This window comes from Anaerostipes sp. AF04-45, from assembly GCF_003461725.1.
Classification (GTDB): domain Bacteria; phylum Bacillota; class Clostridia; order Lachnospirales; family Lachnospiraceae; genus Anaerostipes; species Anaerostipes caccae.
Window position 1 is genome coordinate 1 of record NZ_QTXQ01000013.1, and the last position, 57,671, is coordinate 57,671.

The 57,671-nt window shown below is 43.1% G+C and carries 51 protein-coding genes, 1 pseudogene and 1 other annotated feature (1 of these 53 running past the window's edge); of the genes and pseudogenes, 4 read left to right on the top strand and 48 right to left on the bottom strand.

Annotated features, from left to right (window positions below):
* The 15 genes and pseudogenes from DWV34_RS18225 to DWV34_RS15105 all read right to left on the bottom strand — a co-directional run.
* Positions 1–566: pseudogene (locus DWV34_RS18225) on the bottom strand (hypothetical protein); the annotation flags it as partial.
* Positions 466–1,014 (bottom strand): hypothetical protein, encoded by a 549-nt coding sequence (locus tag DWV34_RS18230; protein WP_330417042.1) that lies wholly within the window; start codon positions 1,012–1,014, stop codon positions 466–468. The gene DWV34_RS18230 and the pseudogene DWV34_RS18225, both read right to left, overlap by 101 nt.
* Positions 989–1,189, bottom strand: a complete 201-nt coding sequence (locus tag DWV34_RS15045) for a hypothetical protein (RefSeq protein ID WP_243000898.1) — start codon at positions 1,187–1,189, stop codon at positions 989–991. The genes DWV34_RS18230 and DWV34_RS15045 overlap by 26 nt, the downstream gene beginning before the upstream one ends.
* A gap of 220 nt (positions 1,190–1,409) precedes the next feature.
* On the bottom strand, positions 1,410–2,519 hold the full coding sequence (locus DWV34_RS15050; protein WP_118476594.1) for an RNA polymerase sigma factor: 1,110 nt from the start codon (positions 2,517–2,519) through the stop codon (positions 1,410–1,412).
* 118 nt (positions 2,520–2,637) lie between these two features.
* Positions 2,638–3,681: a sigma-70 family RNA polymerase sigma factor gene (locus DWV34_RS15055; RefSeq protein ID WP_006565654.1), complete on the bottom strand. Its 1,044-nt coding sequence runs from the start codon at positions 3,679–3,681 to the stop codon at positions 2,638–2,640.
* Positions 3,682–3,897: 216 nt separating this feature from the next.
* Complete coding sequence (gene trpA, locus DWV34_RS15060) at positions 3,898–4,683, bottom strand: tryptophan synthase subunit alpha (RefSeq protein ID WP_006565655.1); 786 nt, start codon at positions 4,681–4,683, stop codon at positions 3,898–3,900.
* Positions 4,673–5,863, bottom strand: coding sequence for a tryptophan synthase subunit beta (gene trpB / locus DWV34_RS15065; protein WP_118476595.1), 1,191 nt, complete (start codon positions 5,861–5,863; stop codon positions 4,673–4,675). Before trpB ends, trpA begins: the two co-directional genes overlap by 11 nt.
* Positions 5,856–6,479 carry a phosphoribosylanthranilate isomerase gene (locus DWV34_RS15070; RefSeq protein ID WP_118476596.1) on the bottom strand — a complete coding sequence of 208 codons (624 nt, stop codon included), beginning with the start codon at positions 6,477–6,479 and terminating at the stop codon, positions 5,856–5,858. The genes trpB and DWV34_RS15070 overlap by 8 nt, the downstream gene beginning before the upstream one ends.
* Complete coding sequence (gene trpC, locus DWV34_RS15075) at positions 6,476–7,255, bottom strand: indole-3-glycerol phosphate synthase TrpC (protein ID WP_118476597.1); 780 nt, start codon at positions 7,253–7,255, stop codon at positions 6,476–6,478. The genes DWV34_RS15070 and trpC overlap by 4 nt, the downstream gene beginning before the upstream one ends.
* A gap of 10 nt (positions 7,256–7,265) precedes the next feature.
* Positions 7,266–8,903 (bottom strand): bifunctional anthranilate synthase component II/anthranilate phosphoribosyltransferase, encoded by a 1,638-nt coding sequence (locus DWV34_RS15080; RefSeq protein ID WP_118476598.1) that lies wholly within the window; start codon positions 8,901–8,903, stop codon positions 7,266–7,268.
* On the bottom strand, positions 8,900–10,357 hold the full coding sequence (trpE, locus tag DWV34_RS15085) for an anthranilate synthase component I (protein ID WP_009290682.1): 1,458 nt from the start codon (positions 10,355–10,357) through the stop codon (positions 8,900–8,902). Before trpE ends, DWV34_RS15080 begins: the two co-directional genes overlap by 4 nt.
* Positions 10,358–10,407: 50 nt before the next feature.
* Positions 10,408–10,664, bottom strand: a binding site (T-box leader).
* 369 nt (positions 10,665–11,033) lie between these two features.
* The gene (locus DWV34_RS15090) at positions 11,034–11,588 is read right to left on the bottom strand and encodes a hypothetical protein (protein ID WP_022261089.1); all 555 of its coding nucleotides are present in this window, start codon (positions 11,586–11,588) and stop codon (positions 11,034–11,036) included.
* Between the two features lie 307 nt (positions 11,589–11,895).
* Entirely contained in the window at positions 11,896–13,092 is a 1,197-nt protein-coding gene (locus tag DWV34_RS15095) for an NADP-dependent isocitrate dehydrogenase (RefSeq protein ID WP_009290680.1), read from the bottom strand.
* Between the two features lie 83 nt (positions 13,093–13,175).
* Positions 13,176–14,894 (bottom strand): [FeFe] hydrogenase, group A, encoded by a 1,719-nt coding sequence (locus DWV34_RS15100; protein WP_006565663.1) that lies wholly within the window; start codon positions 14,892–14,894, stop codon positions 13,176–13,178.
* On the bottom strand, positions 14,888–16,720 hold the full coding sequence (locus DWV34_RS15105) for an NAD(P)-binding protein (protein ID WP_118476599.1): 1,833 nt from the start codon (positions 16,718–16,720) through the stop codon (positions 14,888–14,890). Before DWV34_RS15105 ends, DWV34_RS15100 begins: the two co-directional genes overlap by 7 nt.
* A gap of 297 nt (positions 16,721–17,017) precedes the next feature.
* Between DWV34_RS15105 and DWV34_RS15110 the strand changes: the two genes are divergently transcribed.
* Positions 17,018–17,662, top strand: coding sequence for a chloramphenicol acetyltransferase (locus tag DWV34_RS15110; RefSeq protein WP_009290677.1), 645 nt, complete (start codon positions 17,018–17,020; stop codon positions 17,660–17,662).
* 77 nt (positions 17,663–17,739) lie between these two features.
* Here the strand turns inward: DWV34_RS15110 and DWV34_RS15115 are convergent, their stop codons facing one another.
* The 4 genes from DWV34_RS15115 to DWV34_RS15130 all read right to left on the bottom strand — a co-directional run bounded on the left by DWV34_RS15115 (position 17,740) and on the right by DWV34_RS15130 (position 21,361).
* Entirely contained in the window at positions 17,740–18,576 is an 837-nt protein-coding gene (locus tag DWV34_RS15115; RefSeq protein ID WP_009290676.1) for a DegV family protein, read from the bottom strand.
* An 80-nt stretch (positions 18,577–18,656) separates the two neighbouring features.
* Positions 18,657–19,511, bottom strand: a complete 855-nt coding sequence (locus DWV34_RS15120) for a DUF368 domain-containing protein (protein ID WP_006565668.1) — start codon at positions 19,509–19,511, stop codon at positions 18,657–18,659.
* A 13-nt stretch (positions 19,512–19,524) separates the two neighbouring features.
* Positions 19,525–20,001, bottom strand: a complete 477-nt coding sequence (locus tag DWV34_RS15125; protein WP_009290675.1) for a DUF5721 family protein — start codon at positions 19,999–20,001, stop codon at positions 19,525–19,527.
* Between the two features lie 94 nt (positions 20,002–20,095).
* Positions 20,096–21,361 carry a S1C family serine protease gene (locus tag DWV34_RS15130; RefSeq protein WP_009290674.1) on the bottom strand — a complete coding sequence of 422 codons (1,266 nt, stop codon included), beginning with the start codon at positions 21,359–21,361 and terminating at the stop codon, positions 20,096–20,098.
* Between the two features lie 175 nt (positions 21,362–21,536).
* Between DWV34_RS15130 and DWV34_RS15135 the strand changes: the two genes are divergently transcribed.
* Positions 21,537–22,964, top strand: coding sequence for an undecaprenyl-phosphate glucose phosphotransferase (locus DWV34_RS15135; protein WP_006565671.1), 1,428 nt, complete (start codon positions 21,537–21,539; stop codon positions 22,962–22,964).
* A 9-nt stretch (positions 22,965–22,973) separates the two neighbouring features.
* Complete coding sequence (locus DWV34_RS15140; protein WP_022261088.1) at positions 22,974–23,996, top strand: LCP family protein; 1,023 nt, start codon at positions 22,974–22,976, stop codon at positions 23,994–23,996.
* A 61-nt stretch (positions 23,997–24,057) separates the two neighbouring features.
* Here DWV34_RS15140 and DWV34_RS15145 read toward each other — a convergent pair whose 3' ends face one another.
* Entirely contained in the window at positions 24,058–25,224 is a 1,167-nt protein-coding gene (locus DWV34_RS15145) for an SAM-dependent methyltransferase (protein ID WP_006565673.1), read from the bottom strand.
* Positions 25,225–25,281: 57 nt separating this feature from the next.
* A complete protein-coding gene (locus DWV34_RS15150; RefSeq protein ID WP_009290668.1) occupies positions 25,282–26,010 on the bottom strand; it encodes a helix-turn-helix domain-containing protein in 729 nt (242 codons plus the stop codon).
* A 129-nt stretch (positions 26,011–26,139) separates the two neighbouring features.
* On the opposite strand from DWV34_RS15150, the gene DWV34_RS15155 reads away from it, so the two are divergent.
* Positions 26,140–26,628 (top strand): sporulation initiation factor Spo0A C-terminal domain-containing protein, encoded by a 489-nt coding sequence (locus DWV34_RS15155; protein ID WP_006565675.1) that lies wholly within the window; start codon positions 26,140–26,142, stop codon positions 26,626–26,628.
* Positions 26,629–26,706: 78 nt separating this feature from the next.
* Here DWV34_RS15155 and DWV34_RS15160 read toward each other — a convergent pair whose 3' ends face one another.
* The 27 genes from DWV34_RS15160 to DWV34_RS15290 form a co-directional block, all read right to left on the bottom strand.
* Positions 26,707–28,038, bottom strand: a complete 1,332-nt coding sequence (locus DWV34_RS15160; protein ID WP_118476600.1) for an acetyl-CoA hydrolase/transferase family protein — start codon at positions 28,036–28,038, stop codon at positions 26,707–26,709.
* Complete coding sequence (locus DWV34_RS15165) at positions 28,025–29,149, bottom strand: 4-hydroxybutyrate dehydrogenase (RefSeq protein ID WP_022261086.1); 1,125 nt, start codon at positions 29,147–29,149, stop codon at positions 28,025–28,027. Before DWV34_RS15165 ends, DWV34_RS15160 begins: the two co-directional genes overlap by 14 nt.
* A gap of 12 nt (positions 29,150–29,161) precedes the next feature.
* On the bottom strand, positions 29,162–29,566 hold the full coding sequence (locus DWV34_RS15170) for a MaoC family dehydratase (protein WP_009290664.1): 405 nt from the start codon (positions 29,564–29,566) through the stop codon (positions 29,162–29,164).
* Positions 29,554–30,642 carry a zinc-dependent alcohol dehydrogenase gene (locus DWV34_RS15175; protein WP_009290663.1) on the bottom strand — a complete coding sequence of 363 codons (1,089 nt, stop codon included), beginning with the start codon at positions 30,640–30,642 and terminating at the stop codon, positions 29,554–29,556. Before DWV34_RS15175 ends, DWV34_RS15170 begins: the two co-directional genes overlap by 13 nt.
* The gene (locus DWV34_RS15180) at positions 30,635–31,708 is read right to left on the bottom strand and encodes an NADH:flavin oxidoreductase (RefSeq protein WP_009290662.1); all 1,074 of its coding nucleotides are present in this window, start codon (positions 31,706–31,708) and stop codon (positions 30,635–30,637) included. The genes DWV34_RS15175 and DWV34_RS15180 overlap by 8 nt, the downstream gene beginning before the upstream one ends.
* 18 nt (positions 31,709–31,726) lie before the next feature.
* Positions 31,727–32,641: a phosphotriesterase family protein gene (locus tag DWV34_RS15185; protein WP_009290661.1), complete on the bottom strand. Its 915-nt coding sequence runs from the start codon at positions 32,639–32,641 to the stop codon at positions 31,727–31,729.
* 16 nt (positions 32,642–32,657) lie between these two features.
* Positions 32,658–33,707, bottom strand: a complete 1,050-nt coding sequence (locus tag DWV34_RS15190; protein ID WP_009290660.1) for a 2-hydroxyacid dehydrogenase — start codon at positions 33,705–33,707, stop codon at positions 32,658–32,660.
* A gap of 13 nt (positions 33,708–33,720) precedes the next feature.
* Positions 33,721–34,605: a class II fructose-bisphosphate aldolase gene (locus tag DWV34_RS15195; protein ID WP_009290659.1), complete on the bottom strand. Its 885-nt coding sequence runs from the start codon at positions 34,603–34,605 to the stop codon at positions 33,721–33,723.
* Between the two features lie 111 nt (positions 34,606–34,716).
* On the bottom strand, positions 34,717–35,982 hold the full coding sequence (locus DWV34_RS15200) for a PTS transporter subunit IIC (protein WP_006565684.1): 1,266 nt from the start codon (positions 35,980–35,982) through the stop codon (positions 34,717–34,719).
* A 22-nt stretch (positions 35,983–36,004) separates the two neighbouring features.
* Positions 36,005–36,313, bottom strand: coding sequence for a hypothetical protein (locus DWV34_RS15205; protein WP_006565685.1), 309 nt, complete (start codon positions 36,311–36,313; stop codon positions 36,005–36,007).
* A gap of 24 nt (positions 36,314–36,337) precedes the next feature.
* Complete coding sequence (locus DWV34_RS15210) at positions 36,338–36,814, bottom strand: PTS sugar transporter subunit IIA (protein WP_006565686.1); 477 nt, start codon at positions 36,812–36,814, stop codon at positions 36,338–36,340.
* An 18-nt stretch (positions 36,815–36,832) separates the two neighbouring features.
* A complete protein-coding gene (locus tag DWV34_RS15215) occupies positions 36,833–38,791 on the bottom strand; it encodes a BglG family transcription antiterminator (RefSeq protein WP_022261085.1) in 1,959 nt (652 codons plus the stop codon).
* A 95-nt stretch (positions 38,792–38,886) separates the two neighbouring features.
* Positions 38,887–39,546, bottom strand: a complete 660-nt coding sequence (locus tag DWV34_RS15220; protein WP_039930621.1) for a class II aldolase/adducin family protein — start codon at positions 39,544–39,546, stop codon at positions 38,887–38,889.
* A gap of 16 nt (positions 39,547–39,562) precedes the next feature.
* Positions 39,563–40,597: a zinc-binding dehydrogenase gene (locus DWV34_RS15225; protein ID WP_022261084.1), complete on the bottom strand. Its 1,035-nt coding sequence runs from the start codon at positions 40,595–40,597 to the stop codon at positions 39,563–39,565.
* A 234-nt stretch (positions 40,598–40,831) separates the two neighbouring features.
* Positions 40,832–41,998, bottom strand: coding sequence for a CDP-glycerol glycerophosphotransferase family protein (locus DWV34_RS15230; RefSeq protein ID WP_009290655.1), 1,167 nt, complete (start codon positions 41,996–41,998; stop codon positions 40,832–40,834).
* A gap of 6 nt (positions 41,999–42,004) precedes the next feature.
* Complete coding sequence (locus DWV34_RS15235; RefSeq protein ID WP_006565691.1) at positions 42,005–42,940, bottom strand: glycosyltransferase family 2 protein; 936 nt, start codon at positions 42,938–42,940, stop codon at positions 42,005–42,007.
* 34 nt (positions 42,941–42,974) lie between these two features.
* Positions 42,975–44,147: a CDP-glycerol glycerophosphotransferase family protein gene (locus tag DWV34_RS15240; protein ID WP_118476601.1), complete on the bottom strand. Its 1,173-nt coding sequence runs from the start codon at positions 44,145–44,147 to the stop codon at positions 42,975–42,977.
* Positions 44,148–44,165: 18 nt separating this feature from the next.
* Positions 44,166–46,226, bottom strand: a complete 2,061-nt coding sequence (locus DWV34_RS15245) for an LTA synthase family protein (protein ID WP_009290653.1) — start codon at positions 46,224–46,226, stop codon at positions 44,166–44,168.
* 105 nt (positions 46,227–46,331) lie between these two features.
* Positions 46,332–47,225 (bottom strand): UTP--glucose-1-phosphate uridylyltransferase GalU, encoded by an 894-nt coding sequence (gene galU / locus DWV34_RS15250; RefSeq protein WP_009290652.1) that lies wholly within the window; start codon positions 47,223–47,225, stop codon positions 46,332–46,334.
* A 17-nt stretch (positions 47,226–47,242) separates the two neighbouring features.
* Entirely contained in the window at positions 47,243–47,656 is a 414-nt protein-coding gene (gene tagD, locus DWV34_RS15255) for a glycerol-3-phosphate cytidylyltransferase (RefSeq protein WP_009290651.1), read from the bottom strand.
* A gap of 17 nt (positions 47,657–47,673) precedes the next feature.
* On the bottom strand, positions 47,674–48,414 hold the full coding sequence (locus tag DWV34_RS15260) for an ABC transporter ATP-binding protein (RefSeq protein ID WP_009290650.1): 741 nt from the start codon (positions 48,412–48,414) through the stop codon (positions 47,674–47,676).
* 9 nt (positions 48,415–48,423) lie between these two features.
* Positions 48,424–49,206, bottom strand: a complete 783-nt coding sequence (locus tag DWV34_RS15265; protein ID WP_022261082.1) for an ABC transporter permease — start codon at positions 49,204–49,206, stop codon at positions 48,424–48,426.
* A gap of 102 nt (positions 49,207–49,308) precedes the next feature.
* Positions 49,309–50,364 (bottom strand): acyltransferase family protein, encoded by a 1,056-nt coding sequence (locus DWV34_RS15270; RefSeq protein ID WP_009290648.1) that lies wholly within the window; start codon positions 50,362–50,364, stop codon positions 49,309–49,311.
* 15 nt (positions 50,365–50,379) lie between these two features.
* Positions 50,380–54,030, bottom strand: coding sequence for a CDP-glycerol glycerophosphotransferase family protein (locus DWV34_RS15275; protein WP_022261081.1), 3,651 nt, complete (start codon positions 54,028–54,030; stop codon positions 50,380–50,382).
* Positions 54,023–55,060, bottom strand: a complete 1,038-nt coding sequence (locus tag DWV34_RS15280; RefSeq protein ID WP_158565695.1) for an SGNH/GDSL hydrolase family protein — start codon at positions 55,058–55,060, stop codon at positions 54,023–54,025. The genes DWV34_RS15275 and DWV34_RS15280 overlap by 8 nt, the downstream gene beginning before the upstream one ends.
* A 143-nt stretch (positions 55,061–55,203) precedes the next feature.
* The gene (locus DWV34_RS15285) at positions 55,204–56,208 is read right to left on the bottom strand and encodes a right-handed parallel beta-helix repeat-containing protein (RefSeq protein ID WP_147342263.1); all 1,005 of its coding nucleotides are present in this window, start codon (positions 56,206–56,208) and stop codon (positions 55,204–55,206) included.
* A 250-nt stretch (positions 56,209–56,458) separates the two neighbouring features.
* Positions 56,459–57,671: the 3' portion of a bifunctional glycosyltransferase/CDP-glycerol:glycerophosphate glycerophosphotransferase gene (locus DWV34_RS15290; RefSeq protein ID WP_022261078.1), read on the bottom strand. Its footprint extends 2,237 nt past the window's final position; the window shows 1,213 of its 3,450 coding nt (coding positions 2,238–3,450); its start codon lies beyond the right edge, outside the window — the gene reads right to left on this strand; it ends in the stop codon at positions 56,459–56,461.

Sequence of the window (57,671 nt, forward strand, 5' to 3'; positions counted from 1 at the left end):
CCGCTCTTGCTGATCACATGGTTGGCTCCGATCTGCTCTTTCGTATCATCCTCAATTCCGTTCACATCCCGGAACGGTCCAAAGTAAACCTTCGTGTAGAATCTTCCTACCCGGATATCGGTCTTTTCATGGAACGGCGTTCCCTCCATAAAGCTGTAATCCTCAAGGCTCGTACCGTCCTGAATATATCCCTGATAGCCTGGGTCAGGCTCTGCCGTTACGCTGCTGACATAATCATTCCCTCCGGCCGCTCCGATCCCGGGCATATTTGTGCTTTTATCTCCGATGGCAATGACAACCGTATCTCCGCCGCTAATCTGCACATTTTTCAGCTTGTAGTCATTTCTATAACCTATACTTGTCCCGATACCCGGTGCATTTGCACCTCCCTTTGCTTCAACTTTTCCTCCGGTTATATATAATCCATCAAAGTCGCTTCCGTATCCTCCGCCAATCCCTGGGCCATTAGCAGTACCAATTGCTTTGACATTGCCCCCTGAAATCCTGATATTTTTTATATCTTCCTGCATATTCACACTGCAGAGTGAGGAAACCATCCATCCCATCTTTGGCAAGGGCTGTTCCTCCAGTACTACCAGTTCCATAATTGCACCTCAATTTATTATCCCCCTTCAATGTAATCGTCACATCGGCATGTGAGACAACCACACAGTTTCGGGTAATGTTATTGCTTTGAATCTTTACATTGTCAAATGTCAGTTCCGTTTTAACCCCTTTTACTACAACCACGTTGTAATTCACGGTCTCTCCTGTGATATAATAACCATTCGGATTCAGCTCTGTCTCTGCCTCTGAAAGTCCTCCGCCTGATGCACCTGTCTGATTGATCCTAATATTACCAAGACTCACATCCAGCATGGTCTGTCCTTCTTTCGTCTTTTTCAGAGACTTTTCAGAAACTTTATTCACCAGAGGGACGATCGTCTCATTAGCATCCAGGAATGTTTCTGTAATATTTTCTGTATTCTTAAATCTGCTTAAGCCCCCCCCCAATTTCTTCCATGTCTTTTGACAAATCTCCCGCTTGGGTACTGGTTTCGGTCTCCGATTCTTCTGTTGTCGATTCTGTATCCTCTGTATTTCCTATGTCCGCTTCAGGCTTTCTATCCTCTGTCGGTTCTGTTGCCACCTCTGCTGCTTCCTGTACATCGGACTCGGCAAAAACCATAGCCTGTCCCGTTCCAAATGCAATGACCAACAAGAAGACTAAAATTTTTCTTTTAATAACTGCTGCTCCTTTTCCTCGTAATCTGACATTTTTTCTTATCAGGTATTGGTACCGAAAAAAAGAGTTAGACCAAAAACCAATATTTTTTATTCCACAGAACAGTTTTCCTGTGGAACAAAAAAAGAAGGAGCACCAGCATGGCAATCCTTCTTGATCTCAGTTATTTCTGCCGGAAATCAAAAATCTCTGTTGTTCCGTCCTTTGATTTTAAATGGAGTTCAAAATCATTCACAAAAACAGAAAAATACAGAACCTTTTTCTGACTGCTGTAACTTTCCGGTCTGAAAATCTTTCCTTTCTTGTCTTTTGCAAACGTGCTTTCGAAGTTTACATCTCCGGTCACATAAATCTCAAGCCTTTCCTTCTTCTTATCCCCCCTGATTCTGGTCACATTTACCGGAACCGACACTGGCAATGTTTTTTTCACTTTCTTTTTCGGTATCCGTAGTCCGGACAGATCGTGAGTCTCCCAGTCCGGACTTTTCAGCTGAATTTCATGGAAGTCCTGCTCCGGAAGATCCGTGCTCCCGAATACAAGAACTCCCGTGATTCCGACTCCCGCGGCCACGGCAGCTCCCATCACAGCCTTCTTGATCATGAGAGTGCCCTGCTTCACTCCTTTTTTAGACGCATAAGTAAGAGACTCCCGCAGGAACGGATAGAGAGTAAAGACACCGAAGCTTCTGATGTTCAGCACATCCCGTTCCTCCTGAGGAAGCATCTCGATCTGTTTTTTCAAATTCTTTCTGGCGTTAAACAAAAGATTTTTTACTGCATTCTCTTTGCAGTCCAGGACCTTTCCGATTTCTTTCATCCGCATCTGCTGAAAAGAGTAAAGTAACAGAGCAGCTCTCTGCTTTTCCGGCAGCTTCTGGATACACCTGTTCAGCAGTTCTGACTTTTCATTCTGCAAAACTACATCCTGGGGAGTTTCACTGCTGTCCGTCAGACTTTTTATAAATTCAATGTTGTCATCCCCGATAAAAGCTTCTTCATTCTCTTTTATAGATTTTACGCAGCAATGATATGTAATCTGGCGCTGCCAGGCACAGAACGCCATATTATCTTCTAAAGAAGGCAGAGACCGGTACACTTCCAGATAGATTTCCTGAAGAAGATCTTCCACCTTATTTCTATTTTTACAGAAATTATAGACAAAATAACGGGTCGGCTCTATGGTCGCTTCGTACAGATAGGCAAACGCATCTTCACTGCCCTGTTTCGCCTGTTCTACATATGGAACCAGTTCCTCATACCTTTTCTCTCTCATCTTTTACCCTTTTCCTTTGCAGCTTCATGTTTCGATGCAAAGTATAAAGGAGAATGAAAAAAAAATCAACCGGGGGAATTTTTCTTCCGCCGGCTGATTTTTTAAAAAAGTACCAAAATCAGTCTTCAATATAGGCTCTTAGAGATTTCGTTTCCTTTTTCATTTTCAGCTTTCTCAAAGCTTTTCCTTCGATCTGGCGTATGCGCTCTCTTGTCACATGATATTCTCTCCCTACTTCCTCCAGTGTCCAGATCCTATTTTCTACAAATCCAAAACGCAGCCTTAAAATCGTCTGTTCACGTTCGGTGAGTTCCGACAATATCTCATTTATCTGTTCAGAGAGAATTCCCTGCTCCGCCGTCTGATATTGTTCCGGCATGCTCTCGTCCGCTACAAAATTCATGAGCATCGCATCTTCCTCTTCTCCGACCGGAGAGTCTAGAGATACAGTGTCACTGTACAATCTCATGATCTCATCCATCTGATCCCTGCTGATTTCCATCAGTTCTGCCAGTTCATCCGCATTGGGTTCCCGTCCGTTTTCTTCCAAAAATTTTCTGGCCGCACCACTGACTTTCCCCATCTTTTCTTTCATGTGGACGGGTATCCGGATCGTCCTGGCCTGGTCCGCGATAGCCCTCGTGACAGACTGCCGGATCCACCACATGGCATAGGTACTAAACTTGTATCCTCTTCGGTAATCAAACTTGTCCACCGCTTTCATAAGTCCTATATTGCCTTCCTGGATCAGATCCAGAAGCGCCATGCCGCTGCCTGCAGCATACCTTTTTGCAACACTGACGACCAGACGCAGGTTGGAATTGATCATTTTATCTTTTGCCGACTGGCTTCCCGCTTCAATTTCCTTTGCCAGTCTTTCTTCCTGGTCTTTGGAAAGCAGCGGAATCCTGCCTATCCTGTGCAGATAAGCCTTCACTGAATCCTCCATCACAGCATTTTCAGCTTCCGCCGTGTCTGCATGGCCTGCCGCTGTAAAATCCGAAAATTCTATATTTTGGTCTTTCAGACGGCCGATAACATAATCAAATTCCTGCTCACTCAAACTCTTATCAAAGACCTGATCGACCTCATCCAGCTGAATGACATTATGGTTCTGCCCGGCAGCCTTTATAAGTTCTTGTATCCGTTCCTCTATCTGCACTGCAGTGTAACTCCTTTCTCTGAAAAATAACAACGTGGACAAACTTTCCTATGGAATAAAAGAAGACCGGAGTTAAGTCCGGTCTCAGCATTTTGTATTATATACTTATTTTACCACATTTTTTAAAATTTAATAAGTTTTCAAAAAAATATTTTTAAATTTTATTAATATCTGACATTTACACATCTATATAATTTGTACATTTTGCACAAAATTTTATTCATCCAGCGCATCCCGAAGGCTTTTTGTAAACTCATATACTTTTTTTGGACTGTCTTCCCCATACTCGCTGATGATCTTTACAATAGCGCTGCCCACAATCACGCCGTCACAATACTGACTCATCTTTTTGGCCTGTTCCGGACCTGAAATTCCAAATCCAACCGCACAGGGAATATCTGCGTTTTTCTTAATCACATCAAAAAATGCGTCAAAGTCTGTGGAAAACTCATTTCTCGTCCCTGTTACACCAATAGATGAGACACAGTACAAAAATCCCTCTGCGTCCTTCGCAATGGATTCGATTCGGTCGTGAGAAGCAGGCGTTACCAGGCTGATGTTGTCAACACCATGAGCCGTGGCTGTTCCCTGTATCTCATCCTTCTCCTCAAACGGCATATCCGGCACGATGACACCGTCAATCCCGCATTCATTACAGAGGTCAAAAAAACGTTCCGTCCCAAAACGGTAAATCGTATTTAAGTACATCATCATCACAAACGGTGTATCGGTTTCATTTCTGAGTTCCTTCACCATCTTAAAAATTCCGGCCAGCGTAGTTCCGCCTTCCAGCGAATGCTGGCTGGCTTCCTGGATAACGATCCCTTCTGCTATGGGATCAGAAAACGGAATTCCGATCTCTACGATATCCGCACCGGCATTTACCATACTCATGATATTTTTCTTTGTAGTCTCATATCCAAAATCACCGGACACGATATAGGTAATCAGCGCTTTCTGTCCATTTTTCTTTCTCTTCTCAAATGCTTCTTTAATTCTCATCTAACTTCACCCCTCTATATCTTGCTGCCTGAAATACATCCTTGTCTCCCCGGCCGGACAGACAGATCACAACACTTTCATCCTTTTTCATATTCGGAACGATTTCCATTGCTGCAGCTACCGCATGGGCTGATTCAATGGCCGGAATAATCCCTTCCATCTTTGTTAAGTACTCAAACGCGCATACCGCCTGTTCATCCGTGACGCTCACATATTCTGCCCTGCCAATGTCATGAAGGTGGGCGTGTTCCGGTCCGATTCCCGGATAGTCAAGACCTGCGGAAATAGAATAAACCTCATCAATCTGTCCTTCCTCATTTTGAAGAAAAAGGCTCTTCATTCCGTGAAAAATACCCTTGCTTCCCCTGGCGATCGTGGCCGCATGCTGGATTGTATGAACCCCTCTTCCCGCCGCCTCGGCTCCGACAAGGCGCACATTCTTATCTTTTACAAAGTCATAGAAAGCTCCCATGGCATTGCTCCCGCCGCCCACGCAGGCGATCACACAGTCCGGAAGTTTTCCTTCCTTTTCCTGCATCTGGCATTTCGTCTCTTCCCCGATGATCTTCTGAAAATCCCTGACCATGGTCGGATAAGGATGAGGCCCCATAACAGAACCGATGCAGTAAAAAGTTGTCTCAATATTCGTAGCCCAGTCTCTCATAGCTTCGTTGATCGCGTCTTTTAAGGTTCGCGTACCGCTCTGCACGGCCACAACTTTTGCTCCCAGCAGTTCCATCCGATAAGCATTGAGACTCTGGCGTTCCACGTCCTCCGCTCCCATGTAGACGACACATTCCATATCAAACAGCGCCGCCACTGTGGCTGTGGCCACTCCGTGCTGCCCTGCTCCGGTCTCGGCAATGATGCGCTTTTTGCCCATCCTCTTCGCAAGCAATATCTGCCCCAGCACATTGTTGATCTTATGGGCTCCGGTGTGATTTAAATCTTCCCTTTTCAGGAATACCTTTGCACCTCCCAGATCTTTGGTCATACGCTTTGCCTCGTAAAGCATAGACGGCCTGTTTGCATAGTTTTTATAATATTCATGCAGCTCTTCCAAAAAGTCTGGATCATTTTTATATGTTTCATATGCCTCATTCAGTTCATTGACCGCGTTCATCACGATCTCAGGCACATACTGTCCTCCGAAATCTCCGAATCTTCCGATTTTACTCATCTTTTCCTCCTCTTACACACTGTATTACCTTGAGCATCTTTTCCCTGTCTTTTACCCCTTCAGTCTCAATCCCGCTGGAGATATCAATCCCATACGGCTCTGCCTTTTTTAAGATCTCCGGCAGATTCTCAACCGTAAGACCTCCCGCTATAAAATACGGTTTCCGGATATCTGCCTGGTCAAGCACCGCAAAATCCATGACTTTCCCCGTGCCTCCATAAGACTCTTCTGAGAAACTGTCCAGCAAAAGCTTATCCGCCGGGAGTCTCTGTGCCTCCTGAATATCTTTTACCATTCTCACCCGGACAGCTTTCCATAGTTCTTTTCCGGTTTCATGTTTCACTTCTTTGATGTACTCTTCTCCTTCATCTCCGTGCAGCTGAATGATGTCGAGTCCCGCCTGTTTAGATATGGTAATCAGTGACCGGACCGGTTCATTTACAAAAACGCCGACTTTCTTAATAAACGGATCCAGCTGAGCCCCCAGATTTTTTGCCTCTTCGCCGCTGACTTTTCTTCTGCTCTCAGCAAAAACAAATCCTATATAATCCGGAAGATACTCATTTGCGTAAATTATATCGTCCGGTCTGCGAAGCCCGCACATTTTAATTTTCATAGGCTTCCTCTCAGTTCATTGATTGTATTCTTAATATCTCCCGCGCGCATCAGGGTCTCTCCAATCAGCACCGCATCGGCACCATACTCCTTTACTTCCCTTATATCAGCTCCATTTTTCATGCCGCTCTCAGAGACGAGCACTGCATCATACGGTACCAGTTCCGCCAATCGTTTCGTAGTATTCAAGTCCACATGAAATGTTTTCAAATCCCGGTTATTGATGCCGATAATATCACATTTGCACCGGATGACTTTTTGAAGTTCCTCCTCATTGTGGACTTCTGTCAGACAAAACAGTCCCAGAGATGCCGCCAGCCGGGAAAGCTTCAAAAGTTTTACTTCCGAAAGGATCGCAGCGATCAGCAGGACTGCATCGGCTCCCAGCACTTTTGCCTCATAAATCTGGTATTCGTCAAATATAAAGTCTTTTCTCAGGATCGGCAGGTTTACGCTGGCTCTGATATCCGCCAGATACTTACTTGCTCCTTTAAAAAAATGTTCCTCTGTCAGACAGGAAATAGCATCTGCACCGGCTTCTTCATAGGCTTTCGCCTGCTCTGTTGGACGGAAATCTTCTGAGATGATTCCTTTGGATGGGGACGCTTTCTTTACTTCGGATATAATCGAAATTCCATCAGCCTTCAGTGCAGCTTTAAAATCCAGGGAGACTCTCTTGGAATGTAAAGCCATCTCCTTCATATCTTCCAGAGGGAAATTTTCTTTTTCCCTCTCAAGCTGTTCTTTTCTCTTCTCTACAATATCGTCTAAAATCATTGGTGTTCTCCTAATAGCGATTGGTAAATTCAATGAATTGGTTCAGTTTTTCTATGGCACTGCCGGAGTCAATGGACCGCCTTGCCATCTCGATTCCTTCCTTCATATCTTTTGCTGCCCCTATGGTATAGAGGGCGCTTCCCGCATTGAGAAGTACGATGTCCCTTTTCGGCCCCTGTTCTTTTCCCGTCAGAATTTCTCTTGTGATCACCGCATTTTCATCCGATGTTCCTCCTTTGATAGAATCCTTTTCCGCCATAGATATTCCGAATTCTTCCGGGCTGATCTTATAAGAAATCAGCTTCCCGTCCCGGATCTCACAGATACTGGTCGTATCGGATATGGAGATCTCATCCAGACAGTCATCCCCGTACACGATCATTGCCTGCTTCACACCCAGATTCTGCATGACTTCCGCCATAGGTCTCAGAAGATCTTCCTCGTATACACCCAGTACAATATAATTTGTCATAGCCGGATTTGCCAGAGGCCCTAAAATGTTAAATACGGATCTCACTCCAAGCTGAGCCCTCACAGGTCCGGCATATTTCATAGAGCCATGGTGTGTCTGTGCAAACAGGAAGGCGACTCCCACCTCCTCCAGGCATTTCTGATTCTGCTCCGGAGAAAGTCCGATCTTGGCACCCAGGGCTTCCAGCACATCGGCCGCCCCGCTTTTAGATGAGACACTTCGGTTTCCATGTTTTGCAACCTTCTGTCCCGCCCCTGCAATCACAAATGCGGATGTTGTGGAGATATTAAAACTGCTGGCCAAGTCACCGCCGGTTCCTACAATATCAATGGCCTCTGTCTCATTGGGAACAACGGCTGCTTTCGCGCGCATGACTTTTGCAAATCCGGTAATTTCATCCACAGTCTCATGGTTCATGCGCAGCCCTGTGACAAAACTTGCGATCTGCGCCTGGGTTGCGCCTCCTGACATAATGCAGTCCATAGCTCCGTATGCCTCATCAGCTGTCAGATGTCTTCCCTCGACAATTTTTTCTAAATATGGTTTCATCGCAGTTTTCTGTGCCGGTTCCATCTCTTCCACCTTCTTTTCTGTCTTTGTCTCTATACCTGCTATCTTTAAGAAATTTTTAAAAATTGCTTTTCCGGATTCCGTCAAAATAGATTCCGGATGAAATTGTATCCCGTACACGTCATAGTCTCTGTGTTTTACAGCCATGATCTGTCCCTCATCGTCTTCGGCCGCAACCGTGAGCACTTCCGGTATACTCTCCCCCTCAAGGATCAGAGAATGGTATCTGGCTGCCGGGATTATTTCCGGCAGTCCCTGAAACAGAGGAAGACTGCTGTCAATCTGAATCTTACTCTGTTTTCCGTGCATCAGAGTTTTGGCACGAACCGTCTTAGCCCCGAATACCTCACCGATGGCCTGGTGTCCCAGACAGATCCCAAGCACCGGAACTTTTCCTACAAAATATCGGACTGCCTCCTTTGAAATACCCGCAGATTCCGGATATCCGGGTCCCGGAGAGATAATCAGCGCTTCGATCTCTCTTTGTGCCAGTTCTTCCACTGTAATCTCATCATTTCTGACGACTTCAATATTCTCATACAGCTCGCCGATCCCCTGACAGACGTTATAAGTAAAGGAATCGTAATTGTCTATTAATAAAATCATAATTCTGCCGCCTCCTTAATAGCATTGATGACTGCCAGCGCTTTGTTTTTAGTCTCTTCGTATTCTTTTTCCGGTTCTGAATCAGCCACAATTCCAGCTCCTGCCTGGACATATCCTTTCCCATCTTTAAAAAGCACCGTACGGATCGCGATACACGTATCAATGTTCCCGTCAAATGCCAGATATCCCACGGTCCCGCCGTATAGCCCTCGCTTTTTATCTTCTAACTCGTCAATGATCTCCATGGCTCTGACTTTTGGGGCACCGGACAATGTGCCGGCAGGAAGTATGCTCATAAGGGCATCCAGTGCAGTTTTGTCTTCTCTCAGCTCGCCCTGTACGTCGCTGACTAAATGGGTCACCTTCGAATATTTTTCTACTGACATAAAGTTATCCACACGTACTGTTCCGAACCGGCTGACTTTTCCCACATCGTTCCGCCCTAGATCCACAAGCATCGTGTGCTCCGCCTGTTCTTTTGGATCATGCATGAGCTGCCGGACCAGAATATCATCCTCTTTTTTCGTCGTTCCTCTCGGCACAGTACCCGCAATCGGTTTCGTCGTCACGATTCCATTGGTGACACTTACGAGCATCTCCGGAGAGGCACCTGCAATCTGATAATCTACGAAGTCAAAAAAGTACAGGTACGGCGATGGATTTGTTGTTCTTAAACACCGGTAAACATCAAACGGATCTGCCTCGCTTTCCACCTCAAACCGCTGTGAGAGCACAACCTGAAAGATATCGCCGTTTCTTATGTATTCTTTTGCTTTTTCTACCTTGGATTTGTACTCTTCTTCTGTTATATTTGAAATTACCTTTGTCTCTTTTTTATCTGTGCGTTCTTTTCTGGACATCCGGAAATTGTCGATCTGTTCGATCAATTTTCTTGCTCTTGGCTCCAAACTCTTATACTTTGTCTCCAGATCATCCTCCTCATGAACATTCTGGATCACGATCACCCGGTTTGTCAGGTGATCAAATGCGACAATCTCATCATACATGCACAAATGGCATTCCGGCATGTTCAGATCATCCTCGGGCACATTGACCAGTTTCTTTTCCACAAACCGAATGGTATCATAACCGAAATATCCGATAAATCCTCCGGTAAGCTTTGGTTTATCAACAAGTACCGGAGATTGGTATGCATTGACCATTTCGATTAAATATGCAATATGGTTTTCCACTGTCTGTTTTGTTCCGTCAATCTCTATTTCTGTGCCGTTTATCTTTACTTCCTTTTTGGGATTCACACCGATAAATGAATACCTTCCCCACTGATCTCTGTTTTCCACACTTTCCAGCATAAAGGACGGGGTACCGGCCTTTCGAAGTGCCATAAAAACCTGAATCGGTGTCACATGATCGGCCAGCACCTCATAAAACACCGGTACTGTCGGATAAATCGTCAATAAATTTTTCACCTGTTCTAATGTTGGACTTAACATAGAATCCTCCTATCTTTTCTAAATAACAAAAAAGGCCTGTCATCCCTCATACAAGGGACGATAGACCGTGGTGCCACCCAAATTTAAGAGTCCTTCTGAAATTACAGACTCTCCTCTAAGAGTACTCCGCCTAAACTTTTATACTCCGTTCCCGTAACGTGGGATCACGTCGACAGTTACTGACAATATGCGTTCTCTGCGCTCCTCACAAACCCATTCGCATGACTCGTATCTGCTGTCTTCCACCAACCGGCAGCTCTCTGTAAAACCGTTTGCCAAGCTACTTACTTTTGCTCAAAGGATTTCTCAATTTTTTATTATTATATTCCAGGGTGTCAAATAATGTCAAGTGTTTTTTTCTTCATGTGCATCAGTATAAGGATGGAAATCATTCTCACTTCAAGGATTGGAAGTATCAGAATTCTATTTAGATTCAGTTGAAATGAGATTCGTACATCTGATGCCGCGTAATGAAGTAGTAGTTTATAATTGAGAAGAGATGAATGATATATTCGTACAAGATATGGTGAGAACGACTCCTCATCCTTAATTTACATTATAATACATTTCCCTTTGTTTTTCAACCATAAATTTACTATTATTACATTCTTATCTTAACCAAAGCATTTGTTTTCTAATTTGTTAATTCGTTCAGAATGATCTTCTGCTATTTTTTTTAAGTATTTATATTCTCCAAAGATTCTGTCTCTATATTTGTAGCCAAGCGAAATGTGATGTCTTTGTTTTGCAGATATCCATCGTGTAATGCTCCCAGTTTTGGCAGTACTTCATTATCCAGTGTATTTCCGATTTTTGATACTATATCTTTTGTTCCGGACAGGTCTTTTTCTATCTTGTCTGTCTTTCGTATAAGCAAAGTAATCTGATTCTGCATCGTATCCATCTGCCTGTCAAAAATATGAAACTTCTCATCTACTTCGCCTAAATGCTTCTCTATTGTGTTAAATCTTTCATCCTGTTCGCCCAAATGCTCTTCTACTGCATTGAATCTTTCATCCATTTCTACCAGATGCGTTTCTACCGTGTTAAACCTTTCATCTATTTCTACCAGATGCGTCTCTACCGTATCCAATCTGTTCTCCACTGTATCCAACCGACTCTCCACTGTTTCGAGTCTGCCTTCTATGGCCCCCAGCTGCCGGGTGATCGGACTCAGCTTTATATCAAACAATCCCGCAAGCTGCTGAAAATCTTCATTCGATAACACCATAAACTCCCCCTTTCGTTATTCAAAATTTATCTTTTGCAGTCACTTGGTAAGTAGATTTTAGAGTAATTATGCTATCGATTATACCATGTTGCCAATATGAAATCAACAATTTTTTCCATTTTAGTATGAACACTTTGCATACCAGATGCGATTTGACGTAGTCAAATGATTTCCTAAGTAATAAAAAAAGATCCTGGCCATGTGGCTATCAGGATCCCCTTCTTTATCGTAAATATCTCCTCGCATTAGAGGAAAACCTGCTGAATAAGTATCGGTTAAACAGGAGGTAATATTTTATAATTGTTTGTTATAATTTCTCAGCGATTGCTTTAATAAACTCCCCGCTGTTTGCAACTTTGACGTTCTTAAGCGTAGTAATCAATGCAAGATCTTTTGTCATCGTACCCTCTTCTATCGTATCAATCGTCGCCCTCTCAAGCCTGTCTGCGAATTTAACCAGCTCTTCATTGGAATCTAATTCGCCGCGCTTTCTCAAAGCTCCTGTCCATGCAAAAATGGTTGCAACAGAGTTGGTGGATGTCTCTTCCCCTTTCAGGTGCTTGTAGTAATGACGCTGTACTGTTCCGTGCGCCGCTTCATACTCATAATATCCATCCGGCGATACTAAAACAGAAGTCATCATGGCGAGAGATCCGAATGCGGAAGATACCATATCACTCATCACATCCCCGTCATAATTTTTACAGGCCCAGATATAGCCTCCCTCTGACTTCATGACACGGGCAACCGCATCATCGATTAATGTATAAAAATACTCGATGCCTGCTGTCTCAAACTTTTCTTTATATTCTGCATCATAAATCTCCTGGAAAATATCCTTGAAGGTATGATCATATTTCTTTGAGATGGTATCCTTTGTGGCAAACCAGAGATCCTGTTTTGTATCCAATGCGTATGTAAAACAGCTCTTCGCAAAACTCCGGATGGAACCCTCTGTGTTATGCATGCCCTGAAGGATTCCTGCTCCGTCAAAATCATGAATGAGCTCTTTTATCTGAGTTCCGTCTTCTGCCGTGTATACCAATTCTGCTTTTCCCGCTCCAGGTACTTTGATCTCGACGCCTTTGTAGACATCACCGTAAGCATGTCTTGCAATGGTAATCGGCTTTTTCCATGTGCGGACTGTCGGTTCAATTCCTTTGACGGTGATCGGAGTTCTGAAAACTGTTCCGTCCAAAATAGCACGGATCGTACCGTTCGGGCTTTTCCACATCTCTTTTAAGTCATACTCGTCCATTCTTGCGGCATTCGGAGTAATCGTAGCACATTTGACAGCAACACCATATTTTTTGGTTGCTTCTGCCGCATCAAAGGTCACCTGATCATCCGTGGCATTTCTGTGCTCCAGACCAAGGTCATAATATTCCGTCTTCAGGTTGATAAAAGGGAACAAAAGGTCGTCTTTGATCATTTTCCAAAGAATTCTTGTCATTTCGTCCCCATCCATCTCAACCAATGGTGTCGTCATCTCTATCTTGCTCATACTGGTTCTCCTTTTCTTACATTCTCCATAAATTGTTACTATTATAGCGAAAAAAGAAAACCATGTCAAAGAGATTGATAGATTCAGACCTGGTGTTCCGTATGCAGCAGCTGGTGTGCCCTGTGAGACAGTGGTTTCTCAAAGAACTCCTCATAGAGGTTTTGTATATCCGGATTGTCATGTGAAAAACGGATCTCTGTATCCCGGTCCAGGAAGTAGAGGCTTGATCCTCTCTCTTCTGCCAGTTCCTGCCCGTCATGGATCGGCTGGCCTCCGCCTCCGGCGCAGCCTCCCGGACAGGCCATAACCTCGACGAACTCATACTTCACTTCTTTTCTGCGTATGGCTTCCATCAGATTCCTTGTGTTGCCAAGACCGCTTACTACGGCGACACGGATGACATTTCCCGCCACATCAAACTCGGCTTCTGTCCATCCCTGGCGTTTGACTCCACGGATCTCACGAAAAGCATCCGCATCCGGATTCTCCCCGGTCACAAGAAAATAAGCCGACCTCAAAGCCGCTTCCATAACACCGCCGGTTGCCCCAAAAATAACGCCTGCACCTGTGCCTGTTTCAAACGGAGAATCAAATTCTCCTTTCTCCAAAAACTGAGGATTTAAATGTTCTGCGCGGAGCATTCGGTCCAGTTCTCTTGTGGTCAGTACGCAGTCAATATCATGGCCTGCATATTCTTCATAAAATAAATCCATCTCCCTTTCCGCTTTCTTAGCCAGACACGGCATAATGGACAGCGTAAAGATTCGTTCCGGATCTACTCCAAGTTTCTTTGCAAAATAAGTCTTCATGACCGCTCCGAACATCTGCTGCGGAGACTTGGCTGTGGAAAGCCTTCCAATCATGTCCGGGAACTGAGTCTTTATAAATCTTACCCAGCCGGGACAGCATGAAGTAAACATAGGATACTCTTCTAAATCCCCATCCTGCAGACGTTTGACAAACTCGCTTCCCTCTTCCATGATCGTAAGATCGGCAGAAAATGTCGTATCGAATACATAGTCTATTCCCATTCTCCGAAATGCCGTCACAATCTTCTCAACCGGTGCTTCCTCTCTGGAAAGGCCAAGCTGCTCCGCCCAGGCAGCCCTGACTGCCGGTGCGATCTGAGCAACCACGATCTTGTTTTCATCTTCCAGGGCGCTGAACAGCATAGAAGTGTCGTCCCTCTCCCTCAGCGCCCCGACCGGGCAGTGTGTGATGCACTGTCCGCAGAGAGAACAGTCCGCGACCCGGATATCCCGGTTCCTGGATACATCCACCGTTGTCCTTGCCCCGGTGCCGGATACATCCCATACATTCAGCCCCTGTACCTTATCACAGATCTGAACGCAGCGCATACATTTGATACACTTGTTCGCATCCCTGATCAAAGGAAATGTCTTATCCCATTCTTTATGTACGAATTCTTTTTTAAATGGGTTCTCCAGTATGTTAAAATCATTTGCGATCTTCTGAAGGCTGCAGTTCATGCTCCTGCTGCAGGTGATGCACTGCCCGTCATGCTGTGACAAAAGCATCGAAACCGTTTTTCTCCGGTTTAACCGCACCTTGGGACTGTTCGTATAGATGACCATGCCCTCTTCCACTACATTATTGCAGGATGTGATCAGTTTGTCTTTGCCTTCCATCTCCACAACGCAGACGCGGCAGGCACTGATTTCATTAATGCCTTTTAAATAACAGAGCTTTGGGATATCGATATGAATGGAAGCTGCCGCCTCCATAATTGTCGTGCCCTCAGGCACCGTTACTTTCATTTGGTCAATCGTCAGTGTTACCATTTCGTATCCCTCCCTCCTTTAAATACTCCGAATCCAAAGTGGTCACAGCGCAGGCACCGCCCGGACTCCTGATAAGCCTCAGCTTTTGACATACAGTTTTCTACTCCTACAAAATCTTGTACACGTTCTCCGGCCTCTCTCTCTGTCATATTCACCCGGCCGCACGGAGGACGGTCGTTAAGACGCGGCTCCGGAATCTCCACATCACAGGTGATTTCATGATGAAAGCCGAGATATTCATCAATATTTGCAGCAATGACTTTTCCAGCAGCGATGGCAGAAATAACCGTGGCTGGCCCCGTTGCACAGTCTCCCCCTGCAAACACTCCCGGAATATCGTCAAACCCTCCGTATTTTTCAGTCTTGATCTTGCCTCTCTGAACAGGTACTCCGTTCTCCTCAAAATGCTCATACAAAATATCCTGTCCGATCGCCACTACAAGTGTCCCGCATGGGATAAAGACATCTTCCTCACCGGTGGGCTTCACACTAGCTCTGCCGTTTTGTATCCTGCTGATCATCTGGGGCGTTACCCAGATCCCTTTTACATTTCCGTCTTCTGAAACCTCGATCTTCGACGGAGCCATCAGGGTCTTCACCTCAACCCCTTCTGCCACGGCTCCCTGAATCTCTTCCTCCAGAGCCGTCATATCGGCAACTCGCCGCCGGTAGACAATACTTACTTTTTTTGCGCCGAGACGGACTGCTGTCCGCACCGCATCCATGGAGACATTGCCTCCGCCGATCACTGCCACTTCCCGTCCCTCCAGGCACTCACACCGTCCATGGCCTACATCTCTTAAAAACTGGACTGCGGAAATGACACCTTTTGCGTCTTCTCCTTCGAGTCCAAGCTTTTTATCGGTGCTGGCGCCGATGGATATCAGGACAGCATCGTGCTGTTCCCTCAATTCACTTACAGAACAATTCTTTCCAATGACAGTGCCATACTGCACCTTGACGCCGGTGGCCAGGATAGCCTCGATATCTTCATCCAGCCGTTCCTTTGGAAGCCGGTAATTTGGAATGCCGTATCTTAACATGCCGCCCAGCTTCGGCAGCATCTCATAAATTGTAACATCGTGTCCCATCAGTCTAAGATAATAGGCAGCACTCAGCCCTCCCGGTCCGCCGCCTACAATGGCTACCTTTTTTCCAGTCTCTTCACCGCATGGCGGAGGAGGAACTTTGCCGGCAAAATCTGCGGCTACCCGTTTTAATCCCCGAATATTTACCGAATCATCGATCATATTTCTGCGGCACTTAGCTTCGCACGGATGCTCGCATATAAAACCGCAGGTTGTCGGAAGGGGATTGTCTTTGCGTATCAGGCGGACGGCATCCGCGTACCTTTCTTCCCTGACCAGGGCAATATAACCCGGAATATCGACTCTCGCCGGACATAAAGACACACAGGGCACCGGAAGTTTTAACGACATCAGGCAACGGTTGTACATGATATGTTCAAGATAATCATCTCTGAAACCGATCACTCCTTTATATACCATATTGGCAGCCTCATAGCCGATCGCACAGTCTGCTGAATCCATGATTGACTGCGCCGTATCCCTGATCAGTCCCAATGTCTCTATAGTTGCCTTTCCATCCAGGACATCATTGATCAGATTTTTAAGCTGGCCAAGACCAATCCTGCAGGGCACACATTTGCCGCATGTCTGCGCATGACATAACTCAAGAAATGCCCTTGACATATCGACCGGACAGATCCCCGGCGGACTGGACTCGATCCTTCTCTCCAAATCTTTATACAGACCCTCCATCACAATCTGTGCACGGCCCGGTGTTACAATTTCTAAACGACTCATTCCATCACCCTTTCTTTCATAAATATTGTATCTAATTATATACAATTTCCATTTGTCATACAATAGTTTTCGTCTAAAAACACCGTTAATTAAATAACGAAAAATCGCATAAATCCGGGATTTTTACACATCTTATTCATAGTATTTTGATTCTGCATACTGCTGAACCCTCATATTTTCGTGCAAAATATTTCATACGCCAGCAAAAAACTTGTATATTTTTTTAACAATCTGTTTTTACACATTCCTTCTTTTCCTTTATAATAAAATACAAAAGTTAGAAAATGGAGGTGCCTCATGTTTAAACAAATCAGCCCCGAGACTTGGGAGCGGCGAGAACATTTTGAATATTTTACCCAAACAATAAAATGTGGTTACAGCCTGACTGCAGAATTAGATGTAACCGAATTTTTAAAACTGACCAAGAACAAAGGTCTCAGATTTTATCCCAGTTTTGTCTACTGTGTCTCAACCGTGATCAATCATATGAAAGAATTCCGGATGGGTATTTCCGAAGACGGACAGCCCGGATATTGGGATATCGTCCATCCCTCCTACACTATTTTTCACGATGATGATCACACCTTTTCAGACTCGTGGACAAATTACACTGAAGACTTTTCCTCTTTTTACCGGCAGATGACAGAGGATTTGTCTGTATACGGAAATAACAAAGGAATCAAAGCCAGGCCCGGACAGCCCCCTAATTTCTTCTGTATTTCCTGTGTGCCCTGGCTGTCTTTTACCGGATACAGCACCACGACTGCAGAGGGCAGCCCAAATCTCTTTCCGATTATCACTTATGGAAAATACCAGATTAAAAACGGCCGCTGTCTAATGCCGTTTACGGTCACAATTTCTCATGCCGCAGCCGATGGATATCACACCAGTCTTCTCATCAATGAAATCCAGTCGCTGATTTCAAAGGATTTTACACTTTAGAACAATAAGCCTTTCTCTGTATCAATCCGAAAAAAAGGAAACGGTCCAAAACCGTTTCCTTTTGTATTCACTATGAACTAATATGCAACAACTACACCGCCGTCACATGCATACAGGCTGCTGACTCCCTTGGTATCAACTATGACGATCTCTTTCACTTCCAGTTTGTCTTCGAGCAGTTTCTTAAGATACACTGCTCTTTCATAGCAGTTGCAGTGTGCAATGGCCAAAATCCGTTCCGTCAGATCCTGTCCTTCTTTTACAATGCATTCCGCCATTTTGGCCAATGCCTTCTTTGTACCCCTGGCCTGTGCCAGCTTCTGTATGATCCCTTCTTTGGTCCCTTCCATAACCGGCTTTATATTAAGAGCCGTCGCAAGAACTGCATTCACCTTTGACAGCCTTCCATTTCTCTGAAGCACATCCAATGTCTCCAGAACAAAAAAAGTTCTCTGCCCTCTGATGTAATCCTCTACCTTCTCTACCACCTGCTCAAAGGACATGCCCTGGGAAGCATATTCATAAATCTTTCTTGCTATGAGAAGCTGCGTACTGGACGCTCCTCTGGAATTAAATACATGAATATTCTTTTCTCCCAGCTCCTCCTCATACAGTTTTTTTCCAAGTTCGGCACTGTTATAGGATCCGCTCAGCTCCGCGGATAAAGTCACCACATAAATATCATCTGCCTTTTTATATGCTTCCATATAAGCTTCCGGCGCCGGACAGGCTGACTTGCAGGCTCCTTTGCTGTTTGCCACTTTTTCCAGGAAAGAATGCTGGTCAAACGTATCGTCATCGACGATCTCTTCATCTCCGATCAGCAGTGTCAGAGGTATCCAGGTATAGCATCCCTTCTCAAAATCTTCTTTCGTCAAATCCGTGCAGCTGTCACAGACAATATTAAAACTCATATGGCGTCTCCTTTTAAAACTTTCCGATATAGTATTCATTACTACATATCATATCATATATTTCTATAAATGAAAACCCTTTAATCTTCACCCAGATAATAGGCGCAGACGCAGCCCACGGCCAGTGCAGCCAGTCCCGTCACTCCTGAGAACAGATTAAAATGATCAAAATTTGCCTCATAAAGAATTGCAATCGGGGAACCAAGAATCAGTCCGCCGATTCCCGCAAACGTAATAGCCTCAAAATGTTCAAACAAATATTCTATGATCTTGGCGATGATCACCACTCCCGCTATGATCCCAACAGCCATCGGAGTCAGAAGCAGAATACCGTGAGTGAGTCCGGACAGATTCAAAGTCGCCAGATTGACCATAAACTGTGTGATTTCACGGAGAATCGGCTGATAAAATCCCAGAATCAAAAGTATCATCGAGCCGCTGACTCCCGGTACGACCATTGTAGCCGCCGCAATAATCCCGATCAAAAACATTTTCCCCATCATCAGGGGATCGGCAGTCAGGATCACTTCCGATGCCGTGCTGCTGCCTAAAAGAGGCAGGAGTACAACCAGAGCAAACATCAAAAGAAATGCAATCCCATGGGAAAGGCCCTTTCTCTCTCCTTCCATTCTCTTAAATATGGCAGGCAGTCCTCCGATAATCAGACCGATAAACAGAAAGTTTGTCTGAATCGGATAATACTCAAACAGCCATTTAATGACAAAGGAAAGCCCTATCAGTCCAATCACCGCTCCAATGCCCACTGGAACCAGTATTTTAAGGCTCTGTTTAAACTCTTTGCGTATATGTGTGAGTGCATAGATGATCTTGTCGTAAACTCCCATGGAAACCGCCAGAGTCCCTCCGCTGACCCCGGGAATGATATTGGCAACCCCGATCAGTATTCCCCGGCAAATCTCTTTTAATAACTTCATAGGCCTGCTCCTCCTATCTGCCTTTCAAAAATAATGTCATCTCTTCATCCCAGGCTGTCTCCAGGGTTTTATCCGGAACAAATGTGTTTCTTGACACTCCTGTCGTACACTTCAGGTATTTTCTGTCGAAATAAATATTTAAAAATAATCCTCCGATCTGCTGCGGCCTGTCAGATATATTATATTTCAAAAGAAAGGCTTCCATTCGTTTCGGATTCAGCATAAGCACAAACTGAAAAGACAAGGGAGTCTTTTTCCCCTTTATAAGGGAAAATATTCTCTGCTTCTCCATTTTCCACGGTATATACGGATACTCTTTCAGTATTTCCCATTCATCTGTATCATAAAAATCTTTCAGCATTTTTCCGTCAAATTCATACATGGTCCCCATGGACAGCCTGCCTTCGCACAGCATAAACTGGTCACACACGTCCCCCGTCAGAAAGCCGGCCATAAAAGATTTTATGTGTTCTATCTCAATTGAAATCATATGAATCCTCTTTTCTGTTACGTTAAAAACGGACGGCTGCCTGCCGCCCGTCTTCATTGTAACTTGTATGCTTTGAGAATTCAACCGTTTCCGTTTAGTTATTCTGCGTACTGCCTGAAGCTCCGTCATCCGTCCTTTTTTCCAGTTTGACACTGAATGTTTTCTTCTCGTAAGTCCCCATTTGATTCTGCCGCTTTACAGCAACTTTTACTGTATCTCCGGCTTTTTTGCTTTCAATCTTGCTCTTCAGGCCCTCCATCGTAGAAACCGTGGCCCCGTCAAAGCTGATGATTACATCGCCGGCACTGATACCCGCCTTCTGCGCCGGTGAATTCCGGACAACCTGACGCACCAGCGCTCCCTGCGGCATATCCATCTGCGCTGCCATATCGCTTGATATGGTCTGACCTGATATTCCAAGGTAAGCCTGCTCGGATTTATCTACAGTTTTCTGCTTGATCAGCTGATCGATGATTGGTTTCGCCGTATTAATCGGAATTGCATATCCCATTCCCTCTACGTCTTCGGAAGAATATTTTACCGTATTGATTCCGATCAGCTCCCCTTTGCTGTTGAGAAGAGCTCCTCCGCTGTTCCCTGGATTAATCGCAGCATCTGTCTGAAGAAGCGTCATGGTTTTATCCGTCAGCTGCACTTCTCTGTTCAGCGCGCTGATATACCCGCCGGTGACTGACTGTCCGTATCCGAGTGCATTTCCTATGGCGATCGCCTGCTCTCCCACTTTCAGGTCATCAGAATTTCCGAGTGTTATGATCTTGATCTTTTTTAATGTGGCAGCTTTAATATCCTTTACCTTTACCGCGACAACTGCCAGGTCCGCGTCATTGTCTGTTCCCTTGATCGTACCGGATGCGCTGGTACCGTCTGTGAATCCGACGGATATCGACTGTGCATCGGCGATAACGTGGTTATTTGTGACAACCAGCAGGTACCCGTCTTTCTTACCGACGATAATGCCGGAACCTGCTCCCTCGCTCTCATTGTCCTGCTGCTGCCCGAAAAAGTTTCCGGAACTGGTCACATACTTGCTTGTGATAGAAACGATGGACGGCATGACGTTAGATGCCACTGTAGATAAATCTTCTTTTCCTGATGCCGTTCCCTTTGCCGAAGTTTTTGTTGTATTGGTCGTTGCCAGCTGTGTCCCTCCGTTGCCTATGCCCATTGCAGAAAACCCATACTGGACTCCCTGCATGGTGACTCCTGCGATCAGACCGAAAGCCACTGCGGCAGCCGCCAGCTTTGCGATCTTCCTGCCTGTTCTATTTTTGTTTCCTTTATTTTGATTTTGATCCGGCTGTGTATATTCTGTATTATTATAATTCATATCTTCGTACATAACCTGTATCTCCTTTCGTATTTAACCTGCTTAAATAGTACAAAATAAATGTGTAAAAAATGTGTTTTAAATGTTATAAAACTAAGAAAAACATAAGAAATAATTCCATTGTGCCTTTGCCCTTTTTCACTTATAATAAGTACAGTGTAATATTATCGTAAAGAGGAGAAAACAAATGATTAAGCAAAACCAAGCCTATTTAAACCGCCTGCATATTTTTATTGATGCGGTCTGTATTTATTTATCGGCTTTTCTGTCACATAAGATCCGCTTCGAATGGGGAAAGGATTCGTGGATCTCTAAGTTATTTTTCTTTGTGGGAAAGTACGAATTGGGATTTTCATACTATCAGAAGACGGTTATTATTACAATCATTATCCTTCTTTTATTATATACTTTTTTCGGCCTGTATACCCCAAAAAGATATCAGCGCGGAAGCCGTGAAATTGTAAACCTGTTGAAAGCAAATCTTGCCGGTCTGGGCATCGGGTCTGTTGCCATTGTCCTGACAAAACTGCAGAACTTCCCCCGAAGCCTCCTGCTTTTATTTTTCTCTGTTAATTTTATCATTGGAGTTCTTTCCCGCTTCACAATCAGAAAAGTGCTGAACAGCACACGGGAAAGCGGACGAAATTTAAAACATGTAGTCCTGGTCGGCTTCAGTACCTCTGCCGCCGCCTACATTGACCGCATCAAAGCCAATCCCCACTGGGGCCTCTATATCCACGGTATTTTTGATGATACCATCAGCGACAACTTTGAATACAGAGGGATCAAAAAAATCGGCTTGTTAAATGAACTGGAAGACTATTTAAGCCAGACTCCTCTGGACGAAGTTGCAATCACGCTGAATCTGGATGAATATGAGAAACTGGAAAAACTGGTGGCCATCTGTGAAAAATCCGGTGTTCATACAAAGTTTGTACCTGACTATTATAACTTTATTTCCACAAACCCATACACCGAGGATCTGGACGGTCTTCCCGTCATCAATATCCGCAATGTGCCTCTGACAAACGTTGTAAACCGTATTGCCAAGAGGACCATCGACATCATCGGATCTGCCTGCGCCCTGATCATCCTGGCTGTTCCGATGCTGATTATCGCACTGCTGGTAAAACGCAGTTCACCGGGACCGGTCTTCTTTGCACAGGAAAGAGTCGGGCTTGGCAACAAACCATTTAAGATGTACAAGTTCCGTTCCATGGGGGTTCAGGACCCGAAAAAAGAAGCAACTCAGTGGACAAGGCCAAACGACCCGCGGGTGACCCCGTTCGGAAAGTTTATCCGTCATACCAGTCTGGACGAGCTTCCCCAGTTTTATAATGTTCTGCGGGGAGATATGAGTCTTGTGGGACCCCGGCCGGAGCGTCCGCTGTTTGTAGAAAAGTTTAAGGAAGAGATCCCCCGCTATATGATCAAGCATCAGGTCCGTCCGGGCATCACAGGCTGGGCCCAGGTCAACGGTTTCCGCGGTGACACATCCATCCGCGGCAGAATTGAGCATGATCTCTATTATATTGAAAACTGGACCTTATCATTGGATTTTAAAATCCTGTTTCTGACCGTTTTCAAAGGATTTATTAACAAGAACGCTTACTAGGAGGTTTTTATGAGCGTAAAAGCAGACAAACGACGGCATTCCCCTATCCGCTGGATCTTTATCTTACTTTTCCTGATCGTTGTTCTGATTGGCGTGATCCTCGGGGTTTCCTACACGAAACTGGGCAAGATCAACTCCACACCAATGAATCAGAGCAAGCTGGTCACGGTCCATGAGGATGCCAATATGAAAGATTACACCAATATTGCCTTGTTCGGCATTGATTCTCAGACTGGAAGTATGTCGGACCGGGGCAACCGTTCTGATTCCATTATCGTTGTCAGCATCAATAATCAGACAAAAGAAATCAAGATGCTGTCTATCTACCGTGATACTTATGTGAGCGTCAACGGCCACTACACTAAGATCAATGCGGCGTATTCCATGGGAGGTCCCGAACTCGCTGTCAGTACCATCAATCGAAACCTGGATTTGAATATCACCCAGTATGCGACCGTAAACTTCAAAATTCTTGCGGACATCGTAGATGCCATCGGCGGAATAGAAGTAAAAGTCGATTCCTCGATATTAAAAAATCTGAACAGCTATATCGGTGACATGAACCGTTTAAACGGAGGCGACTCTCCCAAAATAAAAACCGGCGGATTGCATACACTGGATGGGAACCAGGCCGTTGCATATTCAAGAATCCGCTATACCGCAGGAGGAGATCTTGCCCGTGCCGGACGGCAGCGTGAAGTTCTTCAGAAGATCTTTGCCAAAGGCAAAAAAAATCCATTTGGCCTGATGGGTGCCATGGATAAGATTCTCCCACAGATCAAAACCAATATGGACCAGAAAGAACTGTTCTCTATGCTCTTATCGATCTTCCGGTATGACATTAAGGGTCAGAAAGGATTCCCGTTTGATCAGAAGGAATACAAATATCTCGGAGTATGGTATGGCTTCCCAACCACTCTGAAAGAAAATGCTGTCCGGGTACATCAATACCTGTTTGACACTGAAAATTATCAGGTCAGCGATGAACTGGGACGGATTAACCAGAAGATCATAAATGTAATCGGATATTAAAAAGAGGGTATTTCAAAGCTGCGCTGTGGCTTATGAAATACCCTCTTTGATTTTTATTTTTTCAATACCATCTTGTCATCGGCAGTTCATTATTTATCCCATTGGTAAATAAAAGCTGATGCAGATCAATAATACCATTCTGAAAGGTTGACGCACAGGCACAAAGATACAAATCCCACATCCTGGCAAATGTCTCTCCGAACCGTTCTTCGATCTCTCTTCTGTGCTCATTAAAATTCTTATCCCAGCACAGCAGCGTTTTATTATAATGCCTCCTCAGGCTTTCTGCGTCAAGTAAATAAAAGCGATACTTGGCGCTCAGACTGGTGATCTCCCGCAGACTCGGTATCACACCTCCCGGGAAAATATATTTCTTCATCCATGGATCTCCCGGATGTTCTTCCAGTGCACTGATAAAATGCAGGAGAAATACCCCTCCCGGCTTCATCGCCCTTTTGATACACTGGAAAAACAATTCATAATGATCCCGGCCCACATGTTCCAGCATACCCACGCTGACAACCCGGTCAAACTTTTTCCCGTACCCAGCAAGATCACGATAATCCATCAGTTCAGCATGCAGGTAATCCTCAAGTCCTTCTTCCCTGATCCTTTTTTCAAATCCCTGCTGTTGTTCTCTGCTCAGTGTAATCCCTGTGCCCCTGATTTTATATTTCTTTGCGGCCTCTATGAGAAGATATCCCCAGCCGCATCCAATGTCTAAAAGCTCCATACCTTCCTTCAGATAAAGCTTTTTCAGTATCCTCTGTGTCTTCTTTTTCTGTGCATCAAAAAGCGTATCCTGCTCATTCTCAAAATACCCGCAGGAATAGTTTAAAGTCTCATCCAGCCAGAGACTGTAAAAGTCGTTTCCCAAATCATAATGCGATGAGACGTCTTCTTTCTGCTTTCTTCTCCCCAGAGACGGAAACATGAGTTTCCTTAATACTCTGGTATCCACAGAAAAGTTTCCCATCTGACCGAGAAAATAGTACAGGGCCTGATACAGATCCCCGTCGATCTCTAAATCGCCCCGCATATAGGCCTCTCCCAGTGCCAGCGATGTACTTGTGATCATCTCTTTCAGATCCGGTTCTTTTTTGAAAATAATAGAAAATCTGGGATTTCCATGTCCGATTGTATACTCTTCTTCTCTGATTCTGACAAGAAACGGAGTCTCATCAAATCTGTCCAAAAAACGAAGAATTGCTTTTTCTTCCAGCTTCATATACTCTGCCACACCCTTTCTAACATCATATCCAGAGTATTGACAGATTTACAGCTTTTAAACGGTGGATGTCAAATCAGGAATATCGATTGTTCCAATGTATCTTCCGACTCTCTTATATTCCAGAGAATTGGTAATCAATTCATCATCAATGGTGCCGTTTAATGATCTCAGAAACTGGACGCCGTGTCTCTTAAAATAACGTCCTATGTATAAATATCCGGACCGAAGAAACATCCATATCTCTCCGTGCTTCGGCAGACGTCCATCCAGGTATTGAAAACCCAGAACTGAATTTCTGCAAAACTTCGGTTCCAGATTGCTTGTACGCACCCATACGAAAAATGTACATTCCCTTGTAAGCGGATTCTGTTCCACCCATACATCATGTACTTTCTGACTCCCATAGTCGGCCAGTCCATCCTCCACGCTGGTAAATTCAAAACACTTCATAGATTTTTTACCTGACGATGTCAGAGAAACCATTCTGTCATATTCCAAATTGATTACATATTTGATATATTCTTTTTGATGCGCCGGCAGCCGCTTGAACTTCTGAATATAATCCTCGTAACTGTATGACACCATCGGCTCCCTGCCGGAAAACTCATCCAGAGAACAATTTAAGGAGGACGCCACTTCTTCCATCGTATTATATCTGGGATTAGGTGTGATACCGCATACAATTTTTGATAAAGTTCCGATCGGAATCCTGCTGGCTTTAGACAGGTCTTCCACAGTAAAATTTTTTGACTGCATAATTTCCTTCAGTTTTTTATAATTCATCCGCTTAACCTTCCAAATATGGAATAAATCCATTGCTCCACAAGTTGACAATATTCCTCATTATTCTCTATAATGAACATGATTACATAATCTAAGGAATCAACATTATCTTTATGAGGGGAGTATATCATGCAAAACGAAAATCTTCAATTGGTACTGTCAGATGATACAATTTTACAAATTTCGGTCATCCATTCAAAGGATAGGGCACCTATATCTGACACCACATCTCACGTGATTCACATTAATCAGCTGTTAAATCAGACAGTTTCCGGAACCCAACACCTGGACCTCTCCGGAAAGATCAGCAAGCTTTTAAAACAGCTGGGCATCACCCCGAATCTGAAAGGCTACCTCTACCTGAGACAGGCAATTGAAATAGGAGTGCGGGATCCTTCGGTTTTTGACGGCATCACAAAACGTCTGTATCCGCATATTGCAGAGCAGAATCACACTACGTCCACCAGTGTAGAGAGGACGATCCGCCATGCCATCGACACTGTATGGAGCAAGGGAAACAAAGAATTATTCTGGAGCATAACTCAGACATGCACACTGGAACGTCCTACAAACAGTCAGTTTATCATTCAGCTTGCGGAATACTTTACAGAATATTAAACTGCTTTTCTTTCCATCAGGAGAACTGTTCGTCAAAACAGCCTGTATCCTTTTAATACATCAGGATACAGGCTGTCTTTATTCGTCATCACTCCAGGCTTCCCGGAATCTTTTCTCATATTCTTCCGCAAGCATCCGGCGAAAGTCAGGATGCGCGATCCGGATCAGCTTCTTTGCCCGGTTTCTTAAACTCTCTCCTTTTAATCTAGCCGCCCCATATTCCGTCACAATATAGTCAGCGTCATATCTGGATGTTGTAACCGCTGCTCCCTCGCCGATCACCGGCACAATCTTGGATATCCTGCCTTCTGCCGCCGTAGACGGCATCGCCATGATGCTCTTTCCTCCCCGGCTCATATTAGCGCCCCTCACAAAGTCAACCTGGCCTCCCACCCCGCTGATCTGTCTCCTGCCCACCGAAGCCGAAACAACCTGTCCCATCAAATCCACCTGAACACAGGAATTGACAGATACCAGACGTTCATTCTGTGCAATGACATACGGATCATTTACATAATCCACCGGATGAAGCTCCACTGCCGGGTTGTTGTCCGCGAAGTCATACAGCCTTCTCGTGCCCATAAGAAAGGTAACGATGCTTTTTCCGGCATGAAGACTTTTTCTGCGGTTTGTGATCACCCCGCCCTCATAAAGTTCCACAATGCCGTCTGAGATCATTTCCGAATGAATTCCGAGATCTTTTTTCTCCTTCAGGAACCCAAGGACAGCATCCGGGATGGCTCCGATGCCAAGCTGCAGCGTGTCCCCGTCTTCGATCAGGGAGGCACAGTTTTTCCCAATCGCCCTCTCGACCTCTGAAATCCCTGCAGGCGGAAGTTCGATCAGAGGAGTATCTGCCTCCACAATATAATCTATGTCACTTATATGAATAAAACTGTCACCCAGCGTTCTGGGCATAGAGGGATTGATCTGTGCGATCACCAATTCCGCCTCCATAGCCGCCGGTTTAGAATAATCTACAGATATCCCGAAACTGCAGTAACCATGCTCATCCGGAGGCGAGAGGTTTAGAAACACTGCATCTACGGGGAGAGTTGTCCGAAAAAGCTCCGGGACTTCTGAAAAATAAACCGGTGTTACATCCGCCCTGCCCTCTTTTGCGGCCTTCCTCGTAGAAGCTCCCAGAAAAAAACTGTTATGGCGAAAATGTTTCTCCATCCCGGGCTCACAGTATTTTGCTTCTCCCATGGCAACCATATGGACGATTTCCACATTTTCAAAAAGGGCTCTGTTTCTCACAAGGGCATCCGAGAGGACCAGAGATTCCCCTGCCGCATGAGAAAAAACAATCCGCTGCCCTGACCTGATATGAGAAACCGCCTCATCCGCACTGACCAGCTTCTCCCTGTACTCCGCTTTCCACGGCTTGTCCTTCTTATCTCTCATCATATCTCCTCTTAAATATCTCTCTGATCTCCTCTTTTGTCAGTTCCACATAGTTATTCTTTAAGAGTCTCTGCTGATTCTGTACCGTGCTCTCTGTAAATTCTTCGATTTGTACTTCTGTCATGCCATAGTCTTTCAGCGGCCTGGTCTCCATAAAGTTTGACAAAAGCTCCCGGAGTCTTAGAAATGCCGAGTCCGCCTCCCATCCAAACACATCCGCGATGGTCTGTCTCAGCTTTCTGATCTTTCCTCCCGGTTTCTTTAATTCATATAGCTCCATCACATCCATAAAAAACTGGTAATTGGCTTCTCCGTGAGGTACATGGAATGCACCTCCAATCGAGTAAGACAGTGCGTGGACAGCGGCACATCCCGCGTTCCCGAACGCAATGCCAGCATAGTTGGAGGCCAGTATATAGCTTTTCAAATTATTTTTTCTTGCCTCTCTTCCAGACTCCGCCATATCATGGTAACCGGACAGAATCATTTCTATGGCTTTCCCGGAGAACAGCTCCGTAGCCGGAGATGCTTTCGGCGACAGAAAGGATTCCACTGCATGGATAAAAGCGTCGATTGAGCTGGTAAGAAACACCTTATAGGGCAGTCTTTCTAGAGTTTCCGGTATCAGGACCGCACAGTCCGCATAGCAGGCATCTGCTGCCAGGCCTTTTTTCGTATGTCTGGATTTTATTTCGGCGATGGCTACATTCGTGACCTCGCTTCCTGTACCGCAGGTTGTGGGCACTGCGATCAGCTGTTTCTTTTTTACAGGCTCCTTTTCGCCGTCAAACAGCGGTGTGCTGCCGTCCGCCATATCCAATGCCAGTATTTTGCTGATATCCAGTATCGTTCCCCCTCCCAGTGCAAAGATCCTGTTATAATAATACTTCGACGTCTTCTCTTTTATCTGGTCGATCATCTCGTCGGATGGCTCTCCGTCTCCGAATTCCTCCTGAAAAATATAATTAGCGTTCACACCCAGCGGTTCCAGAAGCGGCTCATACAGATACCTGTTTGTCACCACCAGATCACTGTGGCCGATCTTAAATTCTTCCTGAAACTGTTTTACAGTGTCAAAATAAAATACCGTGGGCACCAGTCTCAATAACTGCATAGATTCTCCTTCCTATTCCCCCGCAGGAATTACCTGCGCTGTTCCGCTGATGACAACTTCATTGTCCTGGTTGACACAGGTTGTTTCCAGTGTTGCAAGCTCAAATGATTTCTTCCTCTCGATTTTCAGGACTTTGATCCTGGCAGTCACCCGGTCTCCGATCCTCACTGGCCTTTCAAAATTCAGCATCTGACTCAGGTACACGGTTCCCGGCCCCGGCAGGACACCGGCGATGGCCGCAGAGATAAAACCGGCTCCGATCATCCCATGAGCAATCCGCCCATGAAACCTGGTGCCTTTGGCATACTCTTCATCCAGATGCAGAGGGTTTTTGTCTCCTGATACTTCTGCAAATATTTCCACATCCTGCTCCGTTACATATTTATAAAAAAATCCCTCCTGTCCTACTTTGAGCATGGCCCCTCCTCTCTGCCTGACTCATGGAGCATGACACTGACCCTGTAATTCCCGGGTCTTGCGGCCTCCTCGAAGGCTTTCTGAATATCTTCCAGCGGATAACTGGCCTCGATCAGAGGCCTGACATCCACCACTCTCTGATTGAGCAGTCTGGCCGCTTCCAGAAAATCCTTTGTATCGCCCAAATATGTACCCAGAATCTCCATCCTTCGGTAATGTATGTCATTAGAACTAATCCCCAGCTCAGGGGCCGGATAAGCGGCTGCAAACATCAGCATCCGGCCGTCAAAATGTTTGAGCATGGCCGCCGCCTGTTCATTGGCTTTTGTAGCTCCGGCGGCCACAATGACAGCATCTGCGCCCCGGCCTCCTGTCATCTGCTTCACTCTCTCCACCGGGTCTGCGGCGCCGGCATCGATCACCTCAAATCCCATGACTTTAGCAGTTTTGATCTTCTTTTCCATCATTTCAGTGACGATCACTCTGGCACCGCACGCCCTGACTGCCTGAGCATTTAAAAGTCCCATAGTCCCTGCCCCGATGACTGCCACCGTATCCTGAGGGCTTACTCTGAGCTTTCCTATTCCCTTTGCTACGGTTGCCAGAGGCTCTAAAAAAGCCGCCTCCCCCGGACTTAATTCCGGATTCATTTTCACTGCTGCCGTAGCATTTCTTACCTGATATTCAGCAAATCCCATTCTTCCTTTATACCCGCCCTCATGAAGGTCATAGGAGCTCCGAATCACGCACTGGCTTTCTTCCCCTTTTCTGCAGTGTTCACATTCCCCGCAGTAGTTATTGGAGATGGCTACAAAATCCCCCGGCAGCAGCTCCACTACCTTGGCTCCGGTTTCCAGGATCACTCCCGCCCCCTCATGTCCGCCCGCCATAGGATAGCCCTGGTGTTCTCTCAGCCCCAGCCACTGTCCGTAATCAGCAGTACAAATATTGCAGGCCAGCTGTTTGATCAGTATCTGATGTTCTCCCAGTTTCGGCAGCTTCATTTCATGTACTTCAGCATGTCCCTTCGATGTCAGAACGCCGAACCTGAACGTTTTCACTGTATTTTTATCCATGATATTCCCTCCATCCCGGACATTTATGATAATCCGTGCTCCAAAGACATTTCCGGCAGTTTCTGCAGGATACGATCTCCCTTCCCTGTTTTATTTTTATTACCCATTCAGGATCGCAGAGCAGCGCTCTTCCAAGGGCCACAAAATCCGCACATTCCTGTTCCAGCAAAAACATTCCCTGTTGTACCTGCCGTATTCCGCCCACAGCGATTACAGGACAGCTCACTCTCTGTTTCATCTGCATGGCGCCCCAAATACGGATATTGAAGGGAAATTCGTCAGGAGGATTCTCCATGGTCCTCTCATCCATAAAGCCCGTAGACCCGAAGCCTGTGGATACATGCAGGAAATCCATGCCGGCTTTTTCAAACGTCCCCGCCATAAATGCAGATGACTCCAGATCCGGCTCGTCAAATCCGAGGCGGACGGAAATGAGAAAATTCTCACCGCAGCTATGCCGGATGCCCTCCATGATATCAAGTACAACCCTCATTCTTCCTTCGATGTTTCCCCCGAACCGGTCTGTCCTATGATTGACTGTCGGAGATAAAAATGCATTCAGAAAATAAGAATGAGCGCAGTGAAGCTCGACTCCGTCATATCCGGCAGCCCTGGCCCTGACAGCAGCCTCAATAAACTGCTGTTCTCTCAATAGGATTTCGTCTTCACTCATTTCGTCTGCCGTATATTCTCTTCCCCTGAGTGTCCCATGAAATGCGGACGGGGAGGCAGGCCTTCCCGATACTGTCCGTATGCCCGCATGGTGAAGCTGTGAGAGTATCGGAACTTTAAACTTGTGTGCTGCGGACACCAGCATTCTGTGCCCCTCCATCTGATCCTCGTTCCATATACCTGTCTGATACTCAGAAAGCCTTCCGTCCTCTGCCACACAGGCTGCTTCCGCGATGATCATTCCGATCCCGCCCCTGGCCCTGGCCTCATAGTGGGAGATCAGCTCATCCGTGATTATGCCGTTCTTAACCCCATAGCCGAACGTCACCATGGGTGCCATTAGAAATGCAGACGTAATTGTCTTTCCCTTTATCACTGTTTGTTTCTGATACATCAGGTCCCTCCGTCCTGGCTAAAAACAGCCGTATACCTTTTTTGGGTTTTCAACAAAAATGGTCCGGATTTCATTCTCTGTAATTCCGCCCGACTCCTTAAGCCTCGGAATAAACTTGTTTAAAATATACTCAAGACCCGGTCCGCCGCCGTTGGCCCTGAAATAATTGCTCCTGCCAAAGTCCGCGCTGATCAGAAGCCTTTCCAAATAACCTTCTTCCATCAGATCCAAAATCATATCAATGTTAGTCTGGACCGGATAGCGGTAAACTCTTGCGATGTTGTCCACAGACAGGAAGCTTCCCATAGAAGCAATTTTCTTATATTCATCGGGATCCGGATTCCGGTCCATATGTCCGAGCACTACTCTGGAGAGATCCGCCTGGCAGCGGTCCAGAAGTCTCAGAATTTCTATCCCCATCATCCCTCCGTGATGAATCCAGATTGGGGCATTGGACTTCTGCTGTGCCCTGGCGGCAGCTCTCAGACACTTCTCTTCCCTCGGATGAATAAACCGGGGAGATACCGCACATTTTAACTGTCCTGCCCGGATCTCCGTTCCGTCCATGCCTTCCTCTATCTCTCTTATAAACAGTTCTGCCAGTTCCTCTGTGCTGATATCATCAATAAAATCCGGGTTGTGGTCAAACAGATAAAATCCGGCGGTGGCAATCAGATGCACTCCGCTCTGCCTGCTTGCATAGACAAGCTTTTGCGGGTCTCTTCCGTAATCGGCAGCCGTTCCCTCCACAATAGCAGACCCGCCGGCTTCGGCAAACAGGCGAAGTTCTCTTATGGAACCCTCTATATCCGTAATTGCCAGAGTAGGATCCTTTTCTGCTGTATACGGATTGCAGCAGACATGTTCATGCGTATAGGTAAACCCCATTTCTTCTGCGTCCACATCTCCGAGGACAGTTCTCACACAATTCATAGTATCCGCCTCCTTTCTACCGTTTCCAAACTCGGAGCAGCGGCTGTTTCCATATATAGTTGAGCAGATCTTCCACTATCATCTCAGATGCCCATTTTTTAGAATCTGTGCTGATCCCAGCCATATGCGGCGTCAGAAGAACGTTGTCCATCGTAAAAAACGGATGATTTTTCGGCGCCGGTTCATCCCACATGACATCCACCGCGGCAAACGCAATCTTTTTGTTCTCCAGAGCCTCGATCAGCGACCTCTGATCCACTACGGCAGCCCTGGACGAATTGATAAAATAGGCGTCCTCTCTCATGGCATTAAACCATTGATCATTGATCATGCCTTTCGTCTCCGGCGTCACACTCAAATGGACACTGACGAAATCACATGATTGCAGCATCCGGATCGGATCTTCATATTTTTTCGCGCATACCGCATCAAATATCTCCTGGGGCTGAAATGGGTCATAAGCAGCAACTTTCATCCCCATGCCGGAACAGATCTTCGCCACGTTCTGTCCGATATGGCCCAGTCCGACGATGCCCACTGTCCGGCCGTATACATCGATTCCCCACGGATAGGAGGATCTCGGATTCTCTCTGTCCTTAAACCGCCAGATCACATCCTTTTTATCCGGCACATCGTAAATATCTTTTTCATCCGCCAGAAATCTTCCAGACCAGAGGCCGTGATAGGTAAAAGAAATCCTCTTACAAATATCCAGCATCATGCCCACGGTATATTCCGCAACCGAATGTGCATTTCTTCCCGGCGCGTGGATAACCGGAATCCCCAGCTCTTTTGCAGTCTTCGTGTCAATATTGTTAGGCGTAGCCCTTCCGCAGCCGATCAGTTTTAACCCTTTTTCTTTGAGTTCCCTGATCACTCTTTCTGTCACCGGATCAGTATAAAACAGTACCGCCTCACAGCCAGAACATTCTTCTATGATCTCTTCCTCTGTGGGAAGGATATCCGTGGCCGTCCACGGAAGCATTTTCACATCACAGCAGGACTCCAGCTCTTTCAAATGTTCCGGCCAAAGTTCCATACTCACGGCAGCTTTTATTTTCTCCATGTTGTCTCCTCTCTCATTCCAATGCTTTTCCTTCGCTTCCAAACGTTTTCATGTATGTTTTTAAAATATGTTTATAGGCTTCTGCCCCCGCTGCCAGTGCCTGGTTGGCATACACCGTCCGGTTTCCGGTATAGATAAGTTTTCCCTCATTATCGAACAGCGGATCGTTTTCCTCTTTAAACTTCCGCACCCCGATTAAGTATTCCGTGGAAAGATCCGTAGACAGATTGATCTTCTGTATTCCAAGGGTGATAGCCTTCTTCAGCTTTTCCTCTCCCGTATTAGAACCTCCGTGCAGCACGAAGGGCACGGATACTTCTCTGCTCAGCTCAGAGAGCAGCTCAAAGTTTAAATGAGGTTTTCCCCTGTAAACTCCATGGGATGTTCCCACCGCCACGGCCAGGCAGTCCACTCCGGTTTCTTTCACAAAGCCAGCGGCCTCCTCTTTCCTGGTAAGCCCGCTGTCCCTTGTCTCTTCATACTCTGCTCCTTTCCCCACGTGTCCCAGCTCTGCCTCCACCGTAACACCGACTGCGTGAGCCGCCCGCACAGCCTCTTTCACTGCTTTTACATTCTCTCCATAGGGAAGTGTGGATTTATCCAGCATGACAGAGGTAAAACCGCATCTCAGGGCACGCTGAACATCCTCATACTCTTTCCCGTGATCCAGATGCAGGGCTGCCGTTACCTCCGGGTATTTTTTCTCATACATCCGTACCGCCATGGCCAGCTCCTCCATCTGCACATAAGGCGTGCAGGCTATGATCACCGGAGCCTTCATTTCCGATGCGGCCGCAAAGCACGCTTCCACCGTTCTCCCCGTAAAAACATTTGCTGCAGCTACCGCATATTTCCCATCTTTTGCTCTCACGAGCAATTCCCTCATTGAAACTAACATGCCAAAACCTCCCTTTCTCTCCTTAAAGGAACGGGACCGCCCGGTCTCCCTGACAATCCCTTTCCAGCGAACTATATAGAAAATATTTTGGTATCTTGTATTGTCTTCCGTCTAGAACATTCCGGAGAAGAAGGAAACAATCTTATGTATGATGTATCCGACCCATTCCTGTCCTACACAAAATCCTGATATGGTAGTTCCGGCCTCAAACTTAAATCCTACGCCGGCAGCCATCTGTGTGATCAGCGGTGCCAGGTCTGTCGCAATCCACAGGCCGATGCAAAGTGTCAGCACCGCAGCAATCAAGGCCCTGAAAGAGTTTCTCTTTGTGCCGATGACAACACCGATCATCCAGTATGGAAGGGCGGTAAGGTCTGTAAACGGAAGAAATCTGTTTCCCGGAAGAATGATTGCCAGTCCAAGCACGATCGGCACAGTGATGATTCCCATAGTGATAACGTCCCTGTCCCCGAGAAGCATGCAGTAATCCATAGCAATGTTGAATTTTCTTCCCGGAAATCTGGTGTTCATAAAGTCTCTGGCCGCATCCGTAAGAGGAGCAAGCCCTTCCATCATGATGGAAACCATCCTCGGAAGCAGGAACATGGCAGCGGAAAGTCCGACTGCTACGACCAGAGCCGCATCCCATTTATATCCTGCGAGAAAGCTCATGATACCTCCAAGCAGAAATCCCAAAATCATCGGTTCGCCGAAAAAAGAGATGCTTGACGGCAAATTTCCAAGGTTAAAAGAAATTTTGTTTAAACCGGGGATCTTATCAATGACCCAGTCCACACCTCTGGCGAATAACAGCTGAAGCGGGAATCCCTGTGTGGAGAAGGTCAGGCCGGCCATCTGTTCTCCTGCAAAGTCGGTGATCACCTGCTCCTGTCTCTCTCCTAAGATCGTATTGACCATCATAAACAATGTACCTACGACAATACCCAGAATGAAGTTTCCTGTGACAAAGTAAGATACAGTTCCGATCAGAATAAAGTGCCAGTAGTTGAAGATGTCTACATTCAGCGTGTGAGTGATCTTAATTGCCAGGCAGATCACATTGACTATAAGGAATGTCACGATGGATGCCAGCACAAAGGTTCCGCTTCCGAAAGCAATGCCCGAAGCCGCAGGCCATCCTACATCCGTGATATCCAGGGCCAGTCCCCAGTTTGCCTGCATGGCTTTTACAAGGCCTCCAAGATTGTCGCTTACCAGGCTGATTGCAAGACTTATGCCGGTAAATCCGATTCCTACCGTAAGTCCGGCTCTCAGCGCATTTTTTACCTTCATCCGGAAGACCACTCCCAGAAGAAAGATAACGATCGGCATAATAACAGATGCCCCAAGACCTAAAATCGTATTGATAACGCCCATATTCCATCCTCCTTTTCATTTGTTATGAAATACTTTTTAAATATTCTTCCATTTCATCAAAAAACTGATTTTTCCCAATACCAGTTAGCAGGGGAACCCCTGACATGACTTTAATCTCACCCACATTTCTCACAGATTCTAAGGAAGTGGTGGAAACAATAATGGTCGGTTTCACGTTGTCGATCAATCCCGACATCTCATTTACTCCGCAGGTCCTGACTTCAACATTCACTCCCCGGTCTGCCATCCCCTGCCGGATGGAAGTTGCCACATGAGAGGAAGTTGCAATTCCGCTGCCGCAGGCAGACAAAACCTTAAATACTTTTGCCATAATTTTTCTCCCTTCTTTCGATGTTTAAGTGTTTATTCCTATTTTTGTATGTTCTAAAATTTCTGCTATTTTCTCAGGTTCCTGCTCTTTCTCCAGCTGTTCCATCGCCTCCTTATCAGAGAAAATTGATATGATCTTCTGCAGCAGTTCCAGCTGCTGCTCTGTCTTCTGCAGTACCAGGTTAAAAATAAAACGAACGTCGACTGTGTTCTGATCATTCACCATTTCATGAAATTCTACCGGCCTTCTAAGCTTGGCAACGGCTATACACGGCTTTATCACGTGGTCAGGCTCCGTATGGGGCAGAGCCACCGCAAACGGTTTGGTACAAAGTCCGGTGGGGAATTTCCGTTCCCTTTCCAAAAGCATATCCAGATATCCTTCCTCCACATATCCTTCTTTCTTTAAATGTCCTGCCATCTGCCTTAAGGCATCCTGGAAATCCTTTGCATCGACATCACACAGAATCAGCTTCGGACAAATCAACTCTTTTAAATTCATATGCTTTCTTTCCTTTCTCTATAAAATCGGAAGTCTGTCTTTAAACTGAGCCAGGTTTTCGGAACCCAGCAGCTTCCTTACCAGACCCTCATCATCCACCAGGCGCACCGTCAAGTCAAAGAAGCTGTTTAAATACTTCATATCTTCCTTTTTCACTGCCAGCATAAAGATCAGCTGTGCTTGACCGCTGCCCCATAAAATGGACTGATTCAGAATGCCCACGCTGATAACCGTCCTCTTTGCACATGCTTCGATCGGATGAGGCATAGCAATCTTATTTCCAAAGATTGTAGAGGCCACCTGTTCTCTCATCAGCGTCTTTTCCGCGAAATCCTCTCCGGCGAAGTCAAGCCTTATGAGATGTTCTGACATTGTCCGGATAACTTTTTCCGGCGTCTCAGCCTTTAGATTATAAAAAAACAGTTCTCTGTGAAAATAATCTTTAATGCTCCTTGGAAGCTGGTCATACATCAATTCTTTACGCATCTGCAGAAGCCATTTATTGATCTCCCTCTGATCTTTTTCGTTCAGCAGAGGCGAAATCTGTATTTTCGGTACCTGAAAGTTTTTCAGTACCTGTTTTGATTCTGTGGTAATCAGAAAAGTAGGTTTTAATTTTTCTATCTCATTGACTGCATAGATAGAGAAAGGACCTTCAATATTGCAGATGTCACCGTAAATCGCCTTCAGTCTTGTAGTCAAAAGCCTGCTTGTCCCATAATTCATTCCTGTGACGACTGCAATCGTAAAATCTTTCGGAGATTTTTTTCTCTCCATCCTCTCCACCGCACTTCCCAGATAAGTGGCCACATATCCCAGTTCATTTTCATTCAGCCTCACTCCGAACACATCGTAAAACCGCTCGTATAGAAACAGAGACATATCAAACACAAAGGGATATTCTGTCTTTAAAAGCATCAGCACCGGATTGGTGCTCTCCGGCTCCATCCTGATTCTTTTTAATGTATACCGGATGTGGGTCACAAGCCCTGCCTTCAGCTCCTGATCATCCGTAAGATCCAGATGAAATTTGTTTTTAATGTCATTTAAGAGTTCATTGACCACAAATTCATAGTGGGACTGCTCGGGTATCGGCGCCGGCCTGACCTCTGCTTCACTTCCGATCAGCCGAAACAGAGAAAGCTGAACCGCCAGATCCACCAGTTCTTCCTCATTTAATTCTGTGGAGAATTCTTCTCTGACTTTCCCTGAAATGGTCTCCGCAAGTGTCCAGTTGATATCCTCTGATGTCAGAATATCTTTTGTTTTATTCTTATATTCATACCCCATATGGACTCTTGTAAGTTTAATCGACAGATAAATAACCAAATGAAGGATATCCTCCGCTGTCATGGAAATTTCATTGTCCGCCAGTGCATTCAGCACGCAGTTCATCATTTTTTCCGGTATGTCAGCCCCAAAATAATCGTCATAATTCTCAATCATCAGATAATCCGGGTCCGTCCGGTCTACCATCAGTTCCTTCAGAAGAAATCTTCTCGTCTCTTCCTCCCCGTAAGTCCATATCTTTCTCCCGTTCCTCTTAACATACATTGGTGTCGTGCGGCTCTCCAGCATAGCTTTGATCTTAAAAATCCCGCTTTCCAGGGTCGTCCGGCTGACGAACATTTCTTCCTCCAGCTCATCCACATCCTCCGGTTTCTCTTCATCCGCCTGAAGAAGTCTGATCCCAAGGGCACGCATCCGCTCCTGCGGTGTCAAAGGCACATCCATACCATCCCACAGCAAAGATTCCAGCTCCCCCTGCCTCTCTCCCCGCAGCCGGTAGCCCTCCTGTCTGGAAGATTCTATATAACAGCCCACGGTTTTCAGCCAGACATTAATTGCTGCAATATCCGCCCGGATGGTTCTCGGAGTCACCGCCATCTCCTCAGCAAGTTCCTTCCCTTTTACCCAGCCGTCCAAAGACATTAGCTTTTTTAATATCTTCTTTTGCCTTGTCGGCAGTCCTATCATTGCTATCACCCTCTCATTACTGTTTTTTTTATCTTATCACCTCAGTTCCGCTCATCCTTCAGGTATTTTTTTCCACTCTTTATAAATTGTCTCTCTTATTCTAATCCAAGCTTCTTTACTGCCCGGTCATGCATGATCTTATAGCCCGATTCCGGTAAAGGCTTCATTTTTCCTGCCACATAGGTGTAATATGCTATCTGTGAATTTTCCTCTACATATTCTGCAATGCTCATCGCCTGGGAGACATTTCTTCCCGCAGCGATCAGACCGTGATTTTCCAGTAAACACACCACATTGTGGTCGCCCATAGCCTTCACTGCCGCTTCTGCGATCTCCTGCGACCCCGGTATTTCAAACGGTGCCACTTTCACCGGAGAATACGGTGCAGAAGCAGCGGCCACCGCCGGAAGCTCTTCCACCAGAATCGACATGGCGGTGGCAAAAGGAGAATGTGTATGTACGACCGCTTCCATCTTTACTTTATTCAGAAAAATCAGGCGGTGCATCGGTGCTTCTGTGGACGGTTTGCATTTTCCCTCTGTCCATTCCCCTGTGGCAAGATCGATCACCGGCACCATATCCGGTGTGATCTCCTCATATGGTATCCCGCTGGGTGTAATCACCATGACCCCCTCTTCTCTGCAGGCGATCGAAACATTTCCCGAAGTCCCATGGATCAGCTTCTTGTCACTGCACTCGATAGCAGCTTGAATGACCTTTTCTCTCTCTCTTTTTCCATAGTTTCCTCCTTGAATTCACAATTTTTTATCTCTATAAGTCACAGCGTATTTCATTTTTGATGACTTCTCCTCCCGCATGGGAGTTCAGCGCATCCAGACACTGTTCCAGGGGATATGTATCATTTACAAAAAGATCCTCGCTGATAATCCCTCTTTCAATGAGTCTGAATGCCTGTTCCTCAAGCTTCGGTGTCGTATGGTAGACTCCCTTCACTGTCAGCTGGGAGTAATGAAGAAGTGTCGTGTCCACCGTGATCCGGCTTCCTCCCCTGCATCCTCCGAATTCAAGGACAGTCCCGGCTTTTCTGACCATGTAAAGATTTTTTTCCCAAACCTCGGGGACCCCGGTAGCATCGATCGCTATATCAACACCTCTTCCGCAAGGAGTCAGCCCTTTGACAGCCTCCACTACATCCTCTGTTTCAGAAATGTCAATAGTAACGTCAGCACCCAGTTCCCTGGCCACCCCAAGGCGTTTTGCATTTTTATCTGTGCTGATAACATAAGCGCCCCGGAGTTTAGCAAGCTTTGTCATCATAAGCCCCAGTGGACCCGCCCCGTTGATCACTACAGTATCCATCAGCTGAATATCTGCATCTGTGATTCCATGGACCGCACTGCCCAGCGGTTCCAGTAGCGCAGCAGAACGGAAGGAAATATGGTCCGGAATATGAAACACATTCTCTCTCACGATGGCCGCGGGAAGAAGCCGGTACTCCGCCCAGGCACTCTTTACCATGGTCAGATCCTCACACATGCTGTGTTCCCCGATCTTACAGTAGTAACACTTATTGCACGGAGCAGAATTGTGAGGTGCGATCCTGTCTCCCACTTTGAAGCCGGTTACTCCCTCCCCTACTTTGGCGACAATTCCGGCACTCTCGTGTCCAAAGATCAGTTTCTGCCCTTCTTTGAATTTCGGATATCCTCTTTTATACTGCTTCAAGTCCGTTCCGCATGTCAGCGCCGAAATATTCTTCATCAAAATTTCCCCCGGCCCCGGCTCAGGGGTTTCCACGTCTTCCATTCTTAAATCATTTGGTGCATAATATACAGCCGCTCTCATATGTTTCTCCTCCTTTTTTACTATATGGTTCCTCTTATCTTGTCTCAAGAATACCATGCCCCTTTCTTACCCCTCAACCAGACTATTTCCCATCAGATAGGAAAGACTTTCATGCATTAGCGCAGTACTCTCTAAACAGCGAAAGAAAAAAAGCTGATCCTCCGTTTCATCTACGGAGAATCAGCTTTTCGCTGTCTCTTTTTCTGCATATGAAATTTTCAGCCTGCGTATCATCTACAAAAACTGCATCTTTTCAAGAAGCGCCCGGCCCACTTCTCTCTGTCCTCTTTTACAATAAAAAAGATCCCTGACTTTTTTTCTGTCTGCTTTAAAATCATCAGTTCCCGAGACGATCTGCCGCATGCCTTCCATTAATTCATCGAAGGTCCCGGCCTTGATCCCCGGTGTCACTTCATCATAAGGAAAATACATCTCCCTGTCCTTTTCAATATAGCTGTCATAATCAAAATCATAGAAAATAACCGGGCGGTCCAGCAGCAGATAGTCAATATATGTGCTGGAGTAATCGGTGATCAGTATATCCGTTTCTATCAGCAGCTCCTGAATATCCAGCGAATCCTTTGTCATATCCACAATATTGGAATAATCCGAAAGATCTGCCTCCTCATGAATATGATAAAAATGTCTGCGAATGATAAACAGGATCTGATGATCCCGGCAGAATTCATCCAGCTTTTTTAAATCAAAATGCTCCCTTAAAGGAAACGGAATCTTTCCTTCCTGCCGGTGTGTAGGTGCGTACAGAATCACGTTTTGACCTTCAAGCCGCTTCCTCAGTTTTTCATTCACCGGAAAAAGATGTTTATCGTCGTAGAAAAAATCATTCCTGGGCTGTCCATAAGTAAGGATCTGCTCCGCCGGACGGCGGAACGCACTCTTATAAATCTCGGAAAAAGTCCGGCTCGTAGCCACCACATACTCTCTTCCCAGAGGAAACTGCTGAATCTTACGCCGGATCTTCTGTCCCCTGCTGTCCCAGTCTTTTCCCTTGGTATCATCATATCCAATCTTCTTAAGCGGAACTCCATGCCAGACATTCAAAAATACGGCTCTTCCGAGAAATGCATGATTCAGATCACTGATTCCATTGCACATCACCGCATATTTCGCCCTGAGCTGACAGAGAATCCCCTTCCGTTCAGAAAACAGGTAAGCCTCATAACCTAACTCTCTCACTTCCCTGACAACACGTGGATTTTTCGTGATCCAGACCGGCCGGATTCCGTCCATCTGATTTGCCTCAATAAACAGATATTTAGGATTGTCGGCAAACTGCTGTCCGAGCCATGCGCCGAATACCCAAACCTTTCTGCTCCTGGGCCAGAGACACGACAAGTACATCACAATATATTTCAGTATAAGCTTCATACCACTTTTCATCTCACCCTAACCCCACAACCACTGCATCAGCTTACGGATATTTCCTTCCTTCAGAACCTGATGATTCCGGTAAAAGAAAAGTCTGCGCATCTTGCCTTTATAGTATAGATTCCCATAAGTTTTCAAAAGATTATATTCATCCAGGCCTTCGATCTCTTCCCCATAGGTTTCTACAAATCCCTGGATCTGTTCCATAGATTTGATCATCTGCTTCCGGTAGGACTCTTTGCCCTCCTTGAGCCTCTGCATCAAAAACACGGGATTCTTTGAATTCTTCGCTCCCACGGAATTATTTCCATGCTGCCTGTAATACATGGTCGGTTCATTGACAAAACCAATCCTTCCGAAAATCTTGGCGACAAGAGCCGCCCAGTAATCGTGCATCAGTATTTTACCCATAGGAAGCGGCTGCAGGAAATACTTCTGAAGTGCCCGGTTGATCATTGCCGTGCATCCGGTCACAGAATTCTGTACAATCAGCTGATTTAATGCAATTCTTTTGGGCAGGTTTGCATACTGGAAGAAGGATTCTGCGATCATCTCCAGATTTTCGTCTACCACTGAAAGATCCGTGTGTACGAGGATCGGTGTATCTTTCCCATACCGTTCCTCCATGGCCTCCATCTTCTTCATCGTCTCATAAATTTTATCCCGTTTCCACACATCATCCTGGTCACAGAACATAAAATACGGTCCGTGTGCATTTCTCAGAAGATTGATAAAATTGTTCCTGGCACTTCCTGTGGCAGGCTCATTCTTTATGATTTTTACCTGATCCGGATAGCGTGTTCTAAAATCCTCCAAGATGCCCAGAGTCCCGTCACAGGACCCGTCGTCTCCTGTGACAAGCCTCCAGTTTCCATATGTCTGGGAAGCAATGGATTCTAATTGAGCCTTCAAATAATCCTCTCCATTATATGTTGCTAATAGAATTGTAACCATAGCCCTACCCTCCTTTTATTTGAGCAAACACAAGCTATCGTCCATTTTTCTGAATTAATTCCACAATTTTTTCGGAAGCGTGTCCATCATCTATATGGTTGAACTTTTGACGATATGCTTCATTCTTTTCCGTCCAAAGAGAAGTATCATACTCCTTGATATCCTCAATTAATTGTTTTGTGTCCTTTGATATCGGTCCAGGTGCTTCCTTCGCAAAATCAAAATAAAAACCACGAAGATTTTCTCTATAATCTTCTAAATCATAGGCAAAGAAAAACATTGGCCGTTTCAATAAACTGTAATCAAACATTACAGAAGAATAATCTGTTATTAACATATCAGAAACTAAATACAGCCATGCTATATCCTTTGTTTCATCAAATGTATAAACAAATCCTTTATAGGGTCTCCAGTCTATTTTATCAGAAACTAAGTAATGATATTTTACAATAAAAATATAATCATCTGATAGCTGTTCCCTGGCCAGATCAAAATCTAACTTTGAGGCAAATTTATATTTCCCCTCTCCTAAGTATTCATTATCCCTCCAAGTAGGCGCATATAAAATAATCTTCTTATCCAACGGCAGTCCCAATAATTTTTTATACTTATTAATTTCTTCCTTATTATTATCACGGATTAAGATATCATTTCGGGGATATCCTATCTGCAAAATCGGCCTGTCCGTAAAAGCAAAACAGGATTTGAATATTTCTGTGGAAAAAGCATTCTGAGAAATAAGATAATCCCAGTCAGCGCAGGTTTTTCGAAACTTCTCATGATAATCTTTAATATCTGTATTGCCACCCATATCCATCTTATTCATATCTAAGGCCAGTTTTTTTAATGGTGTCCCATGCCATGTCTGAATATAGTCTACTTTCTTTTTCTTCCGGAAATACAATGGCTGCCGACTATCAAATACCCAAACGCCTGCACGCATTAAATACCAGAAATATAGGAAATAGTTATTGCGAATTTTTTTACATTTTCCTGGAACCTCTATATCTGTATCAAAGAAAAACCAAATGCAGTGATATTCTTGATCCAGTCCCTGCCGAACCATTTCCTCATAAATATATCTTGGGTTCCCTGTATAATTTCTTCCATTGCTGCTCTGAAAGATAATTATCCTTTTGACTACAGGAACCAAATAGGTCAAAACTTTATATATCTGTATCGTCAGCTCTTTAATAAATTGTTTCACAAAAATACCTTCTTCTTTCTATTTTCTTAATTCAAAAAACGAATTTACACGATTTTTTGTATCAAACAGCATATTGTACTGAAGAATACGATACTCATTTATTATATCATAATACGGCGAATTCTTATCTTTAATCTGATAAAACTTCCCATTTGCTCCCCAATATCCGTTCGACGTAATTGTTGGAACTTGTTCTCGAATTTTATTTAAAAATTTCTGATAACCAGTCATTTCTGCCCCAGCTGCATCTAACATAATACTTTGTATATAATTCATACTGGATTTTTTTATATATTGTTTATCAATATCATAGTTGGCCCAAATAACAAAAGGTACCTGGTAACGTTTCATCATATCCTCACTAGACCACTTTTCATATTCTCCATTCGTAATTTTATTTAGAAAACTATCCTTCAGTCTTGGCTGATGATCTCCCAGGAATAAAACTACGGTTGGTTCTTTTTCCCGTTTAAAGTATTCCACAATCTGCTTTAAACTGTCATCAGAATATTTAATCAAATTCAGATAACGGTTTGCCTGGTCATCATATTTGCTTTTTTCAATCTGTATAGGCTGTTTAAAATTATCCCAATCCTGATCATACGGACTGTGATTCTGAATCGTCATATTATACATAAAAAACGGGGCATCGCTTTTTTTACGTGATTTCTCATATTCTGAAATTACTCTGTCTATATCAGCTTTATCAGATATATACTCCCGCACTCTTTCCACATTTTCCGGAAAATCAAATTTAGATAAAAAATCGCTAAACCCTAAATATTTATATACTGTGGGCCGATTATAATTGTATGGGTTAAAAGGATGAAGCGCCTGATTCCCTGTATACCCATTCAATTTTAAATTACTTACTAAAGACGGGGTATCTCCATGGATATATAGCTGGAACGCAGTTGTTCCCTGCGGCAAAAATCCAAGAGTATCTCCTGTCAGCAGTTCAAATTCTGTATTTGCTGTCTGGCCTCCCACAATAGACGCATATGTGTATCCATATACACAGTCCTCTCCTTTGACCAAACTGCGGTAATATGGCATATAATCCTGATTTGTCTTAAAGTCTCCTAAAACTTTAATATCAGCAAATGTTTCATTTACAATGGTAATGATATTCGGTGTCTTCGGTTTCTTTTTCTGCTTCTCTGTTTCATTCTCATATTTTGAAATTATTTCTCTTACTTTCGCAACACTGTAGCCTTCCGGCTCATCCACGATGCAGTATCCAATACTTCTAATAAATGTCGCTGCCGCCCCATATTTCTGGTAACTTTCCATTGGTCGGAACATTCGGATATTTATCTTATTCTTTTCCATGAAATCCGTATACACCATTTTATTAACAAATACCGCACTGCAGATGATCGTCATTGTTAATGCAGCAGCACGCAATGAGACTGTTTTAAAAACTTTATTATGTTCTAATTGGAGAATTAAATAAAATAAGCCGACTGCAGCAAAAATTGCCATCAGCTGCAGATAGGATAATTGTATCGTATAATCATTCATAACGCTGGTTGCAGTCTTTATAGTCAACATATCCGGAGCCATCATCGGGATTCCCCGCAGCTCATACACAATAAAAACTGCAAAACCCAATGCTATACTCAACATACTCGTAATCAGACTCGCTGCTGCTATACGATTTGTAATAAACAGCAGCAAAAGATACACCAGTACAACTGATCCAAGACTAATTGCAATCCATAGAGGCTCTTTATGAAAAATATCCGTAGGTGCAACCGCACATTTTGCTTCATTCACAATCCATTCAGATACAATCCATGCATAGATAGGTGAGACAGCTGCTAAAATAACACTGAATATATGATCGATTTTTTCCTCTAATTTAATCTTAAAGACAGAAAGAAAGATAAGAACTGCAAATGCACAGCTTGCTAATACAAATCGCTTCATAAAAAAATCATTTTCTACAGCGTACAGTTTTTTCACAGATATAAAATATCCGAATAACAGAACTGCAATGACAATTTTAATTACTGCCGTTAACTTCTTCTTTTTCTCCTTTCCCGCAAATACACATTGAATCTCAAAATTTAGCATAACTCTATATCCTTTCGCGTTATCGCGTCATAAACAAAAGAAGAATTTCTCCAATTATAAATTGATGAAATTCCTCTTAAATTTTATCTCTGTTTATCATTTTCCTTATTTTGATTTCGCTATTGACTGGATATATTCCATTACCTGACCTCTTAATTCCGGACGGTCCAGCGCAAAATCAATCGTTGCTTTAATAAAACCAAATTTATCTCCAACATCATAACGGATACCTTCAAAATCATAAGCATATACTGCCTGTGTATCGATCAAACGGCAAATAGCATCCGTCAATTGTATTTCTCCACCTGCACCGGCACCCTGATCCTCCAATAATTCAAAAATTTCCGGAGTCAGCACATAACGGCCCAATACAGCCATCCGGCTCGGTGCCTCTTCTTTATTTGGCTTTTCTATTAAATTATCAAGCTTAACTGCTCTTCCATCTGCCGCCACATTCTTATTTGGAGCCACAATTCCATATTTGTTCACTTGATCTTTTGGTACTGTCTGAACTCCGACAACAGAAGCCTTATGTCTCTCATAAGCATTGATCAGCTGTTTTAATGCCGGTTTACCTCCTTTATTTACAACAACATCATCCCCTAAAAGTACGGCAAAAGGCTCATTTCCAATAAAAGACTTCGCACACAGTACAGCATGTCCCAGCCCTTTCGGCTCTTTCTGACGTACATAATAAATATTTGCCAAATTGGCAATATCATTGATCATCTTTACCTGAGCAGTTTTCCCGGATTCTGTTAATCGTGCTTCTAATTCATAATCCTTATCGAAGTGGTTTTCCATACAGTGTTTATTTGAATTTGTGATTACAAGAATCTCTTCTATTCCGCTTTCTACAGCCTCTTCAACAATGTACTGTACTGTAGGGGTATCTACAATAGGCAGCATCTCTTTGGGCATTGCCTTAGTTGCAGGTAAAAATCTTGTTCCAAGGCCTGCCGCCGGGATTACAGCTTTCCGAACCTTCTGTACACTCATAACATTTCCTCCTAACTTTAATCTTCTTCCTTCTGCTTTCCAACCAGTCCAAGATCCTGCTTTATCTTTGTTGTGGAAATGCCTTCTGTCCTAGGCAAATATACCACATCACAATACTCTTTTAAAAAATCGAACTTTCCTACCCAATCATCTCCCATAACGAATGTATCCACGTGATACTCCTGAACATCAGAAACCTTCTGTTCCCAATTATTCTCTGGAATAACCAAATCGACATAGCGGACAGCCTCTACCAATTTTTTGCGTTCCTCATAACTAAAATAACACTTTTTACGTTTTTCATTCCAGTTAAATTCATCAGTAGAGACAACTACGATCAAGTAGTCTCCAAGTTCTTTTGCCCTTCTTAACAAATTAATATGACCTGCATGCAGTAAATCAAACGTTCCATAAGTAATGACTTTCTTCATTAGATACCTCCCAGTATTTACTTGGTTTTTTCCTCATATACTGTACTAACTTCTTCTATGCTTCCACTTGAAATAATCTGTCCTTTTTCCAACAAAATTGCCTTATTGCAAAGACGTTTTACCTGCTCCAGAGAATGCGATACAAACAGTACCGTCACTCCTTTGTCAAACATACTCATAATCTTTGCTTCGCTTTTTCTTCGAAACTTAGCATCTCCTACTGATAAGACCTCGTCTAAGATAAGAATATCCGGTTCTACCAAAGTTGCAACCGAAAATCCCAGTCTTGATTTCATTCCGGAAGAATAATTTTTTACCGGTACATCAATAAATCTTCCCAATTCAGAAAATTCTACAATTTCATCAAACTTTTCGTCTAAAAATTTCTTTGAAAAGCCGAGAACTGCACCATACAAATATATATTTTCCCGTCCGGTATACTGCTGGTCAAATCCAGCTCCCAATTCCAATAATGGAGCAATCTTACCTTTTGTAGCCACGCTGCCTTCACTGGGTTTAAGAACGCCTGCAATCACTTTCAGCAATGTACTCTTCCCTGCTCCATTTAGTCCCAAAATCCCTAAACGGTCGCCTTTCCTCAACGTAAAATTTATATCCTTCAATGCCCAAAATTCATTATATTTTAATTGGCCTTTTATTAATTTTATTATATAATCTTTCAGATCATCGACCTTTTCCTGACTCAAATTAAATTTCATGCCAACGTGTTCGACTCTCAAAACTTCCTTTTTTGCCATAGCAGCCCCCTAGATATGCAAAATAAACTCATCCTGCTTCTTATAAAAGAATATAAGTCCTACAACCACAGATACAACGGCAAATATCGCAGATACCGCCAAAAATTTCATATTCATCGGCCGCCCATATACTGCTTGTCTAAAATTATGAATCAAAAGATATAATGGATTTGCCTTCAGGACATACCCATAAATTCCAGGCTTATTCAACAGTCTTTCAGCTGGATAAAAAATTGCAGAAGAATACATGATCAGCATAAGTGCCACGGTCCAAAGATATTCCAAATCCCGGAAAAACACTGCCATTGTCGATAAAATCATGCCGACACCAAATGCGGTAATTAGTATTAATGCAAGCGGAATTAGAGCTTGAACTAAATATATGGTTGGATACACTTTTAATACAATTGCAACAACTACCAATACAACAAGTGAGAGCATAAAAATAATATAATTGAACAAAACACTGGACAATGGATAAATATACTTTGGGACATACACTTTTTTAATCATTCCCGCATTGCCGCGTATGGATTTCATCGCACCACTGGTAGCAGAAGAAAAAAAGCTGTATAATAACCGCCCCGTCAAAATATAAACCGGGAACGTTGGATCCGGATTTCCAAACATAGATCCAAACACAATCGTCAATACGATCATTGTCAATAACGGCTCCAATAGCGTCCATAAAATTCCAAGGTATGAACGCCGGTATTTCAATTTGACGCCTTTCTTTACTAATTCCCACAACAGGAATCTGTACTTTTTAAAATTCTCAATGTATGTTTTCACTTTTTATTCTCCATTTTTTGAACATTCTTCGACTATTATACTATTGAATGCCTAAATATTCAATAACACATTTGGACAACGGCATTATACACTCCCCGCTTCTTAAAACTTTCCTATGACAAAACCAGCCTTCTTATTGATAAACGTAATTATGGAGTATTCAATAATTAAGACAATAGCTAGAATTCCCAGGCAGTCAATATAGTATCTCCATGCTAAAACTCCTGGCATCCCGGAAATTATTTTCCATCCTGCCGCCGCTGTAGAGATAATATAGAAAGGTCTTTGCGTCACCATTAAAATCAGTGAATTTTTTCCAAGAAAATTCAGAACCGTAAAGTTCAAATATTGTTCAAGGAATTCAAACACTAATAAAATTCCAAAAGAGGCGATCACTGCATTTACAAAGAAAAGCCACGGATGGATGCCTATAGCCATATTATTAAAATCTACACCTGGATTTATTTGGGATGTTACAATATTCAGACCACTGAACAAGATTCCGACTCCAAATCGAAAATAACAATTTTTAGTTTTCTGCCACAACCGGCATCCTAAATAACCCATATACAGAAACCATACAGCAACCACCGATCTTGCTATGGTCAATGTCAGAAAAGATATTCTTTCAAACATCAGTGGATCCATGGAAACTTTCCACTGTCCAAACAGTTCTGTAAACTTCCATGTAAAAACTAACGGCAGTATTAACATAAAGATACGCATCCACTTAGGCAGATACTTCATTACACAGAAAAATAAAATCTCTCCAAGCATTAAAACTGGCAGAAACCATAAAGCAAACGCACCTCTAAAGCTTACGGTTGCATAAAGATAAGATTTAATGGATGCCATATCAACTGCATGCTTCATAACCATGGATGCAAAACGAAATCCGATAGAGGCAGTGCTGAACACAAAATACGGGATTAATAATGACTTAAATAACTTCCAGACATATCTTTTCAAAGTCAATTCCTCATAAGAGTTAGTGTAACAGACCAAATAACCAGCCGTTATAAAAAAAATCGGAATCTTAAATGAAGCTCCCCATGTATCTACAGGATTCCCAAGCTTCGTAATATGTCCCCATGTAACCATCAAAATGCCTAAGGCTTTGGCAAGATCAATATATTTAATTCGCTTTTTCTTTTCCATGGTGCTTTCCTTTTTCTAGTAACCTTTCCCTATAATATAGTCATACGTTCTCTTACTGTTATGCGCATCCCGGTATTCAAAATAGTAATCAATATTTTCTGCATCCTTTTCTTTAATTTCAAAATCCTTGCGGATATAAGCCTCGATACCGTTTATCAGTTCAGTATATTCGACATATCGCTCACCAAATAAATCATGCTCCATATCAATATAACTGCCGTGTGCCTGCATATACATATCATAATCAAACTGATAGAATAAAACCGGTTTCCTCATGTAATATACATCCCAGCACACACTGGAATAATCCGTAATCAGCATAGAACATTTCATCATGATTTCATTTAGCGGCCTGCTTCCAAACGGAATCAGTTCAATATGATCACCACTGACATTAAATTCCCCAAGGTAATCTTTAAATTTAGGATGTATATAAAAAATCAAATTAACATTATTTTCTTTCAATAACCGCGCTAGTTTTTCACTTTGAAGAAGCTTCATATAATTAAAATAATAATCGCTTTTTTTGAATTCTTCTGCACTGCGCTCCTCCAGCCATGCACGCCATGTTGGCATGGCAAGAATGATTTTTTCCTCTGCATTCGATTTATCTTCCAGTACATCCCACCGGGTAAATCCAAGAATCGGAGCATCCTCTGCAGCATAACCAAAATTCTCTGTAATAATTTTTTGTTCAAACTTAGATGTCGTTGTAAAGTAAGTCATAGCACTGGAGCCTTTTCGTCCGAAAATATGATCTACTCGCTTTAATGCAGTGACCCCATGCTGCAGAAACAGAATATCATGCTTGGAAATCCTGTTGGCAATAATACTTGGTTTTGTTCTCCACGTATAAAGATGTTTCTTAGAATCAGAAGCAATATAGAGATTCGCCGCTAAACTATATAATATATGTTTTAAGCTCATAAAAGGCAATACATTTTCTCCATAATCCTTAAGTTTTTTAAAATCAGCTGAGTCTTTACTTAAAATGAAGTACATATGTCTGCGGCTTTCCGGCAGTTTATCCATACAGTATTTAAAAAAGTAATATCCATTGTCCTGCGCCATTGAACAAAACTTTTCAAAAACAAGCCAAATTCGTTTTCTCTTCCAATAAGGATAAAATAAAATATATATTCCAAAAGCAAACAATTCCTTCAGTCTTGTATTCATTCCGTCAAACTCTGTCACTTCTCTATAGGTAAATGCCAACTTGCACGTAATTGTAGAATATGGAAAACAAATATGATTTTTATCCGCAAATGCCTGGTAATTTAACAGTAGAAAGCTAAGCCGCCGGATTCTGCTTAAATATGCCCAAAGATTTAACTCAATACCATCTTTTTCTAATACTAAAAAAACATCCCAAAACAACTCTTCCATTTGTATCTTGGATACATCTATTTCTGCATCAATAAACCAAAATCCATTTTTCTCTCTCACCTGATAATCAAACGAATATTTTAAGTCTTCTACTGGATTGCGGTAAGAGAAAATAACATCCTTTATTTTGGCACTCTTCTGTTTTTTAAACTTCAGTGTCATTTTCACCAGTGAATTGTGCAGTCTTAACTTCATAACACGGCCACGAATGGTATTTCTTAACTGCTGCTGCTTCGTTGCAAAAAACAATGCAAAACGACCTGTTTCTGAGTTCACATAGGGTATGACTCCTCCTTCAGCCGGCTCATCGCAATTTCTATAAAACACATGCTGATACGGTATTGCCTCAAGATAAATTGACTGCTTATCAAGCTCCCCAAACTCCCCCATCCTTTTTTTATAATCAGTTTGATCTTTTAGATAATACGGAACTTTTTTCCCAGCCTCCTCTACTTCCAGCATTAAAAGATACCTCGCCTTTTCTGCTACAAGTTGTGAGTTCATGATTTCATAAAAATTTTCTATAACCTGATTACTCTCTTTTTCTTGTTCTGTGAGCTGTCTTGTCCATATAATCTTCTCATGAAAATTCACCACAAGAAGTTTCGTAATCTTTTTCTGTTTTGCATTGGCAAAATCAATATGAAGACCATCACTCTCTACAAACATCGTTGCAGCAAGATTCTTTGTTTTTCCCAGATGATAGGTTTCTCCTGCTTCTCCATGATAATAATTTTTCTTAAACTTCGGATCAACATTCAGCTCTGCAAAACAACGTTTTACTTCTCTTAGATGCAGTTTGTCGCTGATTTTTTTGCTTTTTTTCCGAACGAGCTCCTCAAAATAAGTTCTTGGCAGAGTTCTTGTGATAAAAATAAAATCAAAATCATCCCGGTAGTTATCGTGCAGATAACTGCTCAGTTCCGGATTAAAAAATCTTTTTTCAAAAATCACGACATCTTTATTTTTATCAACAATTTTTGCAATGGTATCAATAGCTTCTGGCTTTTTTATTTCCGGATAATACAGTATATTCCTCTTTTTCTCCAAATTATTACAATAATTGACTACCGGCATCCCACAATCACTTTCACGGAATACCAATTCTGCCATCTTGCGACTTGCATCAGCTGAATCATATTGAATATACTTCTGAATATATTCATCATCGTGATCATAGCTGTCATTTCGAAATTCTTCCTTTACGATACAATTCAACAGAGTCTGTGCATCATATATTTTCCGAAACGGCAATTCTTTTATATCAAAATACATTCCCCGGTCGTGCATATATTCATCATAATCATACATATATAATATAACGGGTTTTCTTGTAATAGAATAGTCGAAAAAAACACTGGAATAATCTGTAATTAATGCATCCACACTGTTCAAAAATTCATACTTATCAACCCCCTGTGGAAAAGAATAAATATGTTTATAATCATCCAATTTTATAAACTTTTGCACCATTGGATGAAAATTCACATACAGCTTTTGATGAGATTTTAAATTATCATCTAAATATGTTAATAATTTATTGACTTCTTTACTGTATTGCGCTGTATCTACATCATGATTGCTTTTTCCTCTCCAGGTAGGCATATAGGCAAGAGTGGTATATTGATCATTTCCAAGCTTTTCACGTACTTCTTCTGCTTTCTCTTTGTTCATGAAGATGCTGTTTCTTGGATACCCATTCATGATCACTTTCCCGGTGTACAGGGATTCTAAATTATAATCCTCCATAATAGCTTTTTTTGTGAACTCATTTGGAAACATAATATAATTGGCATGCAAAAAATTATGCTGTACATTATACATTGATTCAATTCCATATTTCATTTTTTTACCCAATGTCTTCAAAGGGGTGCCATGCCAGGTCTGCAGATATATCTGCTGCGGCCTGCGAATAAAGTATGCCGGAAATGAACTGTTATTAATCAAATACTTTGATGTCGCAAGTACTTTTGTATATTTAAAAGTACTGATATCTACAAGTTTTACTTTTAATCCGATAGAATTAATAAACTCTTGATCTCGCTGCATGTCATTTGTAGCAAAGTATATTGTGAATTTTTGTGATTCCGGCATTTTTAAAAAATCCTGCAAAATCGCTAGCGGTGAATCTGAAACGTCTTTTCCATGAAATGACTCAAAAAGAGCCTGATGTTCTTTAACTGCTGCATGTTTGTAATACCATGCATACATAAACTTCATTTTTGGAGTTTTAGGAAACAATCTTTTTACAAATCGAATAATCTTACTCATTTTACCCATGTTTTTTTAAACCTTTCATCGCTTTTTTAAGTGATTTTTCTGTTCTTTTACACTGCTGGTCCGCAGACTCAGGTGAATACAAAACCTTCCATGCTTTATTCCGCTCTTTGATAAATTTCTTCCAAGTCCGTTTCGTATAATTTTTCTTCTTGTATTTTTTAGCTTTTGAGTATGTTTTATATAACTTTTTCGTATGAATCGAAAACTGACTTGACAAAAATTTTTGTTTGCTGTCATTCTGAATACTCACAGCTACTATTTTTGCCAAAATCCTGGCACCTTTCTGATTAAAATGTGTAGAATCATCAATTCCATTAGGATACACAGCATGTTGCCCTGGCTTATATTTTATATACCAAGCATTACAAATCTTTTTGCCGCGAAAATTAAAATACTCTACACATTTCTTATTTAAATCAATACAGCTTAGTCCAAAATTTTTTGCAATTTTTCTGGTAGCCAAATAATAATCTTTTGCATTAATCCTTATTTTTTTCGCGTTTGTAAAATTCCTTGGCGGTGTTGTAACCAAAATCACTTCTGCACCTTTCTTCTGAATCATTTTTATACAGTATGTTAAGTTTTTCTTATATTTGCCGAGAGATGCATATTCACGTCTGGCATCATTATGGCCTAAAGCTATGATAACATAATCATTTTTATTCACCTGCTGAAGCATCCCCGAGAATCTTCCGCTGTCAAGAAATGTTTTAACACTGGCATAACTTTGCCCCCAGTTTTCGATATTTAAATTCTGAAGTCTGTGGCGGACAACGCCACTATAACCGCTGTATTCTTTTGGAAACTCTGCAGTTGAACCTTTCCCGCCTTTTAAATAATGAACCAATTCTTGTCCCCATCCATCTCTTGGTCTTTCTTCGTCAGAATAATAACGAGATTTGGAATCCCCCATAATAAATATCGTCTTCTTTTGCGCTGCCTGAACAGGCCTCTCAGGAATCATAACCGCATATAAAGAAATCAGCAACAATTCTGCTGCAAGAAATAAGTGCATCTTTTTTAATGTCATTTTCTCCTCCATTGCCCTCAGCATTCGCCAATATATCCTTTTTATTATAGCAGTTAATTTGGTTTTTTAAAATATCTTTCATGGATTAAATTCTTCAAAAACAAATGCCAGGAATCTCTTCCTGACATTTAACTGCTTCTTGCTTAATTTTCTTTCAAATATATAACTTTACATTTTTTAGTTGCATATGCTTGATATTTCCATGCAATCTTTACATAGTTTTCTTTTACGTTAACTCCAACATTGTCTCCTAAATCGATTAGATTCTTATTAGAAAACTTATTATAGGTAATAGCATACTGACTGCCGCCTCCACTGTTTTTCCAAGGCGCCAAAAGCATCGCTTTTCCCTTAATATTTTTAAAAGTATTATTCTTAATTGTCGGATAGATCAGACCGGAACCAATAATTCCATTTCTCCCGCTATATACCACATGATCAATAGAATTATTGATAAAAACCGGATACTTCCAATTCATCATCCGAACAGCATCTTCTTTCATTTTTTTTATCGAACAATTCTTAATCGTTACGTATGTGTGATACTTTCCTCCGCTATACTGATGCGTTCCAATGGAACGTCCCAAATTAGAAAACTCACAATTTTCGATATTTACTTTATAATTCGGTGTTTTATCAAATTTGCTCCATTCCTGGGAATAGCCTCTGGTCGTTTTGTCCGGAGTATCTAAATTAATCGCTTCCTTTTTCGCATTACCTTTTCCATTATAAAATTTACAGTCAGTAATCTTTGCATTCTTTGTTGCATCCATCTCAATAAAATGTCCGCTTTTTATATTTTTAAAAGTCAGACCAGTTATAGTAACGTTTTTATTGTGTCCGGTAATAATAGAAATCCCTTTATTAAAATACTTCATATCAATGACAGCATTTCCTTCCCCTCTAAAGGTGATATTTTTCATTCCATTGTATTTTCCGTAGACACGTTTTTTCTTGCTTTTACTTGGTTTAATGAGCTGAAACATAGAACTGGAGGCCTTCCATCCTTTAACCCCCGTAGACTTCCCTTTCGTAAACTTTACTCCGTTTTTAAAAATAATCGTAACATTCGACGGAACATATACTGCATTGGTCAAAGAATATGTCCCTTTTTTCAAAATAATTGTTCCGCCTTTTGATTTTTCCAAACGTTCCAGACGGTCCCTCAGAGCAAAATATGTCCTTGTTTTTTTGGTATACAGCTTTGATTTCAAATATCTTTTACTAATCGGTTTTGACTTTGCCGTCATCGCATAAGTCTTCTTTTTTGCCTGTACATCGACCTCATTGCTGTGTATCTTAAGCGCGCTGACACATAAGACCGTGACCATAAAAAATGCCAGTAAGCATGATTTCTTTCCAATGGATTTGGTCATTTACACCCTCCCCATATTGCTGCTAGTTGCCAAGCATCATTTTAAATACTTTCTCTGATGAATTACCACACTCATATTCAATATAATGTTTATGAAATGCGTCAATCCGATCCCTCGCTTCATCCATTGCCTCATCGAGATGTTCTATTGCGTTCAGCACCTCGTCAGAAGTAAATAATAATGGTCCTGGCGCTTCTTTTTCAATGTCAATATTAAACCCACGAAGTTTGTCCCTGTATTCATCCAAATCATACGTAAAGAATATCATTGGCCGATTCAGAACGGCATAATCAAACATTACGGACGAATAATCTGTAATTAAAATATCTGTGATAATATATAAGTCTTCAATCGACTGATAATTGGTCAGATCGTAAACAAACCCGTCTTGAGCTGCTCCACTCCAGCCTTTGGCTGAAAAATGATGAAGTCTGAGGAGCAGTATATAATCATCCGAAAAACGTTCTTTCATTTTCTCCAGATCAAGCATCAGCTCAAACCGGTTCTTCACTCTCCAGGTTGGAGCATACATTATGACCTTCTTATCAGTCGGTAATCCCAGTTGCTTTTTAATTCTGTTCATTTCCGGTTCATTGTTAGACTGATACAAAATATCTGTCCTTGGATAACCCGTTTCCATAATGGTTTTATCAAAATGAAATGCCGAAGGCGCTAAATCTGCCACAAATTTACTTTGTACAATCAGATAGTCCCATCTCTTACATTTCTTAATATATTTCTGTTCACTTTTTTTCGTCGGAAAATCCCCTGGTACATCAAGACCAATTGTTTTAAGTGGGGTTCCATGCATCGTCTGCACCTCGACCTGGTTTTTCCGTTTTATAAAAGCATCATGAAAATTGACATTATTCACAAAATATTTTGCTCTTGCCATATAGTAAAGATATTTAAACGACAGACGTCTTACTCTTATTCCATTTCCAGTAATAGGAGTACATTCATCTTTTAATACCCATATACACTTATAATCAGGATGATACTTGTCAATGTATTCATACAAATAGCGTGGATTACAGCTAAATTTGCTTCCCCACATAGACTCAAAAACAATCCATTTTCTTTTAATAGGGAGTCTTCTAAGCAATGGATAAATAAAACGATTCGTGAAATCTCGTTTCTTTTTACTCCTTGTAAAAAAGCCTTCTAACCGCAGCGTATTGAAATATAAACAGTCATCTTCTGAATCCAGAACAAAACGATATCGCCTTGTCTTT

What these genes read in the sequence shown, in the direction of transcription:
- DWV34_RS15260 (WP_009290650.1), bottom strand. Translation starts at nt 48,414, where the DNA reads ATGGCAAAAAAGGAAGTTTTGAGAGTCGAACACGTTGGCATGAAATTT.
- DWV34_RS15110 (WP_009290677.1), top strand. Translation starts at nt 17,018, where the DNA reads ATGTTTAAACAAATCAGCCCCGAGACTTGGGAGCGGCGAGAACATTTT.
- DWV34_RS15145 (WP_006565673.1), bottom strand. Translation starts at nt 25,224, where the DNA reads ATGAAGCTGGAAGAAAAAGCAATTCTTCGTTTTTTGGACAGATTTGAT.
- DWV34_RS15230 (WP_009290655.1), bottom strand. Translation starts at nt 41,998, where the DNA reads ATGAAAAGTGGTATGAAGCTTATACTGAAATATATTGTGATGTACTTG.
- DWV34_RS15105 (WP_118476599.1), bottom strand. Translation starts at nt 16,720, where the DNA reads ATGAGTCGTTTAGAAATTGTAACACCGGGCCGTGCACAGATTGTGATG.
- DWV34_RS15180 (WP_009290662.1), bottom strand. Translation starts at nt 31,708, where the DNA reads ATGTATCAGAAACAAACAGTGATAAAGGGAAAGACAATTACGTCTGCA.
- DWV34_RS15115 (WP_009290676.1), bottom strand. Translation starts at nt 18,576, where the DNA reads ATGAGTTTTAATATTGTCTGTGACAGCTGCACGGATTTGACGAAAGAA.
- DWV34_RS15210 (WP_006565686.1), bottom strand. Translation starts at nt 36,814, where the DNA reads ATGAATTTAAAAGAGTTGATTTGTCCGAAGCTGATTCTGTGTGATGTC.
- DWV34_RS15130 (WP_009290674.1), bottom strand. Translation starts at nt 21,361, where the DNA reads ATGTACGAAGATATGAATTATAATAATACAGAATATACACAGCCGGAT.
- DWV34_RS15235 (WP_006565691.1), bottom strand. Translation starts at nt 42,940, where the DNA reads ATGGTTACAATTCTATTAGCAACATATAATGGAGAGGATTATTTGAAG.
- DWV34_RS15160 (WP_118476600.1), bottom strand. Translation starts at nt 28,038, where the DNA reads ATGATGAGAGATAAGAAGGACAAGCCGTGGAAAGCGGAGTACAGGGAG.
- trpC (WP_118476597.1), bottom strand. Translation starts at nt 7,255, where the DNA reads ATGATTTTAGACGATATTGTAGAGAAGAGAAAAGAACAGCTTGAGAGG.
- DWV34_RS15140 (WP_022261088.1), top strand. Translation starts at nt 22,974, where the DNA reads ATGAGCGTAAAAGCAGACAAACGACGGCATTCCCCTATCCGCTGGATC.
- DWV34_RS15050 (WP_118476594.1), bottom strand. Translation starts at nt 2,519, where the DNA reads ATGAGAGAGAAAAGGTATGAGGAACTGGTTCCATATGTAGAACAGGCG.
- trpA (WP_006565655.1), bottom strand. Translation starts at nt 4,683, where the DNA reads ATGAGAATTAAAGAAGCATTTGAGAAGAGAAAGAAAAATGGACAGAAA.
- DWV34_RS15165 (WP_022261086.1), bottom strand. Translation starts at nt 29,149, where the DNA reads ATGCAGTTATTGAGACTGGTGCCCACGGTATTTTATTTTGACACTGTA.
- DWV34_RS15070 (WP_118476596.1), bottom strand. Translation starts at nt 6,479, where the DNA reads ATGAAAATTAAAATGTGCGGGCTTCGCAGACCGGACGATATAATTTAC.
- DWV34_RS15205 (WP_006565685.1), bottom strand. Translation starts at nt 36,313, where the DNA reads ATGGCAAAAGTATTTAAGGTTTTGTCTGCCTGCGGCAGCGGAATTGCA.
- DWV34_RS15120 (WP_006565668.1), bottom strand. Translation starts at nt 19,511, where the DNA reads ATGAAGTTATTAAAAGAGATTTGCCGGGGAATACTGATCGGGGTTGCC.
- DWV34_RS15245 (WP_009290653.1), bottom strand. Translation starts at nt 46,226, where the DNA reads ATGCTAAATTTTGAGATTCAATGTGTATTTGCGGGAAAGGAGAAAAAG.
- DWV34_RS15125 (WP_009290675.1), bottom strand. Translation starts at nt 20,001, where the DNA reads ATGATTTCAATTGAGATAGAACACATAAAATCTTTTATGGCCGGCTTT.
- DWV34_RS15100 (WP_006565663.1), bottom strand. Translation starts at nt 14,894, where the DNA reads ATGGTAACACTGACGATTGACCAAATGAAAGTAACGGTGCCTGAGGGC.
- DWV34_RS15155 (WP_006565675.1), top strand. Translation starts at nt 26,140, where the DNA reads ATGCAAAACGAAAATCTTCAATTGGTACTGTCAGATGATACAATTTTA.
- DWV34_RS15045 (WP_243000898.1), bottom strand. Translation starts at nt 1,189, where the DNA reads ATGGTTTTTGCCGAGTCCGATGTACAGGAAGCAGCAGAGGTGGCAACA.
- DWV34_RS15080 (WP_118476598.1), bottom strand. Translation starts at nt 8,903, where the DNA reads ATGATTTTATTAATAGACAATTACGATTCCTTTACTTATAACGTCTGT.
- trpB (WP_118476595.1), bottom strand. Translation starts at nt 5,863, where the DNA reads ATGAGTAAAATCGGAAGATTCGGAGATTTCGGAGGACAGTATGTGCCT.
- tagD (WP_009290651.1), bottom strand. Translation starts at nt 47,656, where the DNA reads ATGAAGAAAGTCATTACTTATGGAACGTTTGATTTACTGCATGCAGGT.
- DWV34_RS15095 (WP_009290680.1), bottom strand. Translation starts at nt 13,092, where the DNA reads ATGAGCAAGATAGAGATGACGACACCATTGGTTGAGATGGATGGGGAC.
- galU (WP_009290652.1), bottom strand. Translation starts at nt 47,225, where the DNA reads ATGAGTGTACAGAAGGTTCGGAAAGCTGTAATCCCGGCGGCAGGCCTT.
- DWV34_RS15200 (WP_006565684.1), bottom strand. Translation starts at nt 35,982, where the DNA reads ATGGGCGTTATCAATACGATTTTAGGTCTTGGGGCATCTGTTATTATG.
- DWV34_RS15170 (WP_009290664.1), bottom strand. Translation starts at nt 29,566, where the DNA reads ATGCTCAAAGTAGGACAGGAGGGATTTTTTTATAAATATGTAACGGAG.
- trpE (WP_009290682.1), bottom strand. Translation starts at nt 10,357, where the DNA reads ATGTTAAGTCCAACATTAGAACAGGTGAAAAATTTATTGACGATTTAT.
- DWV34_RS15270 (WP_009290648.1), bottom strand. Translation starts at nt 50,364, where the DNA reads ATGGAAAAGAAAAAGCGAATTAAATATATTGATCTTGCCAAAGCCTTA.
- DWV34_RS15190 (WP_009290660.1), bottom strand. Translation starts at nt 33,707, where the DNA reads ATGGAGAAAATAAAAGCTGCCGTGAGTATGGAACTTTGGCCGGAACAT.
- DWV34_RS15150 (WP_009290668.1), bottom strand. Translation starts at nt 26,010, where the DNA reads ATGAATTATAAAAAACTGAAGGAAATTATGCAGTCAAAAAATTTTACT.
- DWV34_RS15225 (WP_022261084.1), bottom strand. Translation starts at nt 40,597, where the DNA reads ATGAGAGCGGCTGTATATTATGCACCAAATGATTTAAGAATGGAAGAC.
- DWV34_RS15280 (WP_158565695.1), bottom strand. Translation starts at nt 55,060, where the DNA reads ATGACATTAAAAAAGATGCACTTATTTCTTGCAGCAGAATTGTTGCTG.
- DWV34_RS15195 (WP_009290659.1), bottom strand. Translation starts at nt 34,605, where the DNA reads ATGTTAGTTTCAATGAGGGAATTGCTCGTGAGAGCAAAAGATGGGAAA.
- DWV34_RS15090 (WP_022261089.1), bottom strand. Translation starts at nt 11,588, where the DNA reads ATGGTGTTATCGAATGAAGATTTTCAGCAGCTTGCGGGATTGTTTGAT.
- DWV34_RS15135 (WP_006565671.1), top strand. Translation starts at nt 21,537, where the DNA reads ATGATTAAGCAAAACCAAGCCTATTTAAACCGCCTGCATATTTTTATT.
- DWV34_RS15185 (WP_009290661.1), bottom strand. Translation starts at nt 32,641, where the DNA reads ATGAATTGTGTGAGAACTGTCCTCGGAGATGTGGACGCAGAAGAAATG.
- DWV34_RS15275 (WP_022261081.1), bottom strand. Translation starts at nt 54,030, where the DNA reads ATGGGTAAAATGAGTAAGATTATTCGATTTGTAAAAAGATTGTTTCCT.
- DWV34_RS15175 (WP_009290663.1), bottom strand. Translation starts at nt 30,642, where the DNA reads ATGGATAAAAATACAGTGAAAACGTTCAGGTTCGGCGTTCTGACATCG.
- DWV34_RS15215 (WP_022261085.1), bottom strand. Translation starts at nt 38,791, where the DNA reads ATGATAGGACTGCCGACAAGGCAAAAGAAGATATTAAAAAAGCTAATG.